Here is a 47,629-nt window from a genome sequence, read left to right as displayed (position 1 = left end):
TCGAGATTGATCCTTCTATGTTTCGTCAAGCGGCCATGGTGGGTTCGGGGGTGCTGTTGAGGGTGCGGAAGATGCGGCGGGCGAGGTAGCGCTTGAGGCAGCGGCGGATCTCGGCCTTGGTGCGGTGCTCGCCGGCGCGGCGTTCGACGTAGGCGCGGGTCTCGGGGTCGTGACTCATCCGGGTCACGACCGCGGTATGCAGGACCCTGTTCAGTTGCCGGTCGCCCCCGCGGTTGAGGCGGTGTCGCACGGTGTTGCCCGAGGAGGCCGGGATCGGACTGACCCCGGCCAGGGCCGCGAACGCGGCCTCGGAACGCAACCGGCCCGGGTGGGAGAACACGGTCAGTGACACGGCCGCGGTGATCGGCCCGACACCATGCATCTCGAGCAGCGGCGCGGCCAGGCTGGACTTGACCAGAACGGTGATGCGCTTCTTGTTCGTGGCGAGCTCGACGTCCAGGGCCAGGATCTGGGCGGCCAGGCGGACGGCCTCGCTGCGGGCGGTCGCGGTCGCGATGTCCTCATCGCGCTCGCGCCACCGGCTGATCATGGCGATCACCTTCTTGCCCGGGGCCCGGCGCGCATCGATACCCAGGTCGCTGACGCGCAGCAGCGCGGTCAGCGCGTTCGTGGCCGCGGTACGTTCGCTGTTCATCTGCTCGCGGGCGGTGAGCAGGACCCGCAGCGCGGCCCGTACCCCACTAGCGGCGCGGAGGTGACGCAGCCGGCTGACCTGAAGCGGGAGGACGGCGGCCGCGATGCGGTAGGCATCCAGGGCATCGGACTTACCCACGCCCCGGTTCCCGCGCGGGTTCATCCGCGCGGCCTCCACGACCTGATAGCCGGCGTCCTGGACAACGCCGGCCAGGGTCGCGCCGTAGGACGCGGCGCCCTCGATGACCCACAACGCGGCCATATCGGCCCCGGTGCGGCGAGCGGCCCAGGCGATCGCGCGGGCCATGCCCGCAGGCGTGGTCGGGAACTGGGCAGAATCGATCAGCTCGCCGCGGGCGGCCAGCACCGCCAACGAATGGGTCTGGGCGTGGGTGTCGACCCCGATGACGAACGGATGGGAGTGCGCGACGATAGCCATAGCGGCCTGGTGTCCTTCCTACCAATGAGTGGATGGTCTGGTCGCTGGTGGCCGGTGCCGTTCTGGGTAGGAGTCACCTCGGGACAACACTGTGACGAGTCACGCCACACCAGTGGCGGACAACCTTCTGATCAGGTCTCCGAGATGGGCCAGGACGGTGCCGGCCACCCCACCCATGGGCGGACAGATCAATCTCCAGACACCCCCAACAAGGGGTCTGCGGTTCGCCGAGTCACACCCACGAGCGGAACGACCAGCCACCACCCTGCCAGCCAGTCCCAGACCAGCCACCCCCACACTCACAGCGGTTGGTGCACGTCGAGATTGCGGTGGGGAATCGCCCCCGACCGGTCGAGAGTGCGGCTCAGCGCCATCACGGCTGCCGTTCGTCGTCGTGCCCCCGCTCTCCGATCCATCCCGACACCCCGTGCCACCCACCTGCGGGCCTACCCACCTCGCTACCGTTGCCGACCATGGACGCGGGACACCCGGACGACGCAGCGACGCCCGACGACGAACCGGCAGGTCAGCCCTCCGGAACGACCACCATCGGGGGCTTCAGCGGATCCGACCGCGCGTGGGTGCTCGTCATCTTCGGCGGCGCCGGGGCGATCGTCGGCGCGCTGGTCCCCGTGCTCGCGGGCTGGGCGTCGAGCCTGCCGTGGATGCCGTTCCAGGGCCCGCTCGAGCTCCTCGGTTCGTTCGACCAGTCGTGGCTCGTGTGGGGGCGGCCGCTGCTGGGCCTCGTCGTCGGGCTGCTGATCGGCCTGGTCGTCGTCTCGCGCACCCCGGTGCTACGCGTCGGACCGGGCGAGATCGAGGTCGTCCGCGGGGGCGACGTCGAGCGTGTCATCGACCGCGACGACGTGGCCGCGACCTACCGCCGGGGCTCGCACCTCGTCATCGAGACCGCGCAGGGTCGGTCGCTGTTCGACGCCGAGGTCGAGGGCGACAAGGACCGGCACCGCGCGGTGCTCGTCGAGGCGGGCTACCCGTGGGAGGGCGCACGCGGGTAGTCGCCGCGGACGGAACGGCGCCCGTCACGTCCCGGCAGGACCGGACGCCGAGGTCTCCCGGACGACGAAGTCCATCAGGCGCTCCATGCTCCCGGTCCGTTCCAGCTCCGCTCGTTGACGCTCGGACCCGGTCCCGGCCTCGCGCAGGCGCGCGAGTCCGTCGGTGACACGTTCCTCGTCGCCGGTCTCGCGCAGGGCAGGCCGGAGCTCGTCGACGACGCCGTCCAGCACCTCCCACGCAGGTGCGGGCCGGGCGGTGCGCGGGTCGAGCAGATCGCCGGTCAGTCCGTGCCGGGCCGCCTGCCACTGCGCGAGCCGGATCACGGCCGCCGGAACCGCCGGCGCGGGCTCGCCGTCCGCCCAGCGTCGTGCCGCCGTCTCCACCATGGCGCGGGCGAACGCGGCCACGAGGACCGCCTCGGAGGCGCTCAGGCAGATGTCCGCGACACGGAGCTCCACCGTCGGGTGGTCCGCCGACGTCCGGGCGTCGAAGTAGACCATCCCGCGGTCCATGAGGACCCCCGTGCCGAGCATGGACGCCACGGTCTCCTCGTACGCGCGCGCCGAGCCGAACAGCTCGCTCGGTCCCGACGACGGCCACCGGTGCTGGACCTGCGACCGGTAGCTGCCGTACCCGGTGTCGAGCCCCTCCACGTAGGGGGAGTTCGCGCTCAGGGCGAGCAGCACGGGCAACCACACGCGGATCCGGTCGATCACGCCGACCGCCTCCTCGGCGTCGGCCACCCGCACGTGCACGTGGAGCCCGCACGTGAGGCTCTCGGTCGCGATCGGGCCGAAGCGCTCGGCGATCTCCCGGTAGCGCGGGGACGGCGTGGTCACGGGGACGACGGGTGTCGGGCAGACCGCGATCGCCGCGAGCCGGGCACCGACCTCCTGGGCTGCGTCGTCGGCGGCGCGCCGGAGGGAGTGGAGCTCGGACTCGACGGCGGAGAGCTCGATCGTCGGGTGCGTCTTGCTCTCGACCTGCTGCTGCTGGAGCTCGCTCTCGAGCAGTCCGACGACGCCTTCGCCAGCGTTCGCGCCCGAGCCTCGCTCCTCGGCGCGGGCGATCACCTCCGACGCCACCGGCAACGCACGACCGGTGCCGGCCTCGACGAGCAGAAGCTCTTCCTCAACTCCGACGGTTCGCATCCAACCAGCGTTGCAGCCCCGAGCCCGTCCCGCTGGTTCGGCCCCCGAGCGAGGCGTCGACGACGGGTGGTGCAGGCCGCACCTCCGCTCAGAGCAGGCCGGCGAGCACCTTCGCGTGGCTGTGCTCGGTGTCCTTCGCGGCGTAGACGAGGGTGACCGTGCGGTGCTCGTCGACCAGGTCCTCGAGATGACTCAGGGCGTCGGACCCGTCGAGCTCGGACTCGTAACGGCCGGCGAACTCCTCGTACCTGTCCGGGTCGTGGCCGAACCACTTCCGCAGGTCGGTCGACGGGGCGACGTCCTTGAGCCACTCGTCGATGCGAGCGTCCTCCTTCTTCACGCCGCGCGGCCAGATGCGGTCGACGAGCACGCGGTACCCGTCCGCCTCGGCCGCGTCGTCGTAGACACGCTTGATCCGGAGTCCCATCCGTTCCTCCTCGCCCACTCGCGCGGCGCCCGATCGGGTCGACGCCGACACCTCGAACATACGCCGAGGGGTTCGCCGGGGCGTGCCGAGCTCGCGGCCCGAGCCGCCCCGCCCGGAGCGTCGAGGCAGTGCCTAGCCGGCGCCGAGCAGGTGCCGAACCTGTGCCGGACATGAGGGAACGACGCCCTCGAGGCTGTCGCGCGCGCCGACCCGAGCCCTACGCTCGCGCCACCTGCGGTCCCCCCGGACAGCCCACGGGCTCTCGCGCACCCCTCGAAGGGCACCACCATGTCCGCACCCGACGCCATGCCCGCACGGCCCCCCCGACCACGCCGCCCGATCGTCCTCGTCCTCGTCGCGCTCGTCGCAGTGGCCGCGGTCGTCGCGGCGACCCTGGTCGCGGTGCGTCTCCTCGACGAGACGGACGGCGCGTCCACCGACCCAGTCGCCCCGGCCGCGAGCGGCGGAGACGCCACCGAGGCGGTGCACGTCGTCAAGCTCGAGCCAGCCGACGAGCCGGGCGAGAGCCCGTTCACCGAGACGGTCACCGCCCCGGAGATCGACACGAGCTCGCCCTTCGTCGACACGATCGTCGCGCGGACGGCCGAGCTGACCACGGGCGCGAGCACCACCCCGGGAACGAGCACCTCGACCGTCTCCGGAACGGCACCGGGCCTGTACGGCGGGTCGAGCGTGAGCGACGTCTGCGACCCGGAGTCGCTGGTCGCCTTCCTCGCCGACGACGACGAGAAGGCGGCTGCCTGGGCCGGCGTCCTCGACATCGACGCCGAGGCGATCCCCGAGTACGTCGACGGCCTGACCTCCGTGGTGCTGACCACCGACACGCTCGTCACCAACCACGGGTTCTCCGGCGGCGCCGCCACCCCGCACCAGGCGGTGCTGCAGGCGGGATCCGCCGTCATGGTCGACGACCGCGGCGCCCCCGCCGTGCGGTGCGAGTGCGGCAACCCGCTCGTGGCCCCCGACCTGCCGGGCCCGGTCGCGCAGGCCGAGACGGTCGGCGCCGCCTGGGACGGGCTCGCCCTCGACCGCGTCGTCAGCGTGACCCCGGCCGCCGACGCCGTCTCGGCCTTCACGGTCGCCAACCTCGACACCGGCGAGCTCGTCGAGCGCACGGTCGGCCCGCACTCCGGCGCAACGGTCTACCTCGCGACGTCCTCGACGCACGTCCAGGCGCAGTACGACCCGTCGGGCGCCCCCGCGTCCGGCACCATCCAGACCAGCCCCGACGGCGTGGAATGGAGCGTCGCCCTCGAGACCACACCCATGCTCGACGTCGCCGCCGGTGAGGGACTGGCCGTCGCCGTCGGGGTGAACGACCGGTACGGGGGCGCGATCCACACGTCCACGGACGGGCTGACCTGGGGACCGGCGATCGACGTCATCGACCCGCTGACCGCGGTCGCCTACGGGGACGGCACGTGGGTCGCCGTCGGGGACCGGTCGTTCGCCGAGGAGAGCGGCGAGGGCGACGGGTCGAGCGGCGCGATCTACCGCAGCGACGACGGCGAGACCTGGGAACGCGTCGCCACGACCGACCCGTACGAGAACCCCTTCATGGGCAGCTCGGGCGAGATGCGGTACCAGGGCATGAACTCGGTGGCCTACGGCGACGGACGCTGGATCGCCACGGCGACCGAGTGCCAGTTCCGGACCTGCATGCAGGTGCTCTTCACCAGCACGGACACGATCACGTGGACCCGGTCGGCGCTCGAGGACGACATCGTCCGCCTCGACCTCGCCCACGACGGGCAGCAGTGGGGCTTCGTCGGGGGCGAGCGCATCGCCGACCCGGCGAACAACGCCGAGTGGGACCTTCCCATCGGCTCGGCCGGTACGAGCCCCGACGGGACGACCTGGGCGATCGGCCCCACCCAGCCCGACCGCCTCGTGCTCACCGGTCTCAACCCGGGCGACGGCGAATGGCTGGCCGTCGACGACTACGTCGGCGCCAGCACGACCGACCCGCCGGCCGCGGGAGGCGTCTACCGCAGCTCCGACCTGCAGACCTGGGAGCAGATCGGCACGGCCGCCGAGTCGACGACGAGCGTCGCCCTGTTCCGCGCGGGCGCGTCCGGGCCCGTCGAGCCGGTCGAGGCGGTGGAACCGGTCGATCCGGCCGAGCCGGCCGAGCCGGGAGCGACCGAGGCGGAGGACCCCGAGGCTGCGGAGCCCGACCCCGCGGCCGGGCCCGCCGGGGCGGCGACCGTCCAGATCATGACCGGCGGCCTCGACCTCCTCGCCGACGACGGCACCACGCTCGTCTCCCTGCCCTACGCCGGGCCGGCCACCGCCGCGACCGACGCCCTGTCCGAGCTGTTCGGCCCCGGCGCCGAGGAGTTCGTCCCCGGCGACGGCTACTGCTCGGTCGACAGCACGATCACGACCTGGGCCGGTCTGCACCTCATCCGTCCCGGCACGGCGCCCGACGCGACCGAGTGGCGCGTCTACCTCACCGACCCCGCGGCACCGGCCGGCGCCGCGACGGTGACCGGCCCGACCGGCGTGGCCCTCGGGCACCCGATCAGCCCCGTGATCGCCGCCCACCCGCAGGCACCCACGTCCTCGGCCGTCCACGAGGGGACCGCGTACGACTACATCAACCTCGACGTGCTGACGGAGCAGACGGAGTGGGGCCCGGCCGAGATGAGTGTCTCGGTCGGCGCCGAGGACGGCGTGGTCACGTCGATCACCGCCCCGGTCCAGGTCGGCGCCGACTGCTGACCCGCGGTCGCCCCGGCACGTTCCGACCACCCGGTCCGCGCATCGGACCCGCTCCCCACGTCACGTCACCGCGTCATATCCTGGGGTCACCTCGGCGCGGGCCCCTGACCGCACCGCCACTCCCCCCCACAGACGAGAACGGCACCACACGGCCCGCACATCGATTCCAAATCATGGAAACGGGAATGGATCGGGCAGCACCGGGGTTCGACCGAGCAAGAACCGAGAGAGAACAGCACGCACCGGGCACGCCCTGGCCTGCCCGGACAGGAGCACGACCGGCACCGGACATGCCGGTCGCGACATCGAGAGAGGGTTTCCTTGACTGCAGACAACGCACCTGTCCCGCACGACCCGAGCATCGACACGCTCGGTCCGCTCCCGCAGGGCACCACGCCCACCGGAGCCAGCACGCGCGAGAACGGCGCGCCCGCCGTCAGCGACCGGAACTCGCTGAGCGTCGGCCCGAACGGTCCGCTCCTCCTGCACGACGTCAAGCTCGTCGAGTCGCTCGCCCGCTTCAACCGCGAGTCCGTCCCGGAGCGCCGCCCGCACGCCAAGGGCTCCGGCGCCTTCGGCCGGTTCGAGGTGACGAACGACGTCTCCGCGTACACCAAGGCCGCCGTCTTCCAGCCGGCCGCCAGCACCGAGATGCTCGCCCGCTTCTCCACCGTCGCCGGTGAGCTCGGCTCGCCCGACACGTGGCGCGACGTCCGCGGCTTCTCGCTGCGCTTCTACACGACCGAGGGCAACTACGACCTGGTCGGCAACAACACCCCGGTGTTCTTCGTCCGCGACCCGATGAAGTTCCCGCACTTCATCCACTCGCAGAAGCGCCTCCCCGACTCGGGCCTGCGCTCGAACGACATGCAGTGGGACTTCTGGACGCTCAACCCCGAGTCGGCCCACCAGGTCACCTACCTCATGGGCCAGCGCGGCCTGCCCCGCACGTGGCGCCACATGAACGGCTACGGCTCGCACACCTACCAGTGGGTCAACGAGGCCGGCGAGCGCTTCTGGGTGAAGTACCACTTCCACACCAACCAGGGCATGGAGTACCTGACCAACGCAGAGGCGGACGAGCTCGCCGGAACAGACGCCGAGCACCACCGCCGCGACCTGTTCGACGCGATCGCCCGCGGCGACCACCCGTCGTGGAAGCTCTCCGTCCAGGTCATGCCCTACGAGGACGCGAGGACCTACCGGTTCAACCCGTTCGACCTCACCAAGGTGTGGCCGCACGCCGACTACCCGCTCATCGAGGTCGGCACGATGACGCTGGACACGAACCCGGTCAACCACCACGCCCAGATCGAGCAGGCCGCGTTCGCCCCGTCGAACACCGTCCCGGGCATCGGCTTCAGCCCGGACAAGATGCTGCTCGGCCGGGTCTTCGCCTACGCCGACGCGCAGCGCTACCGGATCGGCCCGAACTACAACCAGCTGCCCGTCAACAAGCCGATCGTCGAGGTCAACAACTACGGGCAGGCGGGACCGATGGAGTACGAGCACAGCGGCGCGCAGCCGAACTACGTGCCCAACTCCTACGGCCGCGACTACTCCGACTACGAGGGGGTCGAGGACGAGGGCTGGGAGTCCGACGGCGAGATGGTCCGCCAGGCCTACACGCTCCGGGCGGACGACGACGACTTCGGCCAGCCGGGGACCCTGGTCCGCGAGGTCTGGGACGACGCCCAGCGCGCCGAGTACGTCGACCAGATCGCCGGCTCGCTGCTCGGCGGCGTGAGCGAGCCGGTGCGCGAGCGCGTCTTCCTCTACGTCAAGGCGGTCGACCAGGCCACCGGTCAGGCGATCGAGGACAAGGTCCGCGCGGGCAGCTGATCCGGCACCTCCCGAACCGCCCCTGAACGGCGGCACGCGCACGACGGCGCACCCCATCGCGGGGTGCGCCGTCGTCGTTCGCCCTCGGGCCCTGCGCCCCTGCGCCGTCAGTGCTCGGCGGGACGCGGGTCGGCGGTCCGTTCCGGGGCGAGGGTGGCGCGCAGGACCTCGTCCCACGGGGTCGGGCCGAACCCGAGAGCGGCCTCCGCCTCGGACGAGTCGACGACGTACGGCGCGGTGAACTGGTGGTCGATCTTTCGGATCTCACGCATCTGGGGGACGAACCACCCGACGACGACGAGCAGCCAGGTGGGCATCGCACTCACCTTCGGCACCCCCACCCCGGCAGCGGCGGCGAGATCGCCCGTGAGCTCGCGCTGGGTGCGCGGCGGGTTGGTCGGCACGAGCCAGGTGCGGCCGTGCAGCGCGGGATCGGCGGCGGCCGCGACGACAGCTGCCGCGACGTCGTCGACGAAGGTCCACGAGTGCGGCTCGTCCGTGGCCCCGACGACCTGCACGCTCTTGCCCGCGCGGATGCGGTCGATGTTCCGGGTGGCGTGCCCGTTCTGACCGACCGAGGCGCCGATGTAGTCCGAGGCGCGGACCTCGACGGCGCGGAGGCGGCCCTCGCGGTGCGCCGCCATGGCCTCGGCGGTCATCCGGGCCCGCAGCTCGCCCTTGTGCTCGGCGGGCGCCTCCGGGGTCGACCCGGTCATCGGGTCGGTCACGCGCCCGTACGGGTAGAGGTTGCCGACGGTCGCGAGCACGGCACCGCTCGAGGCGGCTGCGGCGAGGAGCGCCTCGTGCAGCGGCGGCCACTCCTTCTCCCACAGGTGGTAGCCGGCGGGGTTGAGGCAGTTGTAGAGGACGGCGGCGCCGTCGGCGAGCTCGCCGAGCTGCGCGGCGCTGGTGGCGTCGACGGCGACGCGGCGCGCCCCCTCGACCAGCGGACCGGTCCCGGAACGGCTGGCGAGCGTGACGTCCTCGCCGCGGGCGACGAGGTGGCGGGCGACGGCGCGGCCCACGGGGCCGGCTCCGACGACGAGGTGGTGGGACATGAGGGACTCCTGCGGTCGAGAGGGACGAGCCGGACGAAGCGGTGTTCATATCAGTGAGCGGTGCTCACGAAAGCCACGCTAGACCTCACTGCCCCATCACACAAGAGCAGTGCTCACAAAAAGTTCGCATGATCGCCCAACGGGGCGAGCGCTCACCGGATGAGTCATACTGGCCCGATGGACACCGAGCACGCGCCCACGAGCGCCCGCGCCCTGGCCACCGCGGAGGTCCGGCGCCGGATCGTCGCGGAGTCGCGGCGCCAGCTCGGGATCGTCGGGCCGGGACAGCTCTCGCTGCGCGCCGTCGCCCGCGAGCTGGGCATGGCGTCGTCGGCGATCTACCGCCACTTCGCCAGCCGCGACGAGCTCGTCACCACGCTCATCACCGCCGCCTACGACGAGCTGGCGGAACTCACCGACGCCGCCGTGGCCGCCCTGGCCGACCACGCCGACCCCGCCGACCGGTGGCGAGCCTGGTGCAGGGCGCTGCGCGGCTGGGCGGTCTCCCACCCGCACGACTACGCCCTCATCTACGGCTCCCCCATCCCGGGGTACGCGGCGCCGGACACGACGACGACCTCCGCGCTGCGCGTCCTCGCCCCGATCATCGCGCTCTTCCCGGACATCACCGTGCCGGGCGAGATCACCATGTCCGACGAGGCCACGGAGCCCGACGACGATGCACTTACCCGGTCCCTCGCCCCGATGACCTCGTTCATCGGTGACCTCGTCCCGGAGGCGATCACCGAAGATCCGACACCGCCCTCGCCGGCCGCGATCGCCCGCGGCATCGGCGCCTGGTCGACGATCATGGGCTTCGTGTCCCTCGACCTGTTCGGTCACCTCACCGGTGGCGTGGCGGACGCCGACGCGGTGTGGGCGCGGGTGGTCGAGCAGACGGCGGCCGACCTCGGTCTCGTCCCCGAGCCCGGGCCCGTTCCCGACGTCGGTCTCATGACCGAGCCCGGACCCGTCCCCGAGGGCGCAGCACCCATCGACGACGCACCCGCCGACGACGCACCCCGCCCGGAAGGATCGCTCTGGTGACCGACTCGCTGCTCGCCGCCCACCCGCTCACGCTCGGCACGATGTACTTCGGCACGCACGTGCCGGCGCGGATCGCCCACGACGTGCTCGACCGGGCGCGCGACCTCGGCGCCACCTCGTGGGACACCGCCAACATCTACGCGCACTGGGCCGGCCGCGACGGCGGCGAGTCCGAGCGCACGCTGGGCGCGTGGTTCGCCGAGCGCGGGTCGGTCGCCCGCGACGACGTCACCCTCGCCACGAAGATCGGCAACCTCCCGGTGCCCGGCGGCCCCGGCCCGGGCGGGACCACGGGGCTCGGGGCCGGTGCCGTGCGGCGGCAGGTCACCGACTCCCTGCGGCGGCTGCGCACCGACCGGGTCGAGGTGCTCTACGCCCACATCGACGACCACCACACCCCGCTCGACGAGACCCTCGGGGCGCTGTCCGCGCTCGTCGACGAGGGACTCGTCCGGCAGGTCGCCGCGAGCAACTTCTCGGCCGTCCGGCTGCGCGACGCGCTCGCCGTCCCCACCGCGCACCGGTACACCGCGCTCCAGCAGCGCTTCACCTACCTCCGGCCGGCCGAGGGCGCCGACCTCTCGCCGCACGTCCTGCTCGACGACACCGTCGCGCACCTGTCGGTCCGGTCCGGCCTCACGCTGCTCGGCTACTCGCCGCTGCTGTCCGGCGCGTACACCCGCTCTGAGCGCCCGATCCCCGAGCAGTACCACACGGCGGCGCTCGGACCCGCGCTGCTCAAGCTGAGCGAGGTGGCCTCCGGCGCCGGGCTCGACGCCGGACAGACCGTGCTCGCCTGGATGAGCCAGCGCGTGCGGCCGGTGCTCCCGGTGGTCGGCGTCTCGAGCGTCGAGCAGCTCGAGGCCGCGTGGCAGGGCGTCACCACCGAGCTCGGCGCCGATGCGCTCACCGCCCTCGACGACGCCCGGCTCGGCCGGCTCTGACCCGCACGCTCGACCACGACGGGCCGCCCGTGCCGACCTGAGCCGCACTCTCGACCACGACGACACGTTCGGCCACGGGTTCGGCCACCGCCACAACCACGGGCACGACGACGAGGAGCGGACCGCGCCGCTGTCGCCTCGCACCGTCGGGTGCAAGAGTTGTGCCATGACCACCGGAACCACGCTCGAGGCGGACCTGCTCGTCATCGGCTGGGGCAAGGGCGGCAAGACGCTCGCGCGCTCCCACGCCTCGTCCGGGGAGCGGGTCGTCATCGTCGAGACCGACCCCAACATGGTCGGCGGCACGTGCATCAACATCGGCTGCGTGCCCACCAAGGCGCTCGTCCACCGCGCCGCCGAGCGCCGGGGCGAGGACGCGGAGGGCTGGTTCCGCTCCGCCCTCGACTTCCGGGACGCCCTCACCGCCAAGCTCCGCACCGCCAACCTCGCGATGGTCGACGACCACGAGTCCTCGACCGTCCTGTACGGCCCGGCCCGGTTCGTCGGCGAGCGCACGGTCGAGGTCGCCACGGCAGACGGGACCGTCACGGTCCGCGGCACGCACGTCGTGGTCAACACCGGAGCCGAGCCCGCGTTCCCGCCGGTCGAGGGTCTGCGGGAGAGCGAGTACGTCGTCGACTCGACCGGCGTCCAGGAGCTCGCCGCCCTGCCGGAGCGCCTCGTCGTGCTCGGCGCCGGGCCGATCGGGCTCGAGCTCGCGGACGCGTTCACCCGGTTCGGCTCGCAGGTCACGGTCGTCGACGTCGCCGAGCGTCTCCTGCCCCGCGAGGACGAGGACGTAGCCGCGAGCGTGCGCGGGGCCATGGAGGACGCGGGGACCACCTTCGTCCTCGGCGCGACCGCACGCCGGGTCGTCGACGGCGAGTCGAGCGCCGACCTCGTCGTCGAGGTCGACGGAGCCGAGCGGGCGCTGACCGCCGAGGCGATCCTCGTGGTCACGGGCCGCAACCCCCGCACCGCCGACCTCGACCTCGCCGCCGCCGGCATCGAGACCGGCGAGCGCGGCGCGATCACCGTCGACGAGCACCTGCGGACCAGCGCCGCGGGCGTCTACGCGGTCGGCGACGTCAACGGCGGGCCGCAGTTCACCTACATCTCCTACGACGACCAGCGGATCGTCGAGGACGACCTGCGTGGCAGGGGCACGCGGTCCACCGCCGACCGCGTCGCCGTGCCGACGACCATCTTCCTCACGCCGCCGCTCGGACGGGTCGGGCTCAGCGAGACCGAGGCGCGCGAGCAGGGGCTCGACGTCGAGGTCAAGGCGAAGCCGGTGGCCGCGATCGCCGCGATGCCGAGGCCCAAGGCGGTCGAGGAGACGCACGGGCTGGTCAAGGTGCTCGTCGAGCGCGGGACCGACCGCGTCGTCGGGGCCGCCCTGCACACGATCGACGCGCAGGAGGTCGTCAACCTCGTCGCCCTCGCCATGCGCCACGGGATCACGGCGAGCGAGCTGCGCGACGGGATCTGGACCCACCCGTCGTCCACCGAGGCGCTCAACGAGGTCCTCGCCTGACCACCCCCGACGAGTGCGGGGACATTCCCGCACGCGACGCGATCCGCGTCCCGAGGACTCCGCGATCCGCGTCCCGCCGATTCCTCGTTCCGCCACGAGCGTGACCGGGCCGCACGCCCGTGCACCGCGCATGCCCCGGGCCTAGCGTGGACGCCATGACTGCGAACGTGATCGTCCTCGGTGGCCACGGCAAGGTCGCCCTCCTCCTCCACCCGCTCCTCGTCGAGCGCGGCGACTCGGTCGACGCGGTGATCCGCAACCCCGAGCACGCCGACGAGATCCGCGCGGCCGGCGCCAACCCCGTCGTCGCCGACATCGAGCACCTCTCGACCGAGGAGCTCACCGACCTGATCTCGGGCCACGACGCCGTCGTGTTCTCGGCCGGCGCCGGCGGGGGCAACCCGCAGCGCACCTACGCCGTCGACCGCGACGCCGCGATCCGCTCGATGGACGCCGCGAAGGCCGCGGGCGTCAGCCGGTACGTCATGGTGTCCTACGTGGGCGCCGGGCCCGACCACGGCGTCCCCGAGGACAGCTCCTTCTTCCCGTACGCCGAGTCCAAGTCCGCCGCCGACGAGCACCTGCGAGCGAGCGGCCTCGACTGGACCATCCTCGGCCCGGGCGGCCTCACCCTCGAGGAGCCGAGCGGCCGGATCACCGTCACCGACACCTCGGGCGAAACGTCCCGGGCCAACGTGGCGGCCGTCGCCGCAGCGGCGCTCGAGACGCCGTCGGCCATCGGCCGGACGATCAACTTCCACGACGGCGACACCCCCATCGCGGACGCGCTCGCCTGATCGTCCTCACCCGACGCTTCCACTGTCGGCCCGCTCGCGGCCGGACCGATCCCGTCCCCGGGGTCAGCCGGGCGCGGGCGGGCCGTCGGTGCGCTCGCTGTCGAGGCGCGCGACCCGGCGCGGGCCCGCCGTCACCCGGTACGACTCCTCGACCAGCTCCGCGATCTCGGGCCAGTCGGTCTCCTCGTCGAGATCGATGCCGTACCAGCCCGATGGCCCCACGTAGGCGGGGTAGAAGCAGCGCGGGTCGGCCAGGAGACCGCGCAGCTCGTCGTCGTCGGAGGGCTTGAGCAGGAGGCTCTGCTCGTGCCGCTCGTGCCGGCCCCCGCCGAGCTTCACGCTGCCGCCGTACGTCGCGAACGTCTTCGTGGTGAAGAACGTGGGCCGCCCGTGCGACACCTTCTCCGCGGCGTCGGGCAGGGCGAGGCAGACCGCGCGGACGCGGGCGAGCACCGGATCGTCGTCGTCGAACATCCGTGGGTGCGTCATGCGACGCACGGTAGAGCAGCGCGGCGTGGGCCGGCGCCGGGAATCTCCCGACCGGGCCGTAGCCGGCAACACGGTCGCTCCCAACTGGGCCCGAGCGACGGCACTCGGTGCCACAATGTCGATCGGGGGCATACCGACACCCTGAGCGCGGCCGTCACGGGTGACACCGCGCCGATCTCGACGAGGAGAGAACAGATGAAGATTCGTGGTGCGCTGCTGCGCGAGCAGCCCGGCAAGTGGCTGGTCGAGGACCTCGAGCTGTCCCGGCCGCGGCGCGGGGAGATGCTCGTCGAGATCGTCGCCAACGGCCTGTGCCACTCGGACGAGCACATGGCCAAGGGAGACACCCCGCTCCCCAACCTGCCGGTCGTGTCGGGGCACGAGGGCGCGGGCATCGTCCGCGAGCTCGGTGAGGACGTCACGGGCTTCGAGGTCGGCGACCACATCGTCACGTCCTTCGTCCCCGCGTGCGGACGCTGCAAGTGGTGCTCGATGGGCATGCAGAACCTCTGCGACTACGGCGCGCTCATCCTCGACGGCACGCAGCTCGACGGCTCGACCCGGATGACCGACGCGAACGGCGAGCAGGTCTTCGCCGCCGCGATGCTCGGGACGTTCGCCAACTGGCAGGTGCTCGACCAGACGTCGTGAGTGAAGATCGACAAGGACCTCCCGCTCGAGGTCGCCTGCCTCATCGGGTGCGGTGTCCCGACCGGGTTCGGGTCCGCCGTCAACGCGGCCGAGGTCAAGCCGGGCGACGTGACGATGATCCTCGGCGCCGGCGGGATCGGCATGAACGCCGTCCAGGGCGCGAACTACGCGGGCGCGCGCCGCGTCATCGTCGTCGACCCGGAGCCGTTCAAGCGGGACACCGCCCTCAAGCTCGGCGCCACGGACGTCTTCGACTCCATCGAGGAGGCCGACGCGCTCGCGAAGTCGCTGACCAACGGCCAGGGCACGGACTCGACGATCGTCACCGTCGGCGTCACCACCGGCGAGCACGTCCGCCAAGGCTACGAGACCGTGCGCAAGGCGGGCACACTCGTCGTCACGGGTCAGGGCAGCACGAGCTCGACGATTAGCTCCGCGGGCGATCTCGGGAGTCGTTCGCGGTTGAATTCGGGAGTCGTCGGGCGGCCTTCAAGGCTGAGTGTCCGAGCCAATCCGGGAGTCATTTGATGGCCTGCTGGTGGTGCAGGTCTGGGGTGTAGGCGGTGAGGATCTGCTCGATCCGACTGAGGTTGCTGCCGTAGTAGGCGCGGTCGAGTCGGGCGAGCTCAAGGTCAGGGAAGTTCGGGTAGACACCTCCGGATCCCCATGGCTGCACGGATCGCCAGGACCGGGTGATCCACTTGTCGGTCGAGCAGGCCGTGATCTTCGTTCCGCGGTAGACGGTGGCGGTGTGTTTGAGCAGGAACTGCTCGCGGCGATGAGGGAAGGCGGTGTGGCCGTCGGCGACTCTGTTGTAGGCGCCGGCCCAGGGAGAGAAGTCGAGTTCACGTGCCTCACCGGGTCGCCGGTGATCGGCCAGCTCGGTGATCAGTTTGTCGACGGCCGAGGCTGGCAGCGACTCGCGGAAGAACTCGGACTTGCTGAACGCATCTGGTGGCGCCAAATCGGCGTCGGGGCCGTTGAGCCAGGTGCGGACGTCCAGCCAAGACGAGCGACGCTGCCAGCTGCTGCGTGGCTGGGGCCCGACCGCTGCCACCAGTACGGACAACAGCGACCGGAGGCGGGAACCGTCGCCGGCAAGGGTGCCCAGGACTCTGGACTGCAGCGGTCGCGCAGGGTCGGCCGGGGCTGTGATGAGGAGGCTGGCGGCGAGGGCGTCGGGCGCGGACGGCGCCCAGTTCTGCCAGGCGGTGACCACTTGTGCGGTGTGTTCATGGTTCCAGGTCAGTTCGAAGGCGGTGCAGCCCGGTTCGGCGATGGTGTCGAAGACAAGCTCGGTGACGACGCCGCAGCCGGTGGCGCCCGCGCCCCGGATCAGCCAGAACAGGTCGGGCTCCTGCTCGTGATCGCAACGCACGATCCGGCCGTCGAGGAGCACGACCTGGGCGGAGACGAGGTTATCGCAGGTGAGTCCGTGGAGTCGGCCCAAGAGGCCGAACCCTCCGCCGAGGGTGAGTCCGGCGATGCCGACGGTCGGTCCTGAACCTGCGGGAATGGTGCGCCCGTGTTGCTGCAGGATGCGGTAGATGTCTCCGAGCCGGGCGCCGGGTCCCACGACAATCCGGTTGTCGTCGACGTGGATGCTGTTCATCGCACCGACGTCGATCAGCAGGCCGGTGGTGGAGGAGCGCCCGGCGAAGTCGTGGCCGCCGCTTCGGACCGCGACAGGGAGCTGGGTGTGGTGGACGAGGCCGAGCGCCTGTGCGACCTCGTCGGCGGTTCGACATCGCAGGATGGCCGCCGGTCGGACGGCGGCGAACCGCGCGACGGCGGGGACGCGTGCATCCTCGTAATTGGCAGCCTCGGGCAGCAGCAACTCGCCGGTGAAGGTGCGCAGCATGCCGGGATCGCCGGTGGTGTGGGCCTGGTCGCTGCTCAAGGTGCGGTGTGGCTGGCCGGTTGTGCGGTGAACTGGTCAGCGAAGGGCAGCGCCGCGAGGCCGGCTCGGGCCACGTCGTCGTCTTCGTCCTCGGTTCCGCCGCTGGCGCCGATCGCGCCCACCACGGTCTGCTCGACCACGATCGGGTAGCCGCCGGCGAACAGCACCGCACCGGTGAGCAGCTGGTCGAGCACCGTGGGCACGGTGAGACCGAGGTAAGGGTCATTCCCAACGACACTGCGCCAGTCGCGGGTCGGCATGCCGTTGGAAGCCGACAGGCGCGCCTTGCCGCTGGCCAGCCCGACGGTCAGTGGGTCGGCGCCGTCGCCTCGGAACAGGGAGCGCAGGTTGGCTGCGTCGTCGACCACGACGACAGTGAAGCGGCCGCCGAGCTGGACAGCCCGGTGTCGGGCTGCGCTGATCAACGCGTCGACGGCGGGGAGGTCGAGGGCGGGTTTCGTGGGAAGCGGGTGCATGGTCGGCGATCCTTCGCTCGGGATAGAGGTAAGGCGATTCGGGTTCTGCGCGTTCAGGTCGGGAGTGCGCTGGGGGCGGCCTTCGAAGACTGATCGGGTGCCGTTCGCTGTTGGCTGAGGGTGTGAGCGAGGCGGTAGGAGTCGGTGCCGGTTTCGATGATGTTGCCGCCGAAGGTGAGCCGGTCGACGATCGCGGCGCACAGCCGCGGGTCGGTAAAGGTCTTGGTCCAGCCGCTGAAGGCCTCGTTGGACGCGATCGCCACCGACGCCTTCTCCTCCCGTTCGGTGAGAACCTGGAACAGCAGTTCGGCGCCCCGTTTGTCGAGGGCCATGTAGCCGAGCTCGTCAATGCAGAGCAGGTCGACGCGGCCGTAGCGGGCAATGGTCTTGGTCAGGGCCATATCGTCGGCGGCTTCGACGAGCTCGTTGACGAGTTTGGTGGCCAGGACGTACTTGACCCGGTAGCCGGCCATGGCGGCTTCGGTGCCGAGAGCGATCAGGAGGTGGCTCTTGCCGGTGCCGGAGTCGCCGATGAGGCAGAGCGGCTGGCCGCGGCGGACCCAGTCGCAGGCGGCGAGGGTGTTGATCACTGCCGGGTCGATGTGGGGGTTCGCGTCGTAGTCGAAGGCGCGCAACGACTTCTCCCGGGGGAATGCGGCGGCGCGGATGCGGCGCTCGGATCGTCGGCGGGCTCGGTCGTCGCATTCGGCGAGCAGCAGCTCGGCGAGGAAGGCGCGGTAGGACTGCTGCTGGCGGGCGGCGGTGTCGGCGGTTTCGCTGAAGTGGGTGCGGATGGTCGGCAGCCTCAGCATGCGGCAGGCCTGGTCGATGGCGGTGTCGGCGGCCTGCTCGGTCAAGCCTCGCCGTGCGGGGGTGGCAACAGGTGCAGTCATGGGGTTCCCTTCGGGCGGGTGAGCAGCTGGTCGTAGGAGGTCACGTCCGGCAGCGGCCTGGTGTCCGGCGGGAGGTGGCTCAGCCGCTTCTCGGTGAGGGAGCGGATTGATTGCTGCCCGACCGCGGGGGCGGCATGGGCGTCCGGCGCCCTGACCGGAGACTGCAGGTCAGTGTCGGCTCGTTTGCGGGCTTCCAGGGCGACGGCGTCGGCGGTGAACGCACCGGCCTGCAGGGCGGCTCGGATGCCGGCGCTGATTTGGTCGGCGTGCAGGTGGCGGTGCAGCAGCAGCACCTCGATCAGCGCGCGGGTGCCGGCGGTGTCGCCGTGGGCCTTGCGGGCCGCCGCCCACCAGGCGTCGTGGGCGGGAGTGAAGGTGCCGGCGGCGCGGGCCTGCTCCAACGCGGTCGCCCCGGGCAGCGCGCCCGGCTTGCGGATCAGGGCCTCGAGGTAGTGGTCCAGCTCAAGTCGGCTGCCGCCTTTACCGAGCAGTCGTTGATGATCGGCGGTGGGAGTGCGGCCGTCGTAGATGGTGAGGTCGGAGGCGTTTAGCAGCACCCGCACCGGTCGGCCGATCAGCCGGGACGGCACCGAGTACCGGTTCGAGCGGACGGTGACCTGGGCGTAGCGGTCGACCCGCGGGGTGAGCCACAGCCCGGTCTCGAACGGTTCGACAGGCAGCGGTTTCAGCAGGGTCTGTTCGGCGGCGAAGGCCTCGCCGACGGTGTGCAGCCGGTGCCCGATCCGCCGGGCGTCGTCGGCGGTGTCGTAGCCGTCGATCAGGTCGTTGAGCTCGGCGATGGAGTCGACCTCGGGCACGGGAACCAGGTGGTTGCGGCGGAACCTGCCGATGTCGCCCTCCACGCCGCCCTTCTCGTGGGCTCCCTCGATGCCGGGCTGGCAGTAGAAGGCGTCGAGGTCGAAGTGGGACCGGAACGCGATCCACCGGTCGGTCTCGACCCGCTGGCGGGTGAAGCCGATCACCTGCGCGACGGCGGCCTTGAGGTTGTCGTAGCGGATCTTGCCGGCCGGTACTCCGCCGAGGGTCCGGAAAGCGTGTTGATGGCCTTCGAAGAACGCTTCCTGGCCGCCGGTGGCCGAGGCGCGGTGAACCGCCTTGCCCGAGTAGGACATCCGCAGCGCAAACAAGTGGCAGCTGACCAGGTCCCCGCGGAGCCGGACGCTGATCTCACCGAAGTCGACTTCGGCTTCCCGGCCGGGCAGATGGGTCTGCGGCACGAACACCTCGGAGGCGCCGCGATCCTGCTCGGCGCGGACTTCGGGTCGCCTCTTCGCGACGTAGGCACGCAGCGTGTCGTAGGAGACCCCGCTCATCTGGTGCTCGTCGACGAGCCGGTCGAAGATCCGGGTGGCGGTGTGGCGCTGTTTCCGTGGCGCGTCTAGATCGGCCACCAGCATCTCCTCGATGAGCGGCTTGAACGGATCCAACTTCGAGGCCCGCTGCGGATACTCCGCCCGGGGTGGCGGCCACGCCGACTGCGAGGCCGCCTTCACCGTCCGCCAGGTCACGTGGCGGGTGCGCTGGATCTCGCGGGAGGACAGTCCGGCCCGGAGGTCTCGCCGGATGGCGGCGAACACCTCCGTCGGAGACGGTGCCCGGTTAGGCGGCATCGGCGGCCGTCCGCGCTTTTCGCAGCGCGTCGGCCCAGGCGGTGAGCTGATCGAGCATGCGATGCAAGGTGTCGAGGTGGTGCTGCGGAGGGTCGAGGCGGGAGCCGTCGAAGTCGTCAAAGGCCGACAGCGCGACCTGGTCACGGACATCGGCAAGGTGCAGCTCGCCGACGATCTGGCGGAGGTGCTCCACGGCCCGGACGCCGCCGTTGATGCCGTAGCTGACGAAGCCGCAGGCCTTGTCATGCCACTCCCGATACAGGTAGTCCAAGGCGTTCTTCAACGCCGCGGTGGTCGAGTGGTTGTACTCGGGGGTGACGAAGACGAACCCGTCGTAGGAGGCGATGGTGGCGGCCCACCGACGGGTATGGGCGTGGACGTACTCCTCGGACATGGCGGCGGCGACCGGCTCGTCCAAGACCGGCAGCCGATGGTCGGCGAGGTCGACGAGCTCGTAGGAGGCGTCCCCGCGCCCCGAGGCGTGAGCGTGGACCCAACGGGCCACGATGTCTCCCCGTCGGCCCGGCCGGGTCGTTCCAACAATGATGGCAATGCGCAACACGAAAGAGCTCCTCTGGTGTGCTGGGTGGTGTGGGCGAGTGGAAGGTCCCGTGAGCGCCTAGAGCGCTTCGGCAATGTGGCGGCCCCAGTGGGGGCGTCGACCATCGACGTCGTCGATGCCGTACTCCTCGGCCAGGTCCCAAGAGGTCAGCACCTGCCCGGTCCGGTTCGCCACCTGCGGATCGGCGGCCAGCGCGGCGACGACCCGGCCAAGGAACCGAGGGGTCTCTGAGGCCAGGAAGTGGGGGTCTTGGGCGGCGGCATCAGTCCAGTTGCTCTCGGCCACCCCGAAGCCGTCCAGCATCGCCTCCGACCGCAGGAATCCGGGAGTGACGGCGAGGCAGGTGATCCCGTGAGGCCGCAACTCCTCGCTTTGGGCGAGAGCGAGCCGGTTCACCGCGGTCTTGGCCAGGTCGTAGGCCAGGTTGCCGCGGTACTGCGGACCGGCGCCATCGGTGATCTCCACGATCAGCCCTGCCCGGCGGGGCAGCATCAGCGGCACCGTCTGCTGGCTGGTGATCAGATGGGTCAGAACGGCCCGCTCCCACAGGGTTCTGACCTTGGTCAGGTCCAGCTCCCAGAACGGTGTGTCCCACTGCGTCAGCGGGTCACCACCCCACACGTCGTTGATCAGAACGTCCACGCGGCCGTGCGCGGCCCGGATCTGCGACACAACGGCGGCCACCTGGTTTGGGTCAGTGTGGTCGCAGACGACCGCGACTCCGTGGCCACCGGCGGCGGCCACCAGTTCCGCGGTCTCCTCGATGGTCTCGGGCCGGTTCATGTCCGAACCCGCCCCCCGGGTGCTGCGTCCGGTCACGTAGACCGTGGCCCCCAACGCCCCCAACTCGACCGCGATGCCGCGGCCCGCGCCCCGAGTGCCGCCGGCTACCAGCGCCACACAGTCGGACAAGACGCCAGCAGAGGTGGACTGTGGCGCTGGGTCGACGGAGCAGACGTTGGGAAGCGGTGTGTTCATATTGTTAGTAAACCATCATTCATTTACTAATGCTAGAGTGCCGCTCATGACCAGACCCCGCACTATGGCCGACGAAGACGTGCTGGCGGCCGCCGCGGACGCCGTGGCCGCAGTCGGGCCCGGTGCCATCACCCTCGCCGAGATCGGACGCCAGGTCGGACTGTCACCGGCCACCCTGCTGCAACGGTTCGGCTCCAAACGGGGACTGCTCCTCGCCCTGGCGCAACAGGCCGCTCAGACACTGCCCCGGGATCTGCGGCAGTCCGCCTCAGCCTCAGCTCCCGTGGCCGCCATGGTGAACACGTTCGCCGAACTCGCTGCCGGTGTCCGCACGTCCTCCGAGTTCGCCAACCACCTGGCCTTCTTGCTCCTCGACCTCGGCGACCCCGACTTCCGAGACCTCACCAGGACCTACGCCCTTGCCGTCGAAGCCGCGATCAGCGACGTCCTCGCCGCAGGCCAGGCATCCGGTGAGCTCCTCTCCGGACCGCTCGACGACGACCTCCCACGCCTGGTCCACGCCGCGTACAACGGCGCCCTCCTCACCTGGGGCATGACCGGCGAGAGCGAGCCTGCCGGACAGGTCAGGCGCCACCTCCACCAGATCCTCGACCCGTACCTAGCAGCCTGAGCACGCCAAGTGACACCAAGACCTGCCCTACCGCCGATCTCACCTCGTGACTCCTGAGTTCGTCCGCACACTGCGGTGGCCGGCGCGACCGACTCCCGACCACACCCGTAAGTGACTCCCAGATCAACCCGCATTCTCAGACGATCGACGGCATCAACCTGTTCCAGTTCTCGATGCTGCAGAAGCGGATCCAGGGCTCGCTGTACGGCAGCTGGTCGCCGCGCGTGGCGATCCCCAAGCTCATCGAGCTCTACAAGGACGGCAAGCTCCACCTCGACGAGCTCGCCACGCGTCAGTACAAGCTCGAGGACATCAACACGGCCTACGACGACATGTACGCGGGTCAGAACATCCGCGGCGTCGTCGTCCACGAGCACTGAGGACGGCAGGACCGGGCCGTCCGACGACGGACCACCGGAGGCCGGGCGCGAGCCGCGCCCGGCCTCCGCGCGCTCCGGCGGTCGGGATGCCGATGTCGGTGACCGGTGCCACGCTGGAGGCATGGAGAATCTGACAGCGGATCAGGTCCAGGACGCCGCCCTCACGGACTGGCGTCACCTCGTGAACAAGCTGCACTCCCGGTTCGAGACGGGTGACTTCGCCCGCGGGCTCTCGTTCGTCGCCGCGATCGGCGAGGTCGCGGAGGCGGCCGGCCACCACCCCGACGTCACCCTCACCTACCCGTCCGTGACCGTCAGCCTGACGAGCCACGACTCCGGCGGGATCACGCCGAAGGACATCGACCTCGCCCGCCGGATCAGCACGATCGCCTCGGCCGACGGCATCCCGGCGGCGCCGTCGGGCGTCGCGGTGGTCGAGCTTGCCCTCGACACCGCGGACCAGGGCGCGATCGACGCGTTCTGGTCCTCGGTCCTCACGGGCTCGCCGGACAACGTCGACGGCGACGAGATCGTCGACCCGTCGGGGCGCGCACCGACCCTGTGGTTCCAGCGCACCGAGCCGCACGACACCCCGCGCCAGCGCTTCCACCTCGACGTCCAGGTGCCCGCGGACGAGCTCGACGCCCGCGTCGAGGCCGCCGTCGCCGCCGGCGGCCGTCGCGTGGAGGACATGGGGCGCGGCCGCGCGTTCGTCGTGGTCGAGGACGCGGAAGGAAACCGCGCCTGCTTCTGCACCGTGCTCGATCGCTGACGATGCGCGGCCGGCCCTGGTGCGGACCCCTCGACGTCGAGGGGTTCGCCGAGGTGGCAGCGACCGACTGCGCGGACGCCGCCACCGCGCTCGCCCGCGCGCGGGGCTCCGCCGCGGTCGTCACGACCCGGCCCGGATGGGCGTGGGACGCCATCGCCACCGCCAACCACCTGCGCGTCGACGGTCGCCGGCGGATCGGGTTCGGCCCGCTCTCGGCGTTCTTCTCGGCCGCCGACGGCTGGGTCCGCACCCACGCCAACTACCCGCACCACTCCGCGGCCCTGCGCACGGCACTCGCGCTGCCCGAGGTCGCGGGACCGGACGACGCCGCCCGCGCGCTCGCCGACCTGCCGGCGCTCGAGGCCGAGGAGCGCGTGACCGCCGCGGGGGACTCACCGTCGCCGTGCGCACCGCCGCGAACTTCTCCGGCACGGATGCCGCGGCCACACGTGGGACGCCCGGGCACCGCCCCGACCGCGGCCCCGGCGTCGGCTCCGCCACACGCCTGCCCCCGCTCGACGACGGCGACCTGCCCCTGGCCGGCCTGCGCGTCCTGACCCTCACCCGGGTGCTCGCGGGCCCGAGCGCGGCGCGCCTCCTCGCGAGCCTCGGGGCCGACGTGCTGCGGGTCGACCCGCCGGACCTGCCCGAGCTGCCGGACCAGCACCTCGACACCGGTTTCGGCCTCCGAACCGCCGAGTCCGACCTCACCGATCCGGCCGAGCTCGACCGGGTGCACGACCTGCTCGAGAGTGCCGACGTCCTGCTCACCGGGTACCGGCCCGGTGCGCTCACGCGGTTCGCCCTCGAGGGGCCGGGCGTCCGGGCGCGCCACCCGCACCTCACCGTCGTCTCGCTCAGCGCGTGGGGGACGGTCGGCCCGTGGGCGGGGCGCCGCGGGTTCGACAGCCTCGTGCAGGCGGCCTCGGGCATCGCGGACGTCTACCGGGCGGGCGACGCGGAGGATGCCGACGGGCGGGCGGGCGACGGGAGGTCGACGGCCGGCCGGCCGGGGGCGCTGCCCGTGCAGGCCCTCGACTACGTTACGGGCATCCGCCTCGCGACCTCGGCGATGCGGCTGCTCGCCGCCCGGGAGGAGGTGGGCGCCGGGTCCGCGCACCACGCCCTCGTCGACGCCGCCACCGAGCTCCTCGCCATGCCCGGTCCCGGCGGCACCCCCGACGACGACGCGCCCGAACTGGTCGAGGTCGACTCGCCGCACGGCCGGCTGCTCCACGTGCCGCCGCCGTTCGCGGTCGGCGGCGAGCGCCTCCCCCACCGGTGGCCGCCGCGTCCCTACGGCGGCGACCCGCTCGCGTGGGCGGCGGGCTGACCTCGGTCAGGCGCGGTTCCGCACGATCTGGGACGTCCCGGTCACCAGCACGGCGGTCCCGATGAGGGCGACGACGACCACCGCGATCACCATCCGCCGCTCGTGCGCCTCGCCCTCGCGGTCCCACTCCCAGGCGCCGTCGTCGGCGACGGCGACCTCGAGCTCCGACCCGCCCGCGGTGCAGCCGAGTGCGTGGTCGCCGGTCTCGTCCGCGTAGAACCGGGCGATCGCTGGTCGCTCGGAGTGCTCCCAGTTCGCGGCGACCTCGTACTCGACCTCCTCGCCGTCTGGCCCGGTGATCGAGCACGCGGGCTCCGCGTCGATCGGAGCCGACGACACGAGCACGTAGGGGCTGTCGCCGGAGAGTCGGTGACTCCCGCCCTCGACGGGTTGAGGCTCGCTCGCCACGAGATCGGGCGGAGCCCCCCGCGTGCCGCCGATGATCGCCACGGCGAACACGGCCAGCGTCCCGAGCACGAGCCACACGATCCCGAGCGCGATCAGCCCGAACCCGCGCCGACGACCCGTCCGACGACGACGCGCTCGCGCAGCGTCACTCTCCTCGGCGCCCGGTCCCCCAACTGTGTCCACACCCCGATCCTCGCAGGCCCGCGCCCTAGGAGCTGCAGCGCGCGGAGGCACCCTGCGCGCTGCCGGACACTGTGTGCACGTCACGCCGACCGGCGGCGGGCAGCGTCGCCGTCATGGGGACGCCGCCGCCCGCGCCGGCCGTGCCAGGCGGTTGCCGACCGCGTCAGGCGGTCTGGTCGCTGTGCTTCCCCTCGGCGATCTCCTCGACCGTCTTCGCGCAGAACGCGGCGAGGTCGGCCGGGGTGCGCGAGGTCATCAGACCGGCGTCGACGACGACCTCCTCGTCGACCCACTGCGCGCCCGCGTTCTTCAGATCCGTCGAGACGGTCGGCACGGACGTGAGGCGACGCCCCTCGACGACGCCCGCGTCGATGAGGATCCACGGCGCGTGGCAGATCGCGGACACCGGCTTGTGCTGGTCGAAGAACGCCCGGACGAACGTCCGCACGTCCGAGTTCCCACGCAGGGCGTCGGCGTTGAGCGTGCCGCCCGGCAGCACGAGGGCCTGGAAGTCGTCCGGGTTCGCGGCGAGGATCTCGAGGTCGACCGTGAAGTCGTCGCCCCGGTCCCAGTCGTGCCGCAGCGCCGTGATCGTGCCGGACTCGAGCGAGATGAGCGTGGGCTCGCCACCCGCCTTCTCGATCGCCGCCCAGGGCTCGGCCAGCTCGGACTGCTCGACGCCGTTCGTCGCGATGAACGCGACCTTCTTGCCGGAGATGCTCGGAGCCATGATCGGCCTCCCGTCTGATCGGTCCGGCCCGCTCGGGGCCGCGGTCACCTCCATGCAACCGAGTACCGGGCCCCTCCGCATCCCGGGGCGGGCGTGTCGCCGCCCGGATCAGCCCGGGGCGAACGACGACGACGCACCGCGCGAGGTCGTCGCCCGTCGTAGGCTCCCCGCATGCCCGAGCCCACCGCCGCACTCGCCCTGCGCGGCGTCACGCTCACCGCGGACCGGCCGCTCGTCGTCGTCCCGGTCGTCACCGCGGGCGACGCGGCGGAACGGGCGTCCGAGGCCGTCGAGGCCGGGGCGGACGTCGTCGAGTGGCGCATCGATCTCGCGTACGCGGTGACGGACGGGGGCACCGACCCCGCGCGCGCCGAGCTCGACGGGCGCACCCTCGACTCGGTCCTCGCCGCGTTGCCGGCCGTGGTCGCCGCGTGCGCGGGCGCGCCGCTCATGGTCACGTGGCGCACGACGTCGGAGGGCGGCGCCGGGGAGGCGTCGCCGGACGCGTATGTCCGGCTCGTGGGCGCCGTCGCCGCGGTGGACGGCGTCGATCTCGTCGACGTCGAGGCGGACCACCCCGCCGCGGCCGACGCGCTGGCTGTCGCGCGGGAGGCGCCCGCACGCCCGGCCGTCGTCCTCTCGCACCACGACTTCGACCGCACCCCGGCGCACCGCGAGATCGTCGACCGGCTCGCCGCCATGGAGGACGCGGGCGCCGACGTCGCGAAGATCGCCGTCACGCCGCGCACCACCGCGGACGTCCTCGCGCTGCTCACCGCCACCGCGGAGCGCGCCGCCGTCGCGCGCGTCCCCCTCATCACGATGGCGATGGGCACGCTCGGTGCCCCCACGCGCCTGGTCGGCGGCCGGTTCGGCTCGGCGGCCACCTTCGCGAGCCTCGCCGCGTCGTCGGCCCCCGGCCAGCTCCCGCTGCACTCCGTGCGCGCGACGATCGACGCCCTCGCCGCCACGGGCTGACACCAACGGACGAATGCCCGGCAGGCCGGGCACTCGCCGGCCGGGCACCCCGTCAGCCGCCTCCTCGGGGCGCGCGAAGCACGCGCAGCGCCGCCATCGCCTCGCCATGACCGGTTCATCGAACGGTCAACCGCCGGTCTTCCCTTGTGTGGCCCAGGTCGTTAGGTTGTCATGCGTCCGTTATGCATCGATCGAGAGAGAGCGCAGAGACATGGACGAACTCCGGAACTACGACTGGGTGGGACTGCTCGAGAAGGTGCTCGTCGCCCTCGTCATCCTCCTGGTCACGTGGATCATCGCCCGGCTGGTCAAGGCCGGTTTCGAGAAGCTCGTCGGACGGATCCCCGCGCTCCAGCGCGCCGGTCGTGACGGACAGAGCGTCGGCAGCTCGCTCGGGCAGATCGCCTCGTTGCTCGTGTGGATGTTCGGCCTCATCGCGATCCTGCAGGTCTTCCGCCTCGAGCAGGTCCTCGCGCCGATCCAGTCGATGCTCGACACGATCCTGTCCTACCTGCCCAACCTCATCGGTGCGGGAGCGGTGTTCTTCATCGGGCTGGTGCTCGCCCGCATCGTCCGCCAGCTCGTCGGCACCGCCCTCTACTCGGCCGGCCTCGACCAGCGCGTCGCGAAGCTGAGCGGCAACTCCACCGGCAACCCGGCGCCCGCGGGTGCTCCTGCCGGCGCGCAGGGCGCCCACGGCGCCGCGCCGCAGCAGCCCGGTCAGCAGCACGCGCCGCAGCAGGCCCCGCAGCAGGGCGGCCAGCAGACCAGCCTGACCAACGTCCTGGCCAACCTGGCGTTCGCCGTCGTGCTCGTCGTCGTGTCGATCTCGGCCCTGCAGATCCTCGGCATCTCGGCGATCTCGGACCCCGCCACCTCGATGCTGCAGACGGTCCTCGACGCGATCCCGAACATCCTCGCCGCCGCCGTGCTGCTCATCCTCGGCTGGGTCATCGCCAAGTTCGTCGCCCAGCTCCTCGAGTCCACGCTCGCCGGGCTGAGCATCGACCGCATCGCCGTCGAGCAGGGCATCGTCCCCGAGGGCCGCCGGGCCTCGAGCATCCTCGCCACGGTGGTCAAGGTGGTCATCGTCGTGTTCTTCGCGATCATGGCGACCCGCATGCTCGGCTTCCCGGAGATCACCGGGTTCCTCGAGGAGATCATCGCCGTCGGCGGCCGGATCCTCTTCGGTGCCGCGTTCGTCGCGGTCGGCGTCCTCGTCGCCACGCTCCTGCGCCGCGCGATCGGCACCGGCACCCCGGCCCAGATCGTCTACTGGGCGACCGTCGCGCTGTTCGCCGCGATGGGCCTGAGCTACATGGGCATCGCCGAGTCGATCGTCAACCTCGCATTCGGCGCCGTCGTCGTCGGCGGGGCTCTCGCCGCCGCGCTGGCCTTCGGCCTCGGGGGCCGCGACGCCGCCGCCCGCACGCTGAGCAAGGCGGAGCGGAAGATCGACGCCGGGACGCCCGCGGCCGGTGCCGGATCCGCCGCGCCGGGCACCGCGTCGGCGGGCCCGGCCGCCCCGGAGGGGCACCCCGGCGCCTGATAGGACACCCCCTGACGTGGGGCGCGCGGCCGTGGTCCGGTCGCGCGCCCCACGTGCGCGAACGCTCGCCCGAACCCGCGGCGAACCGCGCGTCCGGCGCCTAGGCTCGCCTCATGCCGACGGTCACCGCCCCCGACGACGGCGACCGGCGACCGGGCGTGACGGCCGGCCTCGCGGCGCCCACCGGGAGCGACGTCGGCCCGGAGCCCGAGCCAGGCGCGGCACCGACCCCGTGGACCGCGGACGCAGACGCGGGCACGGACACCTCGCCGCGGCTGCGCTCCTCACCGCTCGTCCGCCAGCTGCCGTTCGTGGCCGTCGCCGTCGTCGTCGGGTTCGTCCATGTGGCGACGGACCCCGAGATCCTCACGCAGGACCGGACGTTCGGGGCGTTCCTCCTCGTCCTCGCGGCCACGACGACGGCCGCGGCGATGCCGTGGCACCGACTGCCCACCTGGGCGCCGGCCGTCGTCCCGGTCCTCGACATCCTCGCGGTCGCGCTCCTCCTGTCCGAGTCGCTCGTCGTGTCCTCGATGCTCGTGCTGCCGGTCATGGTTCTCGCGCGCACGTTCCCCCGCACGGGCGTGGCGCCGGCGATCGCGCTGGGAGTCGCGGCCGCGTGGTCCCCGGAGATCGTCGACCTCGTCTCCTCGTCGAAGGCACTGAGGGTCGACCCGATCACGCTCCAGCGGCTCGTCATCATCCCGGCGGTCCTCGCGTCGACCGCGATCGTCGTCGCGGGCTCCGAGCGGCGCTCCACCGCCCGCCTCGAGCTCGTCTCCAGCCAGAGCCAGGTGGTCGAGGAGGCCCTCGCCGACTCGCGCAGCCAGCGCCGGCTCCTCGAGGCGGTCCTCAACACCGTCGACGTCGGCGTGGTCGTCCTCGACGCCGAGGGTCGGGTGACCCTGCGCAACCGCACGCTGGTCGAGCAGGACGCCCCCGTGCCCGGGGTCGGCGAGCTCGTCGACGACCCCGAGGTCCTGGCGCGGCACGACGGCCTCGTCCGCGGCGCGGACGGCGTCACCGAGCTCGGCGCGGACGAGCTCCCGAGCGTGCGGGTCGACCGCGGTGAGCGCGTCGTCCGCGAGATCATCTGGTGGGGCGCCCAGGAGCCCCGCTCGGCGCAGCGCGTCTCGGCCACCCGGCTGACGGACGAGAGCGGCGCCGCCGCCGGGTCGGTCCTCGTCTACCAGGACCTCACCAAGGAGATGGAGGCCCTCGCGCAGCGCGACGACTTCGTCTCCTCGGTCACCCACGAGCTGCGCACGCCGCTCACCTCGATCCTCGGCTACCTCGACCTCGCGCTCGAGGACCCCGACCTGCCCGACGACGTCCGCACCCAGCTCGACGTGGCCGTGCGTAACTCCGAGCGGCTCGAGCTGCTCATCTCCAACCTGCTCGTCGCCGCCCGCGAGAGCGCCGGGGCCACCCCGGCGCCCACCGGCCTGGTCGACCTCTCCGCGATCGTCGCGGACGTCGCCGAGAGCCAGGCACCGCGGGCGGCCGACGGGCGGATCTCGGTCGAGGTCGACGCCGACGAGCGGTGCGAGGTCGAGGCGAACGAGACCCGCCTCACCCAGATCGTCGACAACCTCGTCTCGAACGCCATCAAGTACTCCCGCCCCGGCGACCGCGTGCGGATCTCGACCTGGCGGACCCCGGACCAGGTCCATCTCGAGGTGGTGGACACCGGCATCGGCATCTCGGCGGGCGACCGGATCCGGCTGTTCAGCCGGTTCTACCGGGCGCCGTCCGTGCGCAGCGGCCCCGTGCAGGGCACGGGGCTCGGCCTGCACATCACCAAGGGGCTCGTCGAGGCCCTCGGCGGCACGATCACGCTCGAGAGCCGGCTCGGCGAGGGCACCACCGTCGAGGTCTCGCTGCCCGCGGCGGGTGCGTCATGACCCTCGACACCTTCACCCTCCAGGCAGTCACCGGCCTCGTCATCGCCACGGTGACGGTCCTGTTCGTCGTCGACGCCCGCGGCCGGGGGGAGGACACCGTCGACCAGCTCTGGGGCGGCGCACTCGCGGCGGCCATCACGGGCGCGATCACCTACGTCGTGGCCGCCGCCTCGCCCGCCATGTGGTGGGCCAACGCTCTCGGCAACGCCGCCACCGCGATGACGACCCCGCTCATGTGGAACGGCCTGCGCGCGTGGCGCGGGCGACCCCACCTGCTGTGGGTCTCGGGCGTGGCCGGCGCGTCCGTCCTCGTCATCACGCTGGTGGCGGGTCCGGACGCCGGGCCGTGGGGCGGGGCCTGGGCGATGCTCGCGGTGACCGCCGCCGGCGCCCTCGCCGGCGGCGCCACACTGGCCGCGGCGTGGCGCGGCCGTTCCCCCGTCGTGCGCCTGCTCGCGGTGCTGCTCCTCGCGGTCGCGGCGTTCTACGCCTTCCGCCTCGTCCTGCTCCTCGGCGCCGGTCCGGGGTCGGCGGTGTTCGAGCGCTGGGCCGGCACGTCGGTCGCATCACTCGTCATCATGGTCCTCGTCATCTGCGCCGCCTTCGCCATGGTGAGCATGCGCGGGGAGGACCGCCGACGCGTCGAGGTCGAGCGGTCCTCCTACGACCCGGCGACCGGCGCGCGCACGGTGGTCAGCTTCCGCCCCCGCGCGATCACGGCGATCGACGAGGATCGCGAGGCCCACCGGCCGGTGTCGATGGTCACCCTCGACCTCGACGACCACGCGCGCCTGCGGACCGCCTTCGACGCGGGGATCGCCGAGCACGCGGTCATCGCACTGGGCGAGGTCGTCCGGCGCCTGGCCCCGCCGATGTCGCTCATCGGCCGCGAGCGACACCGCTCCGGGTTCGACGTCCTCCTGCCCCGCCGCGGCCCTGCCGAGGCGCGCACGTGGGCGGAGCAGGTCCGCCGGGAGCTGGCGAAGGACTCCCTCGACGTCGACGGCGGGCACCTCCGGCTGCGCATCAGCGCGGGCGTGGCCTGCGACGACACGGCGGGCTACGACCTCGACGACCTCGCTCAGGTCAGCCGCGACGCCGCCGCCAGCTCCCGGTCCGGGGGCGGCAACCAGGTGCACGTCGCCTCCGTCGACGACGGCGAGTTGAGCCTGGCCTCCGTGGGCCGCAGCATCGGCGCACCGCGCGACTGACCGCGCGGGCCCGACGACGCGGGGCCGGCGACGCGGGGCCGGCGACGACGGCAACCCTGGGGTCACGAGCCGTCGTTCGCCGTCGTCGGTGGTGATACCCGGACCCCGGAACGGTCTGCGCTGACGAATCTTGAGGCGCACCACGACCGGGGGTGAACCCTGAGCAAGTCCTGAGGCGAACCTGAGGTGAACGAACGGCGACCACGGGCGGGCGCTGAGGCGGGCGGGGGAATCTCCTCCCAGCAGCCCGGACAGGCCGGGCCGGCCCCCTCCCGAAAGGCCCATCATGTCGCGCTCGACCGCCCCCGCCTCCCGCAGCTCGAAGACCTGGAAGGGTGTCGCCGCCGGCGTCGCCGCCGTCGCCATCCTCGCCGGTGGCGGGGCCACGTTCGCCGAGTGGTCCGACTCGGTGGCTGCCACCAACAACGCATCGATCTCCTCGGGCATGCTCACGATCGACTCGGCCAGCGCCGCCACCTGGACCAACGCCAGCGACGAAAACGTCACCCCCGCCGTCGAGGACGGCAGCTACCGCATCGTCCCGGGCGACTCGCTCACCTTCGCCCACGAGATGACCATCAACGCCCACGGTGACGAGCTCGCCGCGAACGTTTCCACCAACCTCCCGACGCTCGATGGGGGCACCGACCTGATCGAGGCGCTCACCCGCAATGCGGAGATGACTCTCACGCTCGACGGCGAGGAGCTCCCGGTCACCTACGGCGCCGAGGGCCCCACCGCCGCCCTCCCGATCATCGAAGGGCCTCAGACCCTCGTGGTCGAGGTCGTGCTCCCGTTCGACGCCGCGACCACCGGCACCGTCGCCCAGGGGCAGACCGTGCGCGCCGACGACCTCGTCGTCACCGTCTCGCAGGCCCCGGTCGTGGCCGCCTCGAACTGAGCCGCCTGGGCCACCACCCCTGATCCCCCGAGAGGAGGACGACGACGATGAGCACCCCCCGGCTCGGCCGCGCGGCACTCGCAGCGGCACTCGCCGTCGTCCTCCTCTCGGGATCCGGCGGCACCACCGCCTCCTGGTCCGACTCGGTGACCAGCGCGGACACGGCCATCACCTCCGGCCGACTCGAGGTCGAGGCCGTCTCCTCGTCCGTCCTCGTCACGCGGCCGGGCAACCCCACGACCACGCCGCTCGCCACGACCGCGGTGCAGCCCGGGGACACGATCACCCTCACGTCGACCGTCCGCGTCCGCACGGCCGGCGACGCCCTCGACGCGCGCCTCGCGCTCGACGCCTCGGCCGCCACGCTCGTCGTCGGCGGGGTCGACCTCTCCGCCGGCGCCCGCGTGAGCACGAGCAGCTCGCTCCCGTCCGCGGGCACCCACTCCTTCGCCGTGACCGGGTCCGACGACGGCGCCACGGCGACCGCGACCGTCGCCTGGACGATCCCCGCCACCACCGACGGCCGCCCCCGCGCCGCCGACCGGTCGAACTGGTGGGGCACGCGCCTCCAGGGACAGGCGGTCACCCCCGGGGGCCTGCGCTGGACCCTCGTCCAGCAGCCGTGACCACACCACCAGCCGGCACCACCCAGAACCCGCCCGAAGGAGAACCGATGAGCGCCGCGACCGCCACGCGCCCACGCCCCCGCACCCACCTGGTGCGTGCGCTGGTCGCGGCGCTCCTCGCCGTGGCGGCCGTGCTCGTTCTCCAGCCGTCGGGCTCCACCACCGCGGCCTGGAGCGACTCCGTCGACGTCGCCGGCGCCTCCGGCACCACCGGCTCCCTCTCCCTCGCCATCTCCGGCGCCGTCACCGGCTCCACCGTCGTCACCCCGGGCGGGACGGTCGCGAGCACCTGGTCACCGACCGCAGTGACGGTCGCGGCCGCGGGCGTCCCGCTCACCGGCGCCCAGCTGGCCGGCTCACGCCTCGAATACCGCGTCCCGGCGGCGGGGGCCGCCTGCTCCACCACCGGCACGCCGCTCTTCACGGCGACGCCCACAGGCACCGGAACGAGCTTCACGGTCTCCGGCGGCTCCGCCCTCAGCGGTGCGCGCACGCTCTGCGTGACGCTCGTCCCCGGCGACGCCCTGCGTGCGAGCCACGCGGGCGCGTCCCTCTCCGTCACGACGACGATCACCGCCGCCCAGACCGGCGCGGGGACGTGGACGGCCGGTCAGACCTGGACCACCGCGCAGCAGGTCGCCGCCCCACTGCCCGCCCTGCCCGCGATCGACTCGCTCGCGTGCGCCACCCACAGCAACAGGAAGTGGATCGACCTGTCCTGGACCTGGACCGACCCGGCGACGGGCGCGCCGAGCACGGCGCCGGTCAGCGAGTGGCGTGTCCAGTACCGAGTGGGCAACTCCGACTGGCAGTCGCTCACGCGCACCACCGTCCAGGGCTCCGCGCGGACGACACAGGTCCGTTGGGGTGACATCACGTCCGAGCTGCAGAAGGGGTCCAGCGTCGGCCACGTGCGGGTCGTCGCGGTACGCCCGGACGGTTCTCACGTTCCAAGTCCCCAGGCCGCGGTGAGGCTGGACGCCTCCGCGAACCGAGAGGCCATCGTCTGCCGCTAGACCATCGGGGACCGCAGCTCGCGACCCCCACGATTCGACACCACGCACGCCCGACGATCCGCACCAGGAGCCCACCATGACCGTCCGCCGACTCGGCCGCATCGCCGCCGGCCTCGCGCTCGTCGCGATCCTCGCCGTGCTCGGCGCCCTCGTTGTCGTCCCCCGACTCATGGGCTGGGTGCCGCTCACCATCCTCAGCGGCTCGATGGAGCCGACGATCCCCACCGGCAGCCAGGTGATCGTCGAGCAGGTCCAGGGCGAGGAGGAGGCGAGCGAGCTCCAGGTCGGCGACGTCATCACCGTCATGCCCCGCCCGGACGACCCCACGCTCGTCACGCACCGGATCGTCGAGCGCCGGGTGTCCTCGGACGGCGTCAGCTTCGTCACGCAGGGCGACGCGAACAACGCGGTCGACGACTGGGAGGTCACCGCCACCCAGATCCGCGGCGAGGTCCGCTACCACGTGCCCTACGCCGGCTACGTCGCCACCGCGCTCGACGGCAACCAGAAGGCCACCGGCGCGATCGTCGCGGCGGCTGCGCTGCTCGTCTACGCCGCCGTCCAGATCGTCGGTGCCGTCCGCCGTCGTCCCGAGGAGGACGCGACCGCGAAGGCGAGCCGGGACGCGGAGGCGAGCGCCGGCGTCGTGCCGACAGACGATGCGGACGAGGCGACCACGGTCCCTTCCGACGACGAGTACCCCGCCGTCCTGCCGCTCCTCTCGCCGGACGCCCCCGCGATCTCCGCGCTGTCCCCCGACAGCGAGGACGCGGTCCACCACCGGTCCTACGCCCACGCCGGCCGATGACGACGGACGAGCAGGTCGTCGACGTCGCCGCGCTGCACCGCCTCGCCACCGACGTCGGCACGGACGCGGCGTGCGACATGGTCGACCGCTTCCTCGACCTGCTCGAGGCCCGCCTCATGCGGATCCGCCGCGCGCCGGACGCGAAGGAACTGGACGTCGCCGTGCTCAGTCTCGCCTGCTCCGCCTCGATGCTCGGTGCGGAGGCCCTCGCCGCGTCCGCTCGCTCGGTCCGGCTCGCGGACCTCGCCCCCGACGAGATCACCCTGCCCGACGGCGAGAAGCGCGACGCCGCCGAGGCCCTCCAGCGGCTCGAGCACGTGGCGCGCCGCTCGGCCGGCGAGCTCTCCCGCCTGCCCGCCTGCTCCAGCTGAGACCGGGCGCCGCACCGGGCCCTACCGCGCGGACACCATCCGGTAGCCGACACCGCGCACGGTCTCGATGAACCTCGGGGCGGCCGCGCCGTCGCCGAGCTTGCGGCGCAGGTTGGCGATGTGCACCTCGACGGCGCGGCGGTCGGGGTCGGTGACGTCCCGGGCGTGGTCGTCGGCGTCGCCCCAGGCGGCGCGCACGAGGGTGTCCTTCTCGACGACCCGGCGGCCCGCGCCCACCATCGCCACGAGGATGTCGAACTCGCTGCGCGTGAGGTGGACGGGAGCGTCATCGAGCGAGGTGAGCCGGGCGTCGACGTCGACGAGCAGGCCCCCGTGCCGCAGGACGCCGTCGTCGTCGGGGTCCGGGAGTGCTGCGGCCGGCGCATCGGGAGACCACGCGACCTGCACCACCCCGGCGACCGGCGCCGAGCTCGCCACCGTCGCGAGAGCGGGAGGCATCGCCGGGGGTGTCGGGGGCACGGACGCCGCGGGTGCGGCCGGCGCCGAGGGGGCCACCGGCGCGGAGGCCGCGACGGGCGGCGAGTCCGCCGAGCCGGCCACGGTGCGCGGGCGCCGCAGCATCGCCTCGATGCGGGCACGCACCTCGCGCGGCCGGAACGGCTTGGTCACGTAGTCGTCGGCGCCGGCCTCGAGGCCGAGCAGGGTGTCGATCTCGTCGGACCGACCCGTGAGCATGAGGACGTAGGTCGAAGAGAAGGTGCGGATCCGGCGGGCGACCTCGAAGCCGTCGATGTCCGGCAGGGAGATGTCGAGGGTCGTCACCAGCGGGTCGTGCGCCCGGACGGCGTCGACCCCCTCGAGCCCGGTGGGCGCGGTGTGCACCTCGAACCCGGCCTGACGCAGGGTCGTCTCGAGCAGGAACCTGATGTCGGCGTCGTCCTCGACGACGACGGCGGTCCTGACCTCAGAGATCACGTCACAAAGTTATCAAACCGACGACCTGCAGCGACACCCCCGACCGGTGCTCGGAACGTGTGCCGACGTGCCTTTCGTCGCGTGCGAATCCCACGGAAACACCAGCCTCGCGTAGTACTCTCGCAACTCCCCCCACAATTCACGCTCGGCACCCCCTCGCGCCCACTGGATGTAGGACGAGAATGTCGGCGCGCGGAACGAGACGAAGGTGGACCTGTGGAGCTGACCGACTACGTCGCCGTCATCCGACGACGGTGGCCGATCGTCCTGGTCGTCACCCTGCTCTGCCTCGCCGCCTCGTTGGCCGCGAGCCTGCTCGCCACCCCGCGGTACACGTCGAGCTCCGAGGTGTTCTTCGCGGTCCAGGGCGGCGACTCGGTCAGCGACCTCGCCCAGGGCTCGACGTTCGCCCAGCGGCAGATGACCTCGTTCGCCGAGGTCGCCACCTCCCCGCTCGTCCTCGAGCCGGTCGTCGAGGAGCTCGGCCTCGACATGACCCCGGGCGAGCTCGCGGGGATGGTCACCGTCAGCGTCCCGCAGGACACGGTCATCCTCGAGGTCTCGACGACGTCGACGAGCCCCGACGACGCCGCCGCGATCTCCAACGCGGTCGCCAACCAGCTGGCCAGCACGTCCGCCGCGCTGTCCTCCCCCGACGGTGGGGAGACCGCACCCGTCCAGGCCACCGTGATGACGCCGGCCCAGGTCCCGGGCTCGCCGTCGTCGCCGGACGTCGTCCGCAACGCCGCGCTCGGCCTCGTCCTCGGCCTCCTGCTCGGCCTCGGTGCCGCGTTCGTCCGGCACCTCGCGGACACCCGCGTGCACACCGAGGAGGACATCGAGACCCTTACCGACACGCCCGTCATCGCCGCAGTGGCGATCAAGGAGAACGCCGAGCGCGACCGGGTCTTCGTCCACGACGACCCGCACGGGCCCTCCGCCGAGGCCGTCCGCCGGCTGCGCACCAACCTCCAGTTCGTCGACCTCGGCGACGGCCCCAGCTCGATCGTCGTCACGTCCTCGCTGCCGGGTGAGGGCAAGTCGACGACGGCGATCAACCTCGCCGCCTCGCTCGCGGACACCGGGGCGCGCGTGCTCCTCATCGACGCGGACCTGCGGCGCCCCTCGGTCGCCGACTACCTCGGGCTCGAGGGCGGCGTCGGGCTGACCACGGTGCTCATCGGGCGCGCGTCGCTCGATGACGTCGTCCAGCCGTGGCAGGACACGTCGCTCGACATCCTGCCCACCGGGCAGATCCCGCCGAACCCGAGCGAGCTGCTCGGCTCGCAGTCGATGCGCACGCTGCTCGCCGAGGCCACGAGCTCCTACGACGCCGTCCTGCTCGACAGCCCGCCGATCCTGCCCGTCACCGACGCCACCGTGCTCAGCGGCATGACCGGCGGGACGCTCGTGGTGGCCGGCGCGAACCAGATCCACAAGGGCCAGCTCGCCGACTCCCTCGAGTCGCTCGAGGCCGTCGAGACACACGTGCTCGGCATCGTCCTCAACCGGGTCGCCCGCATCGGCAACCGCTACTCCTACACCTACGCGGGGTACCGCCCCCTCGACGCCGACGAGGCGCCGAGGGCGGGCACGACCACCGCCGCCTCGGGCCCGCGGGCGGTGGCCCCGCGCCGCGCCACCGCTCCCGCACCCCGACGCAACCGCCGCACCCGCGCAGCGTCCTGAGGACCGGAGACGTGAGCACCGCCGACGTGGGCACCGCCGCCCCGCCCGACCTGCGCGTCCTCACCGTCTGCACCGGCAACATCTGCCGGTCGCCCGCGGCCGAGCGGCTCCTGCGCCACCGGTTCGGTGCCGGCTCCGGCATCGAGGTGACGAGCGCCGGTGTCGGAGCCCTGGTCGGCGCACCGATCGACGAGCCCGTCGTCCGGCTCCTCGCCGACCGCGGCGTCGACACGACGGACTTCGCCGCACGGGCGCTGACCGAGCGCATCGCCGGTTCGAGCGACATCGTCCTCACCGCCACCCGCGAGCACCGCGCCGCGGTCGTCGAGGCGGCACCCGCCCTCGTGCGCCGGTCCTTCACGCTGCTCGAGCTCGCCCGCCTCGTCGGTCAGGTCGACGAGGCCGACCTCGTGGCCAAGGCCGGTGACGACGCGACGCCGGCCGCACGACTCAAGGCTCTCGCCGCGCTCGCCGCCCGGCACCGCGTCCAGGTCCCCCGCGAGCTCGACGACGTCGCGGACCCCTACCGCGGCAGCCCGGAGGAGTACCGGGTCGCGATCGACGCGGTCGCGGAGGCCGTCGACACGATCGCCGACCGGGTGCTCGGCCGCGCCTGACGGCGCGGTCCGCACCTCGTCCGGCCCGCCGGTCCGAATCCGGCCGACAGACCGGTCCGGCCTAGAGGACCTCCTCGTCGAGGCGCTCGGCGACCTCCGGGTTCTCCTCGAGGTACTCGGCCGCGCGATCCTCGGCGATCGCCTGGTTGAGCTCGTCGAACGTCTCGTAGTGGAGGTTGACGATCGACTGCCGACCGTCCGGGCTCCAGCCAGTGCCGGCCACGGGCGCGGTGAGGAACGTGACGTCGTCAGGCCGCACGTCGCGCATCGACAGCCCGAGGGTCGTCATCTGGCTCACGGAGAGGTTCTCGTCGACGGCGACGGTCCCCGCCACCACCTGCGCGAAGTCGTAGAGGGCCGCGGGGCGACGCAGGAGGTTCTCCCGGAAGACGGCGGACATCATCGCGCGCATCCAGTTCTGCTGGCGCTGGACACGGCCGAAGTCGCCACCGGGGATCGAGCGGTTCCGCGCGTACAACAGCGCCTCCTCGCCGTCGAGGAGGTGCGTGCCGGGCTCGAGGTCGACCGCGCGTCCGTCCCGGGTCGTCCCCTCCATGCCGTTGGGGAGGTCGATCTCGACACCGCCGAGCTCGTCGGTCAGCTGCGCGAACGACTCGAAGTCCGTGACGGCGAAGTGGTCGATCGGGATGTTCGTCAGGTCCTCGATCGTCTGCACCATGAGGCCCGGCCCGCCGAACGAGAACGCGGCGTTGACCTTGTTGTCCCCGTGCCCGGGGATCGGCACCCACGAGTCGCGCGGGATCGACATGACGACGGCGGACTGCCGGTCGCCGGACAGGTGGACGATCATGATCGCGTCCGTGCGCTGCCCGCCGACCTCCCACTGGGTGGGGTCGCCGGCCGAGATCCGCGAGTCGGATCCGAGCACGAGGAAGTTGACCGGCGTGCCGCCGCCCTCCTCGGGCTCGACGTGGGTGGGCCGGTCGGTGACGGACTCGAAGACGTCCGGGATGCGCTCGACCTGGGACTCGATCCGGTGCTGGACGTACCTCAGCGCGCCGTACGCGCCGCCGACGAGGACGAGCACGATGACGAGCGAGGCGATGAGGGCCTTCCGGCCGCCCCCGCCCTTGCGCCGGCGACGATGCCGGCCGCCCGCCGCCTCGTCGTCGCTGTCGCTGAACGGGATGACGTCGTCGTCCGGGTCGTCGTCGTCCAGGTCGTCGGAGGAGTCGCCGTACCGGTCGTCGTCGGAGCGCCCGTCCTCGTCGCGTCGTTCGTCGTCGGAGACCTCGTCGTTAGTGATCTCGTCGTCCGACGGCTCGTCGGGCGTGCGGCTGGCGTCCTTGTCCGGCGTCGAGCTGGTCACACCGATCCCTCATGGTCCCGGGGGCGCGAGTCCGCCCGTCCTGCCGCGCCGTTCCGCGCGGGAGGCAAGTCTAGGGCGCCCGCGCGTCGCGGACGGGGACGCCGGACGGGGAGGTGTGCACGGGCAGAGGTGCACCCCCGCCCCATCCGGAACTCGTTGCCGTGCCGAGCACCCCGACGTACCGTTTTTTAGAGGACGGGAGTCCGGCCGCCGGCCGGCCCCGGGATCGAGCCACGAGGGAGCACCAGCATGAGGCGCAGGATCATCACGGTCGCGGCGGTCGCCGGGCTCGGCATCGTCGGGGTCGGCGGTGTCGCGGTCGCGGCCTCGCTCGGCAGCGAGGACGCACCGGAGCAGCCGGTCGCGGCGGGCGACGACTCGGGCACGGGGGACGAGACCGACGCACCGGACGACGCGCCCGACGGCGACACCCCGCCCAGCGGCCTGCCCGCCCTCCCGGAGGGCCTGCTCGACCGGCTGCCCGACGACCTCGCCGACCAGCTGCCCGAGGGGCTCGACGACCTCGAGGGACTCGAGGGTGAGCTGCCCAGCGAGCTCGAGGACGGCGGCATGGCCGCGCTCACGGAGTCGATGCAGCCGATGATCGACGCCGCGCTCGAGGGCCTCGAGCTCCTCGACCTGGGCCCGGGCGAGCTCCTCGCCGAGCTCAGCTCCGGCGCCACGATCGGGGAGCTCGCCACCGAGCAGGGCGTCGACCCCGAGGAGCTCGTCCAGCTCGGGCTCGGGCCGGTCGACGAGGAGATCGACGCCGCGGTCGAGCGCGGGGACGTCACCCGCGCCGAGGCCGACGAGGCGCGTGCCGAGCTCGAGACCATGCTCCGCACGGTCATCGAGGAAGGCCCCGAGGCTGCCGGCCTGCCCGGTCCCGGCGCCTTCCCGCACGGCGACCAGCCGGACGCCCCGACCACCTGACTTCTTCCTGGCGAGTGAGCGGCCTTCCTCCCGGCGAGTGAGCACGCCGGTACCACTCACGACGACGCACACCCCTCGACAGCGAAGCGGGCCCCGCACCCTGATGGGTGCGGGGCCCGCTCACTGGTCGAACCGACAACCGCTCACTCGTCACTCACGGACGAGCAGCCGGCAGTCAGCGGCGGATGCCGAGGGTGTCCTCGCCGTCGCCGTTCCAGTCGCCGACGAAGACCTCGTCGCCCGAGCGGCCGTAGCGGACCTCGCGGTCGGCCCAACCACCGGTGAGGGTGTTGGACATCAGGTAGAGGTTGCCGCGACGTGAGGCGAACGTGTCGCTCCCGTTCCCGTCCCAGTCACCGACCAGGACCTCGTCGTTGGCGCGGCCGTAGTCGAACTCCTCGTCCGCCCACCCGGAGGTCAGCGAGTTGGACACGTAGTAGGTGTTCCCACGACGGACCGCGAAGGTGTCCGTCCCGTCGGCGTCGTAGTCACCGACGAGGACCTGGTCGTTCGCGCGGCCGTAGTCCAGCTCGGTCTCCGCGTCCCCACCGGTGTGGCGGTTGCTGAGGAAGTAGCTGTTCCCGCGTCGGACGGCGAAGGAGTCCACGCCGTCACCGTCCCAGTCACCCACGAGCACGGTGTCCCCGGAGCGGCCGAAGGTCAGCTCGATGTCCGCGTTGCCCCCGTAGAGGGAGTTGGACAGGTAGTAGGCGTTCCCACGACGAACGGCGAGCGTGTCGCTGCCGTTGCCGTCCCAGTCGCCAACGAGGACGTCGTCGCCGGGGCGACCGAAGGAGAACTCGTGGTCCGCCCAGATGTCCCAGCCGTCGTTGAGGTAGAACCCACGCCCCGGCGTCGGCGGAACCGGCTCACCCGGATCCACCGGCGGCTCCTCGTCGTCGTCGAAGGAGGCCACCAGGTCGGCGCCCAGCTCGTCGTCGTGCGCCTCGAGGCTCGCGCCGATCCGCCAGGTGCCGGCCGCGTACTCGCCCGCGGGGAGGTCCCGCCCGCCCGGCTCCCAGTGCGGCTGCCAGACGACGGCGCCGGACGGGGCGTAGTACGTGTTGTCCTCGCTCCACGCCGAGCCCGGCAGGTAGGCGGCGGCGACGCTCGCGTCGTCGGAGCTCGCCTGGGTCCACAGCCCGAACCCCGTGACGTCACCCTGCGGCCGGTCGGGTTCGGTGTCGTCGCCGACGCGGTCCATCGCCGAGTCGACGGTGAGGCCGACCTCCCAGACGGGCGCCGTCGTCGGGGCCGTGACCGCGAGGTCGAGGTTCGAGTCGAGCCACTCCTGGGAGAAGTCGAGCGACCAGTCGGCGGTGACGGGCTCGTCACCGAACGGGATCCCGGTGAGGTCGAGCGTCGTCCCGTCGACCACGGCCTCGGCAGGCTCACCGGCGACGTCGGTGTTCCCGAAGTTGCCGACCCCCAGGTAGGGGCCGGTGGCGCGGTAGTCGTCGTCGAGCACCGGGGTCCAGCCGTCCTCGCCGTCGGGCACCTCCATCGAGGTGAGCGCGGCGCGTGGCGACGTCTCGACCCGTGCGCGGTAGCCCGGCGTCGTGACGTCGTACCCCGTGGTGACCCGCTCGCCGTCGAAGTCGAGGGGGCGCAGCCAGACGCCGCCCTGGCCCCAGCCGGCGCCGCTCACCCACCAGTCGTCGCCGTCCCGGACGATTTCGGACGCGTGCTCGCGGATCTGGCCGACCTCCTGGTCCACGGTGAAGTGGAGCGGGTCGTCGCTGCGGTAGACGCGGGTGTCGCTGTAGTCGGTCGTGCAGCACACGGTCATGTAGTACGAGCCGTCCCGCTCGACGACGAAGGGCGACTCCGTCGGTCCGCCGAACGTTCCCTCGACCGGGTGCTCGAAAGCGACCTCCCGCGGCCCCCAGCTCACGAGGTCCGTGCTCGTGCGGTAGGCGACGATGTGGTTGCCGCCGTCGGGCTCGCTGTTCGCGGTGTAGTACATGACCCACTGGTCCTCGAGGCGCAGGATCATCGGGTCGCGCGCGTCGAAGCCGTCGACGAACAGCGGGTTCGCGTCGTGCCGGGTCCAGGTGAACAGGTCCTCCGACGTCGCGAGCTGCATCTGGTAGGCCGTGTGGTCGTCGTTCCCGCCGGCGTAGTACATGTAGTACGTGCCGTCGTGCTCCATGACGTACGGCGCCCAGACGTGGGTCTCCCCCGCCTCGGGGTCGGCGTGCATGACGGGCTCCTGCCGCGTCCACGGCCCCTCGAGGGAGTCGGCGGTCGCGTGCGCGAAGTAGGTCTCGTCGAGCGGGGCCGCCGGCTCCTCGTGGGTGATGCCGAACAGGTGCCAGGTGCCCTCGTCGTCCTGGATGAACGTGTGGTCGTTGATGTACCACTGCTCGTCCATGCCGGTCGAGGGGTCGTAGATCCTGAAGCGCTCGCCGCTGGTGACGGCGGGGACGCGCTCCTCGAAGGGCTCGATGGCGATGTCGTCCGCGTCCGGTGCCCCGGACGACGGCGGTGCCGCGATGCCGACGGTGCCCACGAGCACCGCGCTGCCGAAGGCGGCCGCGACGACGCGCGACCACCACTGTCTTCTCCCACCGACCATGTCGGCGCCTCCTTGCTGCCAGATCGAGTCGTTCGGTCGGGGCCGGTCGCGGGCGACCGCGTGCACCGGCCTCATGTGTCGGCGGCACCGATGTCGCGCCACCGGGGAACGACGAGTGAGCGCCGCCCGGACCGTGGTCCGGGCGGCGCTCACTCGTCAGGCGGACATCCGCTCACCCGTCGGACAGGTCAGCGGCGGACGCCGAGGGTGTCGGAGCCGTCGGCGTCCCAGTCGCCGACGAACACCTCGTCGCCCGCACGCCCGTAGTCCTGCTCGACGTCGGCGTTCGTCGACGTCAGCGAGTTGGAGACGAAGAACGTGATGCCGCGGCGCACGGTGAACGTGTCCGCGCCGTCGCCGTCCCAGTCACCGACGTACACCTCGTCCGAGGCCCGGCCGTAGTCGAGCTCGGAGTCCGCGTCGCCGGACGTCAGCGAGTTGGAGATGTAGTAGGTGTTCCCACGGCGCACGGTGAACGTGTCCACCGAGTCACCGTCGTAGTCGCCCACGAGCACCACGTCGCCGGCGCGGCCGTAGTCGAGCTCCGCGTCCGCCCAGCCTCCCTCGAGGCTGTTCGAGAGGAAGTAGCTGTTCCCGCGGCGCACGGCGAAGGAGTCCGCCCCGTCGCCGTCCCAGTCGCCCACGAGGACGACGTCGCTCGCCCGGCCGTAGCTCAGCTCGACCTCGGCGTTGCCGCCGTACAGCGTGTTCGACAGGTAGTAGGCGTTGCCCCGGCGCACGGCCAGGGTGTCGGACCCGTTGCCGTCCCAGTCGCCGACGAGGATCTCGTCGCCGCGGCGACCGAAGCTGAACTCGTGCTCGGCCCACGCGTCCCAGCCGTCGTTGAGGTAGAACCCGCGACCCGGGGTCGGCGGGACCGGCTCACCCGGCTCCTCCGGCTCCTCGGGCTCCTCGCCCTCGGTGCCGGTGAGCGTGAGGTAGTCCAGCCCGACGAAGAAGCCGGCGGCCGCCTCGTTCTGGCCCGTCACCCGGAGGGTCAGCTCGTGGGTGCCGGCGGTGAGCTCGACGGTGCCGAGCCCGATCGGGTCGGTGAGGCTCACGCCCTCGGCCCCGTAACCGTCGACGGGTTCGCCGACGACCTCGCCGTCGACGAGCACCTCGACGATCCCGTAGTCCGCCGCCCGGGTGAACACCCCGGCGAGGTCGTACGTGCCGTCGGCGGGGACGTCGAACGCGAGGGTGGCCGTGTGGCCGACCTCGGTGGCCTTGAACCACAGCTGCGCCCCGGCGGACCAGTCGGCGCCGCAGCAGGTGCCCTGCCGGACGGCGTCGGCGTCGCTCGAGAGAACCTCGAGGCTCTCGGCCTCGAGCCGGACAGTGGTGCCGGCGGTGGCCGTCACCTCCTCGGAGAACTCGCCGGTGTTCCCGCCGACGTCGACGGCGCGGACCCGGTAGGACCACTCCTCGCCGAGGCCGAGGGAGTCGTGCACGAGGCCGAGGTTCGACGTCGTCGTCAGGAGCGTGTCCTCGCTCGGCTCGAAGCCGGGCTCGGTGGAGGCGTGGACCTCGTAGTGCTCGATCCCGACGTCGTCGGAGGCCGCGCCCCAGGTGACGTCGATGGCGTTCGACTCCTGGCCCTGCGCCGCGACGTTGACCGGGGCGGACGGCGGGGTGGTGTCGGCGACCGGGGCGACGATCGACTCGACCTCGTACTCCGAGGCCGACCACGGGGCCGCACCCTCGACGGGCGTGAGCGTGACCTCGATGATCCCGTCGGTGCCCTGGCTCAGCGCCGCCGGCACGACGATCGAGTCCTCGAGCCACCGGTGCGTCTCGTTGGCCAGCGGCTGCTGCCAGACGCCCACGGCCTCGCCGTCGACGCTGACCTCGACCGCCTGGTAGCCCTCGGCCTGGTCGGACGTGCGGCGCAGCCACACGCCGTCGTTGTCCTCGGCCACGGCGACCGTGAAGGAGACGGGCTCCGTGCTGGTGCGCAGGTCGTCGGTGACCGACGTGGGGTTGTGCGTCCCCTCGAAGGTCGACGTCAGCTCGGCGACGTCGCCCCCGCCGAAGTAGTCGTGGGCGTCCTCGCTCTCCGTGTCGCCGACGTCGATGCGGTCGGTGACGCGCAGGCTGCTCACGCCCTCGTGGCCGTACCAGAAGGCCGTGGACCCGTAGAGGCCGGGCTCGTTGGCGAGCGGGCCGTGCTCGATGCCGAACTCGATGCCCGAGCCGAAGCTCACCGACTCGGCGATCATCAGCCGGTAGGCGGCGTCGCACTGGAACTCGCAGTCGAGGATGCCGGTCTGCATGGCGGGCGCGCCGTTCATCGGGGCGGAGAACTCGTTGCGGTTGAAGTACCAGCCGCCGTGGTAGAAGTCCTCCGAACCGGTGCCGTGGATCTGCGGCGACCGCGAGCCGTCGACGAACACCCGCTCGTCGCCCTCGAGGTAGTTGCGGATGTTGCCCTCCTCGATGTGGCCCACCATCGTGTGGTTGACGCCGACGAACCGGCCGACCGCGTTGGTGTCGAGGAACGTCCAGTCCTCGCCGGCCACGGTCTCGCCGGTGCGGCTCTCGGCCTGAAAGTAGCCGATCGACGGGTCGTCGCCGGTCAGCTGGTCCGCGATCGCGGGGTCCGCGTGGGACGTGACGGTCGCGCTGCCGGACTCGATCGTCTGCGTCGACCCGTTGACGAGGTCGATCGTGGCGGACTCGGCGAACGGCATCGGCCACCAGGACCAGTACGAGCCGTCGTCCTCGATGTCCATCGCGTACATCAGCGCACGGACCTCGGCCTCCCCCAGGCCGGACCCGAAGAACTCCCCGAGCGGGGCGTCGACGGTCTGGACGCCGTCGAAGGTCATCTGCACGCGGACGTCGCGGAGCAGCTCGTTGGAGGCGAGGATCTCCTCCTCGTTCTCGATCTCGGTCGGGTAGGAGTAGCTGTGCGAGCCCTCCCATGCCTGGTCCGTGATCTCGTAGCCGTGCGCCTCCTCGCTGGCGAGCGCCTCGTCACCGGGGCCCACGTCGAGCTCGTCGGTGCGGACGAGCTCGCCGCCGACCACGGAGTCGACCCAGTAGTAGAACTCGTTGAAGTCGATCCCCGCGGAGACGAACGTGTTCTCGATCGTGATCTCGCTGCGGCCCGCGGTCAGCTCGGCGGGCAGCTCGACGGTCTGGTCCGTCCACTGGCCCGAGTTCCCGCGCACGGGCTCCCACTCTCCGGCCGGCTCACCGTCGACGGTGATGGTCGCGTGCTGGTTCGCCGAGAGCGGGTCCCACCGCCGCGTGAGCTCGACCCCCTCGTTGTCCGGGTCGATCGCCACGGTGAAGCTGCTCGTGCCGGTGTGGGCGCGGCCGTCGTCCTGCAGCGGCTCGCCGGGCGGCGGTGCGCCGACGACCTGCGGCAGCGCGAGCCGGAGCTCGTCGACGACGCCGGGTCCGCTCAGCTCGGCGAGCCGGAGGGTCTCACCCGGAGCGACGGCGACCTCCGTGTCCGCGGTGACCGCGTCCGGGTGCGCGGGCTTGGGGTCCTCGTGACCCCACGCCTGGGCCTGCTCGACGATGTCCGCCGGGGCCGCCTCCGGGTCGAAGGTCGTCACGCCCTCGGCGTCGGGGAACGAGCGGTGCGTGACGTAGTAGAAGAACGGGTTGTTCGTCGTCGTCACCCGCATCGACTCGCGGTAGGCCATGGGCACCTTGATGTAGACGCCGCCCGAGCTCTGGTCGGCGTTGGCCACCAGCGGGTAGGTGAACGGGTCGCCGTGCTCGCCGTTCACCAGCTCCTGCAGGGGCGCGTCGACGACGACCTCGCCGTCGAGCTCGATGACGATGTTGCCGGCCCCGGAGACGTTTCCGCCGTCCCAGGTGAACCAGATCGAGCCGATCTCACCCGGGCCGGTGTCCTCGGCCAGGACGCAGCCCTGCTCGCTCTCGCGCAGGCAGGAGTACGTGCCCTGGAAGCCGTCGTCGTTGCCGCCCGTGCGGTCGAAGCTCGAGAACTGCCGGGTCTCGACGCCGGTGGTCAGGGTCGGGAGCAGGTCGAGACGCTCGTAGATGTCCCAGCCGATCGGGCCGGTCGACGAGCCGGCGTCGTCCTGCTCGGGCGCGGGCTCCTGGACGGCCGGGGTCTGGGCGGAAGGCTGCTGGGCCGCCTGGACCGCCGCCGGTGCGGACGCCGGGGCTGCGGGCTCCGCCGCGGGCTGGGCGCTCGGGACGGCGGCCGCCACCGGCGCGAGCAGCCCGAGGGCCCCCACGGTGGCGACGGCGACCTGGGCGGCGCGCCGTCTCAGGCCCCCTCGGGTACGGGAATGGTCGGACATGTCTGATCCCCCTCGATCGGAACGGTGTCGGGTCGTGCGTCGGTACATGGGTGCGAGTGGCGTGCGTCGGTCCGGGGGCACGGGACGCGGGGGCGTCCGTCGGTGCGTCGTCGTCGGTCGGTACGTGGTCGCGGGCGTCGGTGCCCGGTGGTCCCGAGGAGCGTCGGTGCCCCGTGGGTGTGGTCCAGCGATGTCGTGGCGGGGGGGGGGGGGGGGGGGGG

43 protein-coding genes are annotated in these 47,629 nt (G+C 72.3%); 26 read left to right on the top strand and 17 right to left on the bottom strand.

Annotated elements, in window-relative coordinates; all coding sequences use genetic code 11:
• Positions 1 to 25: 25 nt before the first annotated feature.
• On the bottom strand, positions 26 to 1,093 hold the full coding sequence (locus ACZLMO_RS15995) for an IS110 family RNA-guided transposase (protein ID WP_463653755.1): 1,068 nt from the start codon (positions 1,091 to 1,093) through the stop codon (positions 26 to 28).
• 473 nt (positions 1,094 to 1,566) lie between these two features.
• Here ACZLMO_RS15995 and ACZLMO_RS15990 point away from each other — a divergent pair, with 473 nt between their 5' ends.
• Positions 1,567 to 2,109: a YqeB family protein gene (locus ACZLMO_RS15990; protein WP_425715322.1), complete on the top strand. Its 543-nt coding sequence runs from the start codon at positions 1,567 to 1,569 to the stop codon at positions 2,107 to 2,109.
• A 24-nt stretch (positions 2,110 to 2,133) separates the two neighbouring features.
• Here ACZLMO_RS15990 and ACZLMO_RS15985 read toward each other — a convergent pair whose 3' ends face one another.
• Both ACZLMO_RS15985 and ACZLMO_RS15980 read right to left on the bottom strand, forming a co-directional pair.
• Positions 2,134 to 3,261 carry a carboxylate-amine ligase gene (locus ACZLMO_RS15985; RefSeq protein WP_425715321.1) on the bottom strand — a complete coding sequence of 376 codons (1,128 nt, stop codon included), beginning with the start codon at positions 3,259 to 3,261 and terminating at the stop codon, positions 2,134 to 2,136.
• Between the two features lie 88 nt (positions 3,262 to 3,349).
• Complete coding sequence (locus tag ACZLMO_RS15980; RefSeq protein WP_425715320.1) at positions 3,350 to 3,688, bottom strand: DUF488 domain-containing protein; 339 nt, start codon at positions 3,686 to 3,688, stop codon at positions 3,350 to 3,352.
• 288 nt (positions 3,689 to 3,976) lie between these two features.
• Here ACZLMO_RS15980 and ACZLMO_RS15975 point away from each other — a divergent pair, with 288 nt between their 5' ends.
• Both ACZLMO_RS15975 and ACZLMO_RS15970 read left to right on the top strand, forming a co-directional pair.
• Positions 3,977 to 6,433: a DUF6777 domain-containing protein gene (locus ACZLMO_RS15975; protein ID WP_425715319.1), complete on the top strand. Its 2,457-nt coding sequence runs from the start codon at positions 3,977 to 3,979 to the stop codon at positions 6,431 to 6,433.
• A gap of 360 nt (positions 6,434 to 6,793) precedes the next feature.
• Entirely contained in the window at positions 6,794 to 8,275 is a 1,482-nt protein-coding gene (locus ACZLMO_RS15970) for a catalase (protein WP_425715413.1), read from the top strand.
• 107 nt (positions 8,276 to 8,382) lie between these two features.
• Here ACZLMO_RS15970 and ACZLMO_RS15965 read toward each other — a convergent pair whose 3' ends face one another.
• Complete coding sequence (locus ACZLMO_RS15965; RefSeq protein WP_425715318.1) at positions 8,383 to 9,333, bottom strand: NAD-dependent epimerase/dehydratase family protein; 951 nt, start codon at positions 9,331 to 9,333, stop codon at positions 8,383 to 8,385.
• A gap of 177 nt (positions 9,334 to 9,510) precedes the next feature.
• Here ACZLMO_RS15965 and ACZLMO_RS15960 point away from each other — a divergent pair, with 177 nt between their 5' ends.
• From ACZLMO_RS15960 to ACZLMO_RS15945, 4 genes are all read left to right on the top strand, one after another.
• Positions 9,511 to 10,380: a TetR/AcrR family transcriptional regulator gene (locus ACZLMO_RS15960; RefSeq protein WP_425715317.1), complete on the top strand. Its 870-nt coding sequence runs from the start codon at positions 9,511 to 9,513 to the stop codon at positions 10,378 to 10,380.
• Complete coding sequence (locus ACZLMO_RS15955) at positions 10,377 to 11,324, top strand: aldo/keto reductase (RefSeq protein ID WP_425715316.1); 948 nt, start codon at positions 10,377 to 10,379, stop codon at positions 11,322 to 11,324. Before ACZLMO_RS15960 ends, ACZLMO_RS15955 begins: the two co-directional genes overlap by 4 nt.
• A 166-nt stretch (positions 11,325 to 11,490) precedes the next feature.
• Positions 11,491 to 12,861, top strand: a complete 1,371-nt coding sequence (locus ACZLMO_RS15950) for an FAD-dependent oxidoreductase (RefSeq protein WP_463654297.1) — start codon at positions 11,491 to 11,493, stop codon at positions 12,859 to 12,861.
• Between the two features lie 155 nt (positions 12,862 to 13,016).
• A complete protein-coding gene (locus tag ACZLMO_RS15945; RefSeq protein WP_425715314.1) occupies positions 13,017 to 13,658 on the top strand; it encodes an SDR family oxidoreductase in 642 nt (213 codons plus the stop codon).
• 63 nt (positions 13,659 to 13,721) lie between these two features.
• On the opposite strand, the gene ACZLMO_RS15940 is transcribed toward ACZLMO_RS15945, so the two are convergent.
• Complete coding sequence (locus ACZLMO_RS15940) at positions 13,722 to 14,147, bottom strand: MmcQ/YjbR family DNA-binding protein (RefSeq protein WP_425715313.1); 426 nt, start codon at positions 14,145 to 14,147, stop codon at positions 13,722 to 13,724.
• Between the two features lie 195 nt (positions 14,148 to 14,342).
• On the opposite strand from ACZLMO_RS15940, the gene ACZLMO_RS15935 reads away from it, so the two are divergent.
• On the top strand, positions 14,343 to 14,798 hold the full coding sequence (locus ACZLMO_RS15935; protein WP_425715312.1) for an alcohol dehydrogenase catalytic domain-containing protein: 456 nt from the start codon (positions 14,343 to 14,345) through the stop codon (positions 14,796 to 14,798).
• A complete protein-coding gene (locus tag ACZLMO_RS15930) occupies positions 14,799 to 15,326 on the top strand; it encodes a zinc-binding dehydrogenase (protein ID WP_425715311.1) in 528 nt (175 codons plus the stop codon).
• Here the strand turns inward: ACZLMO_RS15930 and ACZLMO_RS15925 are convergent.
• From ACZLMO_RS15925 to ACZLMO_RS15900, 6 genes are read right to left on the bottom strand one after another with little or no spacing between them, the layout of a single operon-like run.
• A complete protein-coding gene (locus tag ACZLMO_RS15925; RefSeq protein WP_425715309.1) occupies positions 15,319 to 16,698 on the bottom strand; it encodes an FAD-binding oxidoreductase in 1,380 nt (459 codons plus the stop codon). The two genes, ACZLMO_RS15930 and ACZLMO_RS15925, sit on opposite strands and share 8 nt — an antisense overlap.
• Positions 16,695 to 17,174, bottom strand: a complete 480-nt coding sequence (locus tag ACZLMO_RS15920) for a GlcG/HbpS family heme-binding protein (RefSeq protein WP_425715308.1) — start codon at positions 17,172 to 17,174, stop codon at positions 16,695 to 16,697. The genes ACZLMO_RS15925 and ACZLMO_RS15920 overlap by 4 nt, the downstream gene beginning before the upstream one ends.
• A 53-nt stretch (positions 17,175 to 17,227) precedes the next feature.
• On the bottom strand, positions 17,228 to 18,067 hold the full coding sequence (istB, locus tag ACZLMO_RS15915; protein WP_425715307.1) for an IS21-like element helper ATPase IstB: 840 nt from the start codon (positions 18,065 to 18,067) through the stop codon (positions 17,228 to 17,230).
• Positions 18,064 to 19,698 carry an IS21 family transposase gene (gene istA, locus ACZLMO_RS15910; RefSeq protein ID WP_425715306.1) on the bottom strand — a complete coding sequence of 545 codons (1,635 nt, stop codon included), beginning with the start codon at positions 19,696 to 19,698 and terminating at the stop codon, positions 18,064 to 18,066. Before istA ends, istB begins: the two co-directional genes overlap by 4 nt.
• The gene (locus ACZLMO_RS15905; protein ID WP_425715305.1) at positions 19,688 to 20,260 is read right to left on the bottom strand and encodes an NADPH-dependent FMN reductase; all 573 of its coding nucleotides are present in this window, start codon (positions 20,258 to 20,260) and stop codon (positions 19,688 to 19,690) included. Before ACZLMO_RS15905 ends, istA begins: the two co-directional genes overlap by 11 nt.
• A gap of 57 nt (positions 20,261 to 20,317) precedes the next feature.
• Positions 20,318 to 21,238 carry an SDR family oxidoreductase gene (locus ACZLMO_RS15900; RefSeq protein ID WP_425715303.1) on the bottom strand — a complete coding sequence of 307 codons (921 nt, stop codon included), beginning with the start codon at positions 21,236 to 21,238 and terminating at the stop codon, positions 20,318 to 20,320.
• A gap of 46 nt (positions 21,239 to 21,284) precedes the next feature.
• On the opposite strand from ACZLMO_RS15900, the gene ACZLMO_RS15895 reads away from it, so the two are divergent.
• From ACZLMO_RS15895 to ACZLMO_RS15875, 5 genes are all read left to right on the top strand, one after another.
• The gene (locus ACZLMO_RS15895; RefSeq protein ID WP_425715302.1) at positions 21,285 to 21,869 is read left to right on the top strand and encodes a TetR family transcriptional regulator; all 585 of its coding nucleotides are present in this window, start codon (positions 21,285 to 21,287) and stop codon (positions 21,867 to 21,869) included.
• A 173-nt stretch (positions 21,870 to 22,042) separates the two neighbouring features.
• On the top strand, positions 22,043 to 22,249 hold the full coding sequence (locus tag ACZLMO_RS15890) for a hypothetical protein (RefSeq protein ID WP_425715301.1): 207 nt from the start codon (positions 22,043 to 22,045) through the stop codon (positions 22,247 to 22,249).
• Between the two features lie 121 nt (positions 22,250 to 22,370).
• On the top strand, positions 22,371 to 23,021 hold the full coding sequence (locus ACZLMO_RS15885) for a 4a-hydroxytetrahydrobiopterin dehydratase (RefSeq protein ID WP_425715300.1): 651 nt from the start codon (positions 22,371 to 22,373) through the stop codon (positions 23,019 to 23,021).
• 53 nt (positions 23,022 to 23,074) lie between these two features.
• The gene (locus ACZLMO_RS15880; protein ID WP_463654296.1) at positions 23,075 to 23,578 is read left to right on the top strand and encodes a hypothetical protein; all 504 of its coding nucleotides are present in this window, start codon (positions 23,075 to 23,077) and stop codon (positions 23,576 to 23,578) included.
• Positions 23,579 to 23,589: 11 nt separating this feature from the next.
• Positions 23,590 to 24,354 carry a CoA transferase gene (locus tag ACZLMO_RS15875; protein WP_463654295.1) on the top strand — a complete coding sequence of 255 codons (765 nt, stop codon included), beginning with the start codon at positions 23,590 to 23,592 and terminating at the stop codon, positions 24,352 to 24,354.
• A 6-nt stretch (positions 24,355 to 24,360) separates the two neighbouring features.
• On the opposite strand, the gene ACZLMO_RS15870 is transcribed toward ACZLMO_RS15875, so the two are convergent.
• Positions 24,361 to 24,945, bottom strand: coding sequence for a hypothetical protein (locus ACZLMO_RS15870; RefSeq protein ID WP_425715298.1), 585 nt, complete (start codon positions 24,943 to 24,945; stop codon positions 24,361 to 24,363).
• A 163-nt stretch (positions 24,946 to 25,108) separates the two neighbouring features.
• The gene (locus tag ACZLMO_RS15865) at positions 25,109 to 25,675 is read right to left on the bottom strand and encodes a type 1 glutamine amidotransferase domain-containing protein (RefSeq protein ID WP_425715296.1); all 567 of its coding nucleotides are present in this window, start codon (positions 25,673 to 25,675) and stop codon (positions 25,109 to 25,111) included.
• A 171-nt stretch (positions 25,676 to 25,846) separates the two neighbouring features.
• Here ACZLMO_RS15865 and aroD point away from each other — a divergent pair, with 171 nt between their 5' ends.
• The 9 genes from aroD (at position 25,847) to ACZLMO_RS15820 (ending at position 35,039) form a co-directional block, all read left to right on the top strand.
• Complete coding sequence (gene aroD / locus ACZLMO_RS15860; protein ID WP_425715295.1) at positions 25,847 to 26,653, top strand: type I 3-dehydroquinate dehydratase; 807 nt, start codon at positions 25,847 to 25,849, stop codon at positions 26,651 to 26,653.
• A 211-nt stretch (positions 26,654 to 26,864) separates the two neighbouring features.
• Entirely contained in the window at positions 26,865 to 28,202 is a 1,338-nt protein-coding gene (locus tag ACZLMO_RS15855; RefSeq protein WP_425715294.1) for a mechanosensitive ion channel, read from the top strand.
• A gap of 113 nt (positions 28,203 to 28,315) precedes the next feature.
• Positions 28,316 to 30,106, top strand: a complete 1,791-nt coding sequence (locus ACZLMO_RS15850) for a sensor histidine kinase (protein ID WP_425715293.1) — start codon at positions 28,316 to 28,318, stop codon at positions 30,104 to 30,106.
• On the top strand, positions 30,103 to 31,317 hold the full coding sequence (locus ACZLMO_RS15845) for a GGDEF domain-containing protein (RefSeq protein WP_463654294.1): 1,215 nt from the start codon (positions 30,103 to 30,105) through the stop codon (positions 31,315 to 31,317). The genes ACZLMO_RS15850 and ACZLMO_RS15845 overlap by 4 nt, the downstream gene beginning before the upstream one ends.
• A 286-nt stretch (positions 31,318 to 31,603) precedes the next feature.
• Positions 31,604 to 32,218, top strand: coding sequence for an alternate-type signal peptide domain-containing protein (locus tag ACZLMO_RS15840; RefSeq protein WP_463654293.1), 615 nt, complete (start codon positions 31,604 to 31,606; stop codon positions 32,216 to 32,218).
• A gap of 47 nt (positions 32,219 to 32,265) precedes the next feature.
• Positions 32,266 to 32,844 carry an alternate-type signal peptide domain-containing protein gene (locus tag ACZLMO_RS15835; protein ID WP_463654292.1) on the top strand — a complete coding sequence of 193 codons (579 nt, stop codon included), beginning with the start codon at positions 32,266 to 32,268 and terminating at the stop codon, positions 32,842 to 32,844.
• Positions 32,845 to 32,891: 47 nt separating this feature from the next.
• Positions 32,892 to 33,860, top strand: a complete 969-nt coding sequence (locus ACZLMO_RS15830; RefSeq protein WP_463654291.1) for a hypothetical protein — start codon at positions 32,892 to 32,894, stop codon at positions 33,858 to 33,860.
• A 76-nt stretch (positions 33,861 to 33,936) separates the two neighbouring features.
• On the top strand, positions 33,937 to 34,668 hold the full coding sequence (locus tag ACZLMO_RS15825) for a signal peptidase I (RefSeq protein WP_463654290.1): 732 nt from the start codon (positions 33,937 to 33,939) through the stop codon (positions 34,666 to 34,668).
• Positions 34,665 to 35,039, top strand: coding sequence for a hypothetical protein (locus ACZLMO_RS15820; RefSeq protein WP_463654289.1), 375 nt, complete (start codon positions 34,665 to 34,667; stop codon positions 35,037 to 35,039). Before ACZLMO_RS15825 ends, ACZLMO_RS15820 begins: the two co-directional genes overlap by 4 nt.
• Before the next feature lie 21 nt (positions 35,040 to 35,060).
• Here the strand turns inward: ACZLMO_RS15820 and ACZLMO_RS15815 are convergent, their stop codons facing one another.
• Positions 35,061 to 35,975, bottom strand: a complete 915-nt coding sequence (locus ACZLMO_RS15815; RefSeq protein ID WP_463654288.1) for a response regulator transcription factor — start codon at positions 35,973 to 35,975, stop codon at positions 35,061 to 35,063.
• Positions 35,976 to 36,191: 216 nt separating this feature from the next.
• Between ACZLMO_RS15815 and ACZLMO_RS15810 the strand changes: the two genes are divergently transcribed.
• Together ACZLMO_RS15810 and ACZLMO_RS15805 are read left to right on the top strand one after the other, a co-directional pair.
• Positions 36,192 to 37,664, top strand: a complete 1,473-nt coding sequence (locus ACZLMO_RS15810; RefSeq protein ID WP_463654287.1) for a tyrosine-protein kinase domain-containing protein — start codon at positions 36,192 to 36,194, stop codon at positions 37,662 to 37,664.
• Between the two features lie 11 nt (positions 37,665 to 37,675).
• The gene (locus tag ACZLMO_RS15805; protein WP_463654286.1) at positions 37,676 to 38,281 is read left to right on the top strand and encodes an arsenate reductase/protein-tyrosine-phosphatase family protein; all 606 of its coding nucleotides are present in this window, start codon (positions 37,676 to 37,678) and stop codon (positions 38,279 to 38,281) included.
• Positions 38,282 to 38,342: 61 nt separating this feature from the next.
• On the opposite strand, the gene ACZLMO_RS15800 is transcribed toward ACZLMO_RS15805, so the two are convergent.
• Positions 38,343 to 39,611 carry an LCP family protein gene (locus tag ACZLMO_RS15800; RefSeq protein ID WP_463654285.1) on the bottom strand — a complete coding sequence of 423 codons (1,269 nt, stop codon included), beginning with the start codon at positions 39,609 to 39,611 and terminating at the stop codon, positions 38,343 to 38,345.
• Between the two features lie 249 nt (positions 39,612 to 39,860).
• Between ACZLMO_RS15800 and ACZLMO_RS15795 the strand changes: the two genes are divergently transcribed.
• On the top strand, positions 39,861 to 40,544 hold the full coding sequence (locus ACZLMO_RS15795; protein ID WP_463654284.1) for a hypothetical protein: 684 nt from the start codon (positions 39,861 to 39,863) through the stop codon (positions 40,542 to 40,544).
• A 175-nt stretch (positions 40,545 to 40,719) separates the two neighbouring features.
• Here the strand turns inward: ACZLMO_RS15795 and ACZLMO_RS15790 are convergent, their stop codons facing one another.
• Positions 40,720 to 43,197 carry a family 43 glycosylhydrolase gene (locus ACZLMO_RS15790; RefSeq protein ID WP_463654283.1) on the bottom strand — a complete coding sequence of 826 codons (2,478 nt, stop codon included), beginning with the start codon at positions 43,195 to 43,197 and terminating at the stop codon, positions 40,720 to 40,722.
• Positions 43,198 to 43,310: 113 nt separating this feature from the next.
• Complete coding sequence (locus ACZLMO_RS15785) at positions 43,311 to 47,408, bottom strand: glycoside hydrolase family 172 protein (RefSeq protein WP_463654282.1); 4,098 nt, start codon at positions 47,406 to 47,408, stop codon at positions 43,311 to 43,313.
• Positions 47,409 to 47,629 lie beyond the last annotated feature (221 nt).

The organism is Georgenia sp. G2120, from assembly GCF_055326485.1.
This window is presented reverse-complemented; position numbering and strand designations above follow the sequence as displayed.

Excerpts from the sequence above, each read along its gene's own strand:
- ACZLMO_RS15995 (WP_463653755.1), bottom strand. The coding sequence starts at position 1,093 with ATGGCTATCGTCGCGCACTCCCATCCGTTCGTCATCGGGGTCGACACC.
- ACZLMO_RS15990 (WP_425715322.1), top strand. The coding sequence starts at position 1,567 with ATGGACGCGGGACACCCGGACGACGCAGCGACGCCCGACGACGAACCG.
- ACZLMO_RS15985 (WP_425715321.1), bottom strand. The coding sequence starts at position 3,261 with ATGCGAACCGTCGGAGTTGAGGAAGAGCTTCTGCTCGTCGAGGCCGGC.
- ACZLMO_RS15980 (WP_425715320.1), bottom strand. The coding sequence starts at position 3,688 with ATGGGACTCCGGATCAAGCGTGTCTACGACGACGCGGCCGAGGCGGAC.
- ACZLMO_RS15975 (WP_425715319.1), top strand. The coding sequence starts at position 3,977 with ATGTCCGCACCCGACGCCATGCCCGCACGGCCCCCCCGACCACGCCGC.
- ACZLMO_RS15965 (WP_425715318.1), bottom strand. The coding sequence starts at position 9,333 with ATGTCCCACCACCTCGTCGTCGGAGCCGGCCCCGTGGGCCGCGCCGTC.
- ACZLMO_RS15960 (WP_425715317.1), top strand. The coding sequence starts at position 9,511 with ATGGACACCGAGCACGCGCCCACGAGCGCCCGCGCCCTGGCCACCGCG.
- ACZLMO_RS15950 (WP_463654297.1), top strand. The coding sequence starts at position 11,491 with ATGACCACCGGAACCACGCTCGAGGCGGACCTGCTCGTCATCGGCTGG.
- ACZLMO_RS15945 (WP_425715314.1), top strand. The coding sequence starts at position 13,017 with ATGACTGCGAACGTGATCGTCCTCGGTGGCCACGGCAAGGTCGCCCTC.
- ACZLMO_RS15940 (WP_425715313.1), bottom strand. The coding sequence starts at position 14,147 with ATGACGCACCCACGGATGTTCGACGACGACGATCCGGTGCTCGCCCGC.
- ACZLMO_RS15935 (WP_425715312.1), top strand. The coding sequence starts at position 14,343 with ATGAAGATTCGTGGTGCGCTGCTGCGCGAGCAGCCCGGCAAGTGGCTG.
- ACZLMO_RS15920 (WP_425715308.1), bottom strand. The coding sequence starts at position 17,174 with ATGCACCCGCTTCCCACGAAACCCGCCCTCGACCTCCCCGCCGTCGAC.
- istB (WP_425715307.1), bottom strand. The coding sequence starts at position 18,067 with ATGACTGCACCTGTTGCCACCCCCGCACGGCGAGGCTTGACCGAGCAG.
- istA (WP_425715306.1), bottom strand. The coding sequence starts at position 19,698 with ATGCCGCCTAACCGGGCACCGTCTCCGACGGAGGTGTTCGCCGCCATC.
- ACZLMO_RS15900 (WP_425715303.1), bottom strand. The coding sequence starts at position 21,238 with ATGAACACACCGCTTCCCAACGTCTGCTCCGTCGACCCAGCGCCACAG.
- ACZLMO_RS15895 (WP_425715302.1), top strand. The coding sequence starts at position 21,285 with ATGACCAGACCCCGCACTATGGCCGACGAAGACGTGCTGGCGGCCGCC.
- ACZLMO_RS15890 (WP_425715301.1), top strand. The coding sequence starts at position 22,043 with ATGCTGCAGAAGCGGATCCAGGGCTCGCTGTACGGCAGCTGGTCGCCG.
- ACZLMO_RS15885 (WP_425715300.1), top strand. The coding sequence starts at position 22,371 with ATGGAGAATCTGACAGCGGATCAGGTCCAGGACGCCGCCCTCACGGAC.
- ACZLMO_RS15865 (WP_425715296.1), bottom strand. The coding sequence starts at position 25,675 with ATGGCTCCGAGCATCTCCGGCAAGAAGGTCGCGTTCATCGCGACGAAC.
- aroD (WP_425715295.1), top strand. The coding sequence starts at position 25,847 with ATGCCCGAGCCCACCGCCGCACTCGCCCTGCGCGGCGTCACGCTCACC.
- ACZLMO_RS15855 (WP_425715294.1), top strand. The coding sequence starts at position 26,865 with ATGGACGAACTCCGGAACTACGACTGGGTGGGACTGCTCGAGAAGGTG.
- ACZLMO_RS15850 (WP_425715293.1), top strand. The coding sequence starts at position 28,316 with ATGCCGACGGTCACCGCCCCCGACGACGGCGACCGGCGACCGGGCGTG.
- ACZLMO_RS15845 (WP_463654294.1), top strand. The coding sequence starts at position 30,103 with ATGACCCTCGACACCTTCACCCTCCAGGCAGTCACCGGCCTCGTCATC.
- ACZLMO_RS15840 (WP_463654293.1), top strand. The coding sequence starts at position 31,604 with ATGTCGCGCTCGACCGCCCCCGCCTCCCGCAGCTCGAAGACCTGGAAG.
- ACZLMO_RS15835 (WP_463654292.1), top strand. The coding sequence starts at position 32,266 with ATGAGCACCCCCCGGCTCGGCCGCGCGGCACTCGCAGCGGCACTCGCC.
- ACZLMO_RS15830 (WP_463654291.1), top strand. The coding sequence starts at position 32,892 with ATGAGCGCCGCGACCGCCACGCGCCCACGCCCCCGCACCCACCTGGTG.
- ACZLMO_RS15825 (WP_463654290.1), top strand. The coding sequence starts at position 33,937 with ATGACCGTCCGCCGACTCGGCCGCATCGCCGCCGGCCTCGCGCTCGTC.
- ACZLMO_RS15820 (WP_463654289.1), top strand. The coding sequence starts at position 34,665 with ATGACGACGGACGAGCAGGTCGTCGACGTCGCCGCGCTGCACCGCCTC.
- ACZLMO_RS15795 (WP_463654284.1), top strand. The coding sequence starts at position 39,861 with ATGAGGCGCAGGATCATCACGGTCGCGGCGGTCGCCGGGCTCGGCATC.
- ACZLMO_RS15790 (WP_463654283.1), bottom strand. The coding sequence starts at position 43,197 with ATGAGGCCGGTGCACGCGGTCGCCCGCGACCGGCCCCGACCGAACGAC.
- ACZLMO_RS15785 (WP_463654282.1), bottom strand. The coding sequence starts at position 47,408 with ATGTCCGACCATTCCCGTACCCGAGGGGGCCTGAGACGGCGCGCCGCC.